Source organism: Pseudomonas amygdali (assembly GCF_002699855.1).
GTDB lineage: Bacteria > Pseudomonadota > Gammaproteobacteria > Pseudomonadales > Pseudomonadaceae > Aquipseudomonas > Aquipseudomonas amygdali.
Genome location: NZ_LKBW01000277.1, coordinates 1 through 54,202, shown reverse-complemented (window position 1 = coordinate 54,202; position 54,202 = coordinate 1). Strand labels below are relative to the sequence as shown.

At 58.3% G+C, this 54,202-nt stretch carries 60 protein-coding genes, 1 other RNA gene and 1 pseudogene; 28 read left to right on the top strand and 34 right to left on the bottom strand.

The window, feature by feature from the left end:
• Positions 1 to 39: 39 nt before the first annotated feature.
• Both AO277_RS19605 and AO277_RS19600 read left to right on the top strand, forming a co-directional pair.
• Positions 40 to 570, top strand: coding sequence for a hypothetical protein (locus tag AO277_RS19605; protein ID WP_044317589.1), 531 nt, complete (start codon positions 40 to 42; stop codon positions 568 to 570).
• Positions 571 to 636: 66 nt separating this feature from the next.
• Positions 637 to 1,005 (top strand): c-type cytochrome, encoded by a 369-nt coding sequence (locus tag AO277_RS19600; protein WP_002552870.1) that lies wholly within the window; start codon positions 637 to 639, stop codon positions 1,003 to 1,005.
• 52 nt (positions 1,006 to 1,057) lie between these two features.
• Here AO277_RS19600 and AO277_RS19595 read toward each other — a convergent pair whose 3' ends face one another.
• Complete coding sequence (locus tag AO277_RS19595; RefSeq protein WP_002552869.1) at positions 1,058 to 1,228, bottom strand: DUF6021 family protein; 171 nt, start codon at positions 1,226 to 1,228, stop codon at positions 1,058 to 1,060.
• Positions 1,229 to 1,379: 151 nt separating this feature from the next.
• Between AO277_RS19595 and AO277_RS19590 the strand changes: the two genes are divergently transcribed.
• On the top strand, positions 1,380 to 1,799 hold the full coding sequence (locus AO277_RS19590) for a DUF4124 domain-containing protein (protein WP_044317590.1): 420 nt from the start codon (positions 1,380 to 1,382) through the stop codon (positions 1,797 to 1,799).
• Position 1,800: 1 nt separating this feature from the next.
• Here the strand turns inward: AO277_RS19590 and AO277_RS19585 are convergent, their stop codons facing one another.
• On the bottom strand, positions 1,801 to 2,130 hold the full coding sequence (locus AO277_RS19585) for an EthD family reductase (protein ID WP_005782993.1): 330 nt from the start codon (positions 2,128 to 2,130) through the stop codon (positions 1,801 to 1,803).
• A 162-nt stretch (positions 2,131 to 2,292) separates the two neighbouring features.
• On the opposite strand from AO277_RS19585, the gene AO277_RS19580 reads away from it, so the two are divergent.
• The 3 genes from AO277_RS19580 (at position 2,293) to AO277_RS19570 (ending at position 4,497) form a co-directional block, all read left to right on the top strand.
• Positions 2,293 to 2,586 (top strand): DUF6388 family protein, encoded by a 294-nt coding sequence (locus AO277_RS19580; protein ID WP_002552865.1) that lies wholly within the window; start codon positions 2,293 to 2,295, stop codon positions 2,584 to 2,586.
• Positions 2,587 to 2,711: 125 nt separating this feature from the next.
• Positions 2,712 to 3,401, top strand: a complete 690-nt coding sequence (locus tag AO277_RS19575) for a crotonase/enoyl-CoA hydratase family protein (protein WP_002552864.1) — start codon at positions 2,712 to 2,714, stop codon at positions 3,399 to 3,401.
• A 124-nt stretch (positions 3,402 to 3,525) separates the two neighbouring features.
• On the top strand, positions 3,526 to 4,497 hold the full coding sequence (locus tag AO277_RS19570) for a magnesium and cobalt transport protein CorA (protein WP_044317591.1): 972 nt from the start codon (positions 3,526 to 3,528) through the stop codon (positions 4,495 to 4,497).
• A 40-nt stretch (positions 4,498 to 4,537) separates the two neighbouring features.
• Here the strand turns inward: AO277_RS19570 and AO277_RS19565 are convergent, their stop codons facing one another.
• On the bottom strand, positions 4,538 to 5,266 hold the full coding sequence (locus tag AO277_RS19565; protein ID WP_044317592.1) for an amidotransferase: 729 nt from the start codon (positions 5,264 to 5,266) through the stop codon (positions 4,538 to 4,540).
• 608 nt (positions 5,267 to 5,874) lie between these two features.
• Between AO277_RS19565 and AO277_RS19555 the strand changes: the two genes are divergently transcribed.
• Positions 5,875 to 6,246 (top strand): rhodanese-like domain-containing protein, encoded by a 372-nt coding sequence (locus AO277_RS19555; RefSeq protein ID WP_002552861.1) that lies wholly within the window; start codon positions 5,875 to 5,877, stop codon positions 6,244 to 6,246.
• Between the two features lie 59 nt (positions 6,247 to 6,305).
• Here AO277_RS19555 and AO277_RS19550 read toward each other — a convergent pair whose 3' ends face one another.
• The 8 genes from AO277_RS19550 to AO277_RS19510 form a co-directional block, all read right to left on the bottom strand.
• Entirely contained in the window at positions 6,306 to 7,136 is an 831-nt protein-coding gene (locus AO277_RS19550) for a transglutaminase family protein (RefSeq protein WP_044317594.1), read from the bottom strand.
• The gene (locus tag AO277_RS19545) at positions 7,133 to 8,092 is read right to left on the bottom strand and encodes an alpha-E domain-containing protein (protein ID WP_003378609.1); all 960 of its coding nucleotides are present in this window, start codon (positions 8,090 to 8,092) and stop codon (positions 7,133 to 7,135) included. Before AO277_RS19545 ends, AO277_RS19550 begins: the two co-directional genes overlap by 4 nt.
• 12 nt (positions 8,093 to 8,104) lie before the next feature.
• Positions 8,105 to 9,514 carry a circularly permuted type 2 ATP-grasp protein gene (locus tag AO277_RS19540; protein ID WP_002552858.1) on the bottom strand — a complete coding sequence of 470 codons (1,410 nt, stop codon included), beginning with the start codon at positions 9,512 to 9,514 and terminating at the stop codon, positions 8,105 to 8,107.
• A gap of 462 nt (positions 9,515 to 9,976) precedes the next feature.
• On the bottom strand, positions 9,977 to 10,318 hold the full coding sequence (locus AO277_RS19530) for a ribonuclease E inhibitor RraB (protein ID WP_044317595.1): 342 nt from the start codon (positions 10,316 to 10,318) through the stop codon (positions 9,977 to 9,979).
• A gap of 253 nt (positions 10,319 to 10,571) precedes the next feature.
• Entirely contained in the window at positions 10,572 to 10,808 is a 237-nt protein-coding gene (locus tag AO277_RS19525) for a hypothetical protein (RefSeq protein ID WP_002552856.1), read from the bottom strand.
• Positions 10,809 to 11,000: 192 nt separating this feature from the next.
• Positions 11,001 to 13,088: an LTA synthase family protein gene (locus tag AO277_RS19520; protein WP_002552855.1), complete on the bottom strand. Its 2,088-nt coding sequence runs from the start codon at positions 13,086 to 13,088 to the stop codon at positions 11,001 to 11,003.
• A gap of 262 nt (positions 13,089 to 13,350) precedes the next feature.
• Positions 13,351 to 14,211: a polyamine aminopropyltransferase gene (speE, locus tag AO277_RS19515; protein ID WP_044317596.1), complete on the bottom strand. Its 861-nt coding sequence runs from the start codon at positions 14,209 to 14,211 to the stop codon at positions 13,351 to 13,353.
• A 189-nt stretch (positions 14,212 to 14,400) separates the two neighbouring features.
• The gene (locus AO277_RS19510; RefSeq protein WP_002552853.1) at positions 14,401 to 14,592 is read right to left on the bottom strand and encodes a PLDc N-terminal domain-containing protein; all 192 of its coding nucleotides are present in this window, start codon (positions 14,590 to 14,592) and stop codon (positions 14,401 to 14,403) included.
• Between the two features lie 151 nt (positions 14,593 to 14,743).
• Here AO277_RS19510 and AO277_RS19505 point away from each other — a divergent pair, with 151 nt between their 5' ends.
• Entirely contained in the window at positions 14,744 to 15,670 is a 927-nt protein-coding gene (locus AO277_RS19505; protein ID WP_004665830.1) for a ZIP family metal transporter, read from the top strand.
• Here the strand turns inward: AO277_RS19505 and AO277_RS19500 are convergent.
• Complete coding sequence (locus AO277_RS19500) at positions 15,667 to 16,185, bottom strand: hypothetical protein (RefSeq protein ID WP_044317597.1); 519 nt, start codon at positions 16,183 to 16,185, stop codon at positions 15,667 to 15,669. The genes AO277_RS19505 and AO277_RS19500 overlap by 4 nt on opposite strands.
• Positions 16,186 to 16,280: 95 nt before the next feature.
• On the bottom strand, positions 16,281 to 16,826 hold the full coding sequence (locus tag AO277_RS19495) for an ankyrin repeat domain-containing protein (RefSeq protein WP_099259099.1): 546 nt from the start codon (positions 16,824 to 16,826) through the stop codon (positions 16,281 to 16,283).
• Between the two features lie 347 nt (positions 16,827 to 17,173).
• On the opposite strand from AO277_RS19495, the gene AO277_RS19485 reads away from it, so the two are divergent.
• Positions 17,174 to 17,452 (top strand): DUF3509 domain-containing protein, encoded by a 279-nt coding sequence (locus tag AO277_RS19485; RefSeq protein ID WP_002552849.1) that lies wholly within the window; start codon positions 17,174 to 17,176, stop codon positions 17,450 to 17,452.
• Positions 17,453 to 17,561: 109 nt separating this feature from the next.
• Here AO277_RS19485 and AO277_RS19480 read toward each other — a convergent pair whose 3' ends face one another.
• The 6 genes from AO277_RS19480 to aroC form a co-directional block, all read right to left on the bottom strand.
• Positions 17,562 to 18,284, bottom strand: coding sequence for a helix-turn-helix transcriptional regulator (locus AO277_RS19480; RefSeq protein WP_005731492.1), 723 nt, complete (start codon positions 18,282 to 18,284; stop codon positions 17,562 to 17,564).
• 256 nt (positions 18,285 to 18,540) lie between these two features.
• Positions 18,541 to 19,224, bottom strand: coding sequence for an acireductone synthase (gene mtnC / locus AO277_RS19475; RefSeq protein WP_044317599.1), 684 nt, complete (start codon positions 19,222 to 19,224; stop codon positions 18,541 to 18,543).
• Between the two features lie 16 nt (positions 19,225 to 19,240).
• On the bottom strand, positions 19,241 to 19,786 hold the full coding sequence (locus tag AO277_RS19470) for a 1,2-dihydroxy-3-keto-5-methylthiopentene dioxygenase (RefSeq protein WP_002552846.1): 546 nt from the start codon (positions 19,784 to 19,786) through the stop codon (positions 19,241 to 19,243).
• Positions 19,787 to 19,868: 82 nt separating this feature from the next.
• On the bottom strand, positions 19,869 to 20,483 hold the full coding sequence (locus tag AO277_RS19465; RefSeq protein WP_002552845.1) for a methylthioribulose 1-phosphate dehydratase: 615 nt from the start codon (positions 20,481 to 20,483) through the stop codon (positions 19,869 to 19,871).
• Positions 20,480 to 21,643: an MFS transporter gene (locus AO277_RS19460; protein WP_044317600.1), complete on the bottom strand. Its 1,164-nt coding sequence runs from the start codon at positions 21,641 to 21,643 to the stop codon at positions 20,480 to 20,482. The genes AO277_RS19465 and AO277_RS19460 overlap by 4 nt, the downstream gene beginning before the upstream one ends.
• A gap of 30 nt (positions 21,644 to 21,673) precedes the next feature.
• Complete coding sequence (aroC, locus tag AO277_RS19455) at positions 21,674 to 22,765, bottom strand: chorismate synthase (protein ID WP_002552843.1); 1,092 nt, start codon at positions 22,763 to 22,765, stop codon at positions 21,674 to 21,676.
• Positions 22,766 to 22,906: 141 nt separating this feature from the next.
• Here aroC and AO277_RS19450 point away from each other — a divergent pair, with 141 nt between their 5' ends.
• A complete protein-coding gene (locus AO277_RS19450) occupies positions 22,907 to 23,935 on the top strand; it encodes an alpha/beta hydrolase (RefSeq protein WP_002552842.1) in 1,029 nt (342 codons plus the stop codon).
• A 101-nt stretch (positions 23,936 to 24,036) separates the two neighbouring features.
• Positions 24,037 to 24,840, top strand: coding sequence for a hypothetical protein (locus AO277_RS19445; protein ID WP_080899147.1), 804 nt, complete (start codon positions 24,037 to 24,039; stop codon positions 24,838 to 24,840).
• Between the two features lie 43 nt (positions 24,841 to 24,883).
• On the opposite strand, the gene prmB is transcribed toward AO277_RS19445, so the two are convergent.
• The gene (prmB, locus tag AO277_RS19440; protein WP_044317601.1) at positions 24,884 to 25,792 is read right to left on the bottom strand and encodes a 50S ribosomal protein L3 N(5)-glutamine methyltransferase; all 909 of its coding nucleotides are present in this window, start codon (positions 25,790 to 25,792) and stop codon (positions 24,884 to 24,886) included.
• Between the two features lie 261 nt (positions 25,793 to 26,053).
• Between prmB and AO277_RS19435 the strand changes: the two genes are divergently transcribed.
• The 5 genes from AO277_RS19435 to AO277_RS19410 all read left to right on the top strand — a co-directional run bounded on the left by AO277_RS19435 (position 26,054) and on the right by AO277_RS19410 (position 29,161).
• The gene (locus AO277_RS19435; protein ID WP_002552839.1) at positions 26,054 to 26,644 is read left to right on the top strand and encodes a cysteine hydrolase family protein; all 591 of its coding nucleotides are present in this window, start codon (positions 26,054 to 26,056) and stop codon (positions 26,642 to 26,644) included.
• 149 nt (positions 26,645 to 26,793) lie between these two features.
• Entirely contained in the window at positions 26,794 to 27,111 is a 318-nt protein-coding gene (locus AO277_RS19430) for a hypothetical protein (RefSeq protein WP_005731486.1), read from the top strand.
• A 45-nt stretch (positions 27,112 to 27,156) separates the two neighbouring features.
• Complete coding sequence (locus tag AO277_RS19425) at positions 27,157 to 27,714, top strand: Smr/MutS family protein (RefSeq protein ID WP_002552837.1); 558 nt, start codon at positions 27,157 to 27,159, stop codon at positions 27,712 to 27,714.
• A gap of 448 nt (positions 27,715 to 28,162) precedes the next feature.
• Complete coding sequence (gene folE / locus AO277_RS19415) at positions 28,163 to 28,708, top strand: GTP cyclohydrolase I FolE (protein WP_002552836.1); 546 nt, start codon at positions 28,163 to 28,165, stop codon at positions 28,706 to 28,708.
• Positions 28,709 to 28,783: 75 nt separating this feature from the next.
• Positions 28,784 to 29,161: a glutaredoxin domain-containing protein gene (locus AO277_RS19410; RefSeq protein WP_080899148.1), complete on the top strand. Its 378-nt coding sequence runs from the start codon at positions 28,784 to 28,786 to the stop codon at positions 29,159 to 29,161.
• A gap of 21 nt (positions 29,162 to 29,182) precedes the next feature.
• Here the strand turns inward: AO277_RS19410 and AO277_RS19405 are convergent, their stop codons facing one another.
• Genes AO277_RS19405 through AO277_RS19395 form a run of 3 tightly spaced genes read right to left on the bottom strand, consistent with a single transcriptional unit; the run spans position 29,183 to position 31,407 of the window.
• Positions 29,183 to 29,569 (bottom strand): lysozyme inhibitor LprI family protein, encoded by a 387-nt coding sequence (locus AO277_RS19405; RefSeq protein ID WP_005782962.1) that lies wholly within the window; start codon positions 29,567 to 29,569, stop codon positions 29,183 to 29,185.
• A 30-nt stretch (positions 29,570 to 29,599) separates the two neighbouring features.
• Positions 29,600 to 30,202: a glutathione S-transferase family protein gene (locus AO277_RS19400; RefSeq protein ID WP_002552833.1), complete on the bottom strand. Its 603-nt coding sequence runs from the start codon at positions 30,200 to 30,202 to the stop codon at positions 29,600 to 29,602.
• 38 nt (positions 30,203 to 30,240) lie between these two features.
• A complete protein-coding gene (locus tag AO277_RS19395) occupies positions 30,241 to 31,407 on the bottom strand; it encodes an aminotransferase-like domain-containing protein (RefSeq protein ID WP_044317602.1) in 1,167 nt (388 codons plus the stop codon).
• 82 nt (positions 31,408 to 31,489) lie between these two features.
• On the opposite strand from AO277_RS19395, the gene AO277_RS19390 reads away from it, so the two are divergent.
• Positions 31,490 to 31,960 (top strand): MarR family transcriptional regulator, encoded by a 471-nt coding sequence (locus AO277_RS19390; RefSeq protein ID WP_044317603.1) that lies wholly within the window; start codon positions 31,490 to 31,492, stop codon positions 31,958 to 31,960.
• 116 nt (positions 31,961 to 32,076) lie between these two features.
• A complete protein-coding gene (locus AO277_RS19385) occupies positions 32,077 to 33,270 on the top strand; it encodes a benzoate/H(+) symporter BenE family transporter (RefSeq protein ID WP_044317604.1) in 1,194 nt (397 codons plus the stop codon).
• A gap of 30 nt (positions 33,271 to 33,300) precedes the next feature.
• On the opposite strand, the gene AO277_RS19380 is transcribed toward AO277_RS19385, so the two are convergent.
• Positions 33,301 to 34,236 (bottom strand): S66 peptidase family protein, encoded by a 936-nt coding sequence (locus AO277_RS19380; protein WP_044317605.1) that lies wholly within the window; start codon positions 34,234 to 34,236, stop codon positions 33,301 to 33,303.
• Positions 34,237 to 34,467: 231 nt separating this feature from the next.
• On the opposite strand from AO277_RS19380, the gene AO277_RS19375 reads away from it, so the two are divergent.
• Positions 34,468 to 35,475 (top strand): NADP-dependent oxidoreductase, encoded by a 1,008-nt coding sequence (locus AO277_RS19375; RefSeq protein WP_044317606.1) that lies wholly within the window; start codon positions 34,468 to 34,470, stop codon positions 35,473 to 35,475.
• Between the two features lie 67 nt (positions 35,476 to 35,542).
• On the opposite strand, the gene pyrF is transcribed toward AO277_RS19375, so the two are convergent.
• Positions 35,543 to 36,241 (bottom strand): orotidine-5'-phosphate decarboxylase, encoded by a 699-nt coding sequence (pyrF, locus tag AO277_RS19370; RefSeq protein ID WP_044317616.1) that lies wholly within the window; start codon positions 36,239 to 36,241, stop codon positions 35,543 to 35,545.
• A gap of 291 nt (positions 36,242 to 36,532) precedes the next feature.
• Between pyrF and eat the strand changes: the two genes are divergently transcribed.
• Complete coding sequence (gene eat / locus AO277_RS19365; protein ID WP_002552827.1) at positions 36,533 to 37,897, top strand: ethanolamine permease; 1,365 nt, start codon at positions 36,533 to 36,535, stop codon at positions 37,895 to 37,897.
• A gap of 119 nt (positions 37,898 to 38,016) precedes the next feature.
• Positions 38,017 to 38,184: a DUF2897 family protein gene (locus AO277_RS19360; protein WP_002552826.1), complete on the top strand. Its 168-nt coding sequence runs from the start codon at positions 38,017 to 38,019 to the stop codon at positions 38,182 to 38,184.
• Between the two features lie 36 nt (positions 38,185 to 38,220).
• Here the strand turns inward: AO277_RS19360 and AO277_RS19355 are convergent, their stop codons facing one another.
• On the bottom strand, positions 38,221 to 39,057 hold the full coding sequence (locus AO277_RS19355) for a substrate-binding periplasmic protein (RefSeq protein ID WP_019741857.1): 837 nt from the start codon (positions 39,055 to 39,057) through the stop codon (positions 38,221 to 38,223).
• A gap of 249 nt (positions 39,058 to 39,306) precedes the next feature.
• On the opposite strand from AO277_RS19355, the gene AO277_RS19350 reads away from it, so the two are divergent.
• Entirely contained in the window at positions 39,307 to 39,849 is a 543-nt protein-coding gene (locus AO277_RS19350; RefSeq protein ID WP_002552824.1) for a 3'-5' exonuclease, read from the top strand.
• 112 nt (positions 39,850 to 39,961) lie between these two features.
• Positions 39,962 to 40,243, top strand: a complete 282-nt coding sequence (gene ppnP, locus AO277_RS19345) for a pyrimidine/purine nucleoside phosphorylase (protein ID WP_004658419.1) — start codon at positions 39,962 to 39,964, stop codon at positions 40,241 to 40,243.
• A 63-nt stretch (positions 40,244 to 40,306) separates the two neighbouring features.
• On the opposite strand, the gene AO277_RS19340 is transcribed toward ppnP, so the two are convergent.
• On the bottom strand, positions 40,307 to 42,076 hold the full coding sequence (locus AO277_RS19340; protein WP_044317607.1) for an ABC transporter transmembrane domain-containing protein: 1,770 nt from the start codon (positions 42,074 to 42,076) through the stop codon (positions 40,307 to 40,309).
• Between the two features lie 280 nt (positions 42,077 to 42,356).
• Between AO277_RS19340 and AO277_RS28600 the strand changes: the two genes are divergently transcribed.
• Entirely contained in the window at positions 42,357 to 42,527 is a 171-nt protein-coding gene (locus AO277_RS28600) for a PA1571 family protein (protein ID WP_044317608.1), read from the top strand.
• A 72-nt stretch (positions 42,528 to 42,599) separates the two neighbouring features.
• Here AO277_RS28600 and pdxB read toward each other — a convergent pair whose 3' ends face one another.
• From pdxB to dnaX, 4 genes are all read right to left on the bottom strand, one after another.
• Positions 42,600 to 43,742, bottom strand: coding sequence for a 4-phosphoerythronate dehydrogenase PdxB (gene pdxB / locus AO277_RS19335; protein WP_044317609.1), 1,143 nt, complete (start codon positions 43,740 to 43,742; stop codon positions 42,600 to 42,602).
• Positions 43,743 to 43,831: 89 nt separating this feature from the next.
• The gene (tusA, locus tag AO277_RS19330; RefSeq protein ID WP_002552819.1) at positions 43,832 to 44,086 is read right to left on the bottom strand and encodes a sulfurtransferase TusA; all 255 of its coding nucleotides are present in this window, start codon (positions 44,084 to 44,086) and stop codon (positions 43,832 to 43,834) included.
• 156 nt (positions 44,087 to 44,242) lie between these two features.
• A complete protein-coding gene (locus tag AO277_RS19325; RefSeq protein WP_002552818.1) occupies positions 44,243 to 44,569 on the bottom strand; it encodes a YbaB/EbfC family nucleoid-associated protein in 327 nt (108 codons plus the stop codon).
• A 61-nt stretch (positions 44,570 to 44,630) separates the two neighbouring features.
• Positions 44,631 to 46,799 carry a DNA polymerase III subunit gamma/tau gene (dnaX, locus tag AO277_RS19320; RefSeq protein WP_044317610.1) on the bottom strand — a complete coding sequence of 723 codons (2,169 nt, stop codon included), beginning with the start codon at positions 46,797 to 46,799 and terminating at the stop codon, positions 44,631 to 44,633.
• Positions 46,800 to 46,908: 109 nt separating this feature from the next.
• Between dnaX and AO277_RS19315 the strand changes: the two genes are divergently transcribed.
• Positions 46,909 to 47,688, top strand: coding sequence for a substrate-binding periplasmic protein (locus AO277_RS19315; RefSeq protein WP_161795771.1), 780 nt, complete (start codon positions 46,909 to 46,911; stop codon positions 47,686 to 47,688).
• Positions 47,689 to 47,781: 93 nt separating this feature from the next.
• On the top strand, positions 47,782 to 49,467 hold the full coding sequence (locus AO277_RS19310) for an acid phosphatase (RefSeq protein ID WP_044317611.1): 1,686 nt from the start codon (positions 47,782 to 47,784) through the stop codon (positions 49,465 to 49,467).
• A 17-nt stretch (positions 49,468 to 49,484) separates the two neighbouring features.
• Here the strand turns inward: AO277_RS19310 and AO277_RS19305 are convergent, their stop codons facing one another.
• The gene (locus AO277_RS19305; protein ID WP_044317612.1) at positions 49,485 to 50,609 is read right to left on the bottom strand and encodes a mechanosensitive ion channel family protein; all 1,125 of its coding nucleotides are present in this window, start codon (positions 50,607 to 50,609) and stop codon (positions 49,485 to 49,487) included.
• Between the two features lie 335 nt (positions 50,610 to 50,944).
• Between AO277_RS19305 and AO277_RS19300 the strand changes: the two are divergent.
• A pseudogene (locus tag AO277_RS19300) lies at positions 50,945 to 51,598 on the top strand (DUF1826 domain-containing protein).
• Positions 51,599 to 51,785: 187 nt separating this feature from the next.
• On the opposite strand, the gene ffs reads toward AO277_RS19300, so the two are convergent.
• Positions 51,786 to 51,882, bottom strand: an RNA gene (gene ffs, locus AO277_RS19295) — signal recognition particle sRNA small type.
• 225 nt (positions 51,883 to 52,107) lie between these two features.
• Here ffs and AO277_RS19290 point away from each other — a divergent pair.
• Positions 52,108 to 52,596 carry a GNAT family N-acetyltransferase gene (locus AO277_RS19290; RefSeq protein WP_002552813.1) on the top strand — a complete coding sequence of 163 codons (489 nt, stop codon included), beginning with the start codon at positions 52,108 to 52,110 and terminating at the stop codon, positions 52,594 to 52,596.
• Positions 52,597 to 52,648: 52 nt separating this feature from the next.
• Here the strand turns inward: AO277_RS19290 and AO277_RS19285 are convergent, their stop codons facing one another.
• On the bottom strand, positions 52,649 to 53,812 hold the full coding sequence (locus AO277_RS19285; protein WP_005731470.1) for a zinc-binding metallopeptidase family protein: 1,164 nt from the start codon (positions 53,810 to 53,812) through the stop codon (positions 52,649 to 52,651).
• Positions 53,813 to 54,202 lie beyond the last annotated feature (390 nt).

The following is a 54,202-nucleotide window of genomic DNA, read 5'->3' as shown; positions in this document are numbered from 1 at the left end:
GATTTCCAAGCCCTACCTCCCGGATGAAACCCTGCAATCATGAAAAATACCCTGAAAAAACTGCTTATCGCCGTTGCGTGTCTGGCGGCTGCTCCCGCGTTCGCTGCGTGTCAGATGACGCCGGTGGCGTATGACATGCCTTCGCAACGTTTGGACGAGGCCTTGCAGCAATTGGCGCATCGATCCGGCTGCCCGGTGAAGGTCGATCTGGGCGCTGACAGCAGCAGAAAGGTCAAGAAATTCAAGGGTACGTTCACGCCGGATCAGGCACTTTGGCTGGTGTTGAAGAAAACCGGGCTGGAGGGCTATGTCGAAAACGACGGGCTCACCGTTGATCGTCGAGGCCAGGATTTCGTAAACCAGCGAGCAACCGAGCTACGCACGGCTATCGATGAGGCTGGCGCACGGATGGAGGCGAGAAAGAAGAAGCGCTTCCTTCATCAACTGGACACCATCGAGTCCGGCGCGAAGAAAGTGGTCCTTGAACAGAGCTTCGTCAGTGCCGCAGAGATGGCGAGTTACAAGCGTGACTTCGACGAACTGTCGAGCCAGATCCCGGCCAGCAAGTGAACCTCCGATAATTGCGCTAACATTCGTCGCTTTTGACCAGACGGCCGCACGCGCTGTGGGATATCGATGAGAAAAACTGCCTTATTCATAGTGGCGCTGGCACTGCAACCGCTGGCTTACGGCGCAGGTGATGCAGAAGCCGGAAAAGCAGTCTTTACCCGCCTCTGCTCCGGCTGTCACAAGATCGGCCCTTCTGCACGCAATGCATTTGGTCCGCCCCTCAACGGCATCATTGGTCGTCAGGCAGGGCAACAGGAAGGCTACATCTATACCGACGCAATGAAAAACTCGGGGCTGGTCTGGACGCGTGAAGAGTTGCGCACGTATCTCAAGGACCCAGGCGAAGTCGTGCCTGGCACGCGGATGAAACTGTGGTGGATGGGCAACGATGAGCGAATGGAAGACCTGCTCGAATACCTGGACGCAAACAAATAATACGGACAGGTAGATAAACCGCCCTCGGTGTTTACCGAGGGCGGTCGCTCAGTTACTTGTCCGGGGTGTACGGCGGGTAATCATCCTTGCTGCCCTTGTCACTGGCTGGAGTCTTGGCGGGCTCGGTCGGATCGATTTGCGGGTCCTGGGTTTTCGGTGACTCTTCGTCAAAACCCGGATCATTCTTGTCTTCGTTGCTGCTGCCTGGCTTGGTGCCGGTCATATGCGCCTCCACTGGTTAAATTCAGAACCTGATAGTCAGAAAGCGGATCAACATAGCCGTGCGATATGTCTGACGAACGGGGTCTTGCAGCAAGAGGATATGGCGGCGTTCAGAGGCAAATGATAGCCTTGCGCCATGCAAGGAGAGAACCATGAAAAGGCTTTCAATCACGCTGGCAGTGTTAGCGCTACTGGGTGCAGGCACGGCGTACGGCGAGATCTTCAAATGCACATCACCGCAGGGACAGGTGAGCTATGCGTCGATCCCCTGTGACAACGCTGCACAGCGCGCGCTGCAGCGCCAGGGCCCGCCGAACATGCGGCGCGAGGGTGAGCCTATCGATTATGTTCACCAGACCAATCTCAAGGCCACTGAATACCTGAAGATCAGTGGCCGCACCCACGTGACGGTCTACGAGACGGAACGCTACAAGGCGTATCAACGAAACCGCCCGCCACCGCCGAACATCCCTTCGCAGTGCCAGAGCCCACGTTACGACAGCCAGTGCTTTGATCCGTCGGGTGGCATGTCTTCAAAAAAACAAGCGGCTCGCCAGGACGCCGCTCGATAAGCTATCGCGCGGTTTTCACATCGGCACGCACTTCGCTGATCTGTATCTCCGGGATCAGGTCGGTGTAGTTGGTGATGTCGGCATTGATCTGCTTTGAATGCGGCCCCATGCCGGCTTCAAAGTCTTCTATGGAATCGCAATAGATGTGGCACATGCCGATATACCGAGGCTCCGAGCCCGGCGTTGCTCCGCCTATGCCTCTGTCGACGCTGTAGCCCTTGCAGTAACTGCCCATCAGCTCTTGCACCAGCGGCAAGTGTTTGTCGCGATAGTAATCGTGGTCGAAACGGGCACCCTCTTCATACGCATACAGCACACTGACTTTAATCATCTCGATAGGCTCCTGAGTGAAGGATCAATACATTCGTCTGAGCACTCTAGCGATTATTGCGGCCGGGTGCTGACATCAATGACGTGCTCCCTCACAATCACGCCGTCTTGCCCCCTGCCCTGAAAAGCAGCCGGGCTATCGAACCATTTTGAGGAACCCCGCATGAATACGCTTGAGTGGAACGAGGCCGCGCTGGCGAAATACCTCGCGACCCATCCGACCCTGAAGGACGAAATCAGCGCGTTGAGCCCGAAAGAGCAAAAGCAGCAATTACAGTGGGCTTTTGAAGACGAGGCCGAGAGCCAGGGCATCGAGTCCTGGGAACTGGCGCTGGAACTGATTGCCGAGTCGCCCGAACAGTTGCAGAGCATGCGCCTTGAAGCACACCGCCAGGTAGCCGAAGCGCTGGGAATGGACTGGGAAGAATATTGCGGCTTCAACGATATCCAGCCATGACCCGAGCCGCCGTTGAGGGTAAATCGGCCATTGATTGGCGATCTACCGAGTGACTCATCAGTCAGCGCTTTACCTGTTCCTTATGGGTGAGTAACGTCTGCTCACTTCAATAAAGGAATCACGTCATGAGTGATCTGGTCTCGTACCATCTGGACGACGGTGTCGCCACGCTGACCCTGAACAACGGCAAGGTCAATGCCATTTCTCCGGACGTAATCATCGCGTTCAATGCTGCGCTGGATCAGGCCGAACAGGACCGGGCAATCGTGATCGTCACTGGACAGCCCGGGATTCTCTCGGGCGGCTACGACCTCAAGGTGATGACCTCGAGCGCCGAAGCGGCGATCAATCTGGTTGCTCAGGGTTCCACCCTGGCGCGCAGAATGCTGTCGCACCCCTTCCCGATCATCGTCGCCTGCCCCGGCCACGCCGTTGCCAAGGGTGCCTTTTTGCTGCTGTCCGCCGATTATCGTATCGGTGTCGCAGGGCCGTTCAGTATCGGATTGAACGAAGTACAGATCGGCATGCCCATGCACCACGCCGGCATCGAACTGGCGCGTGACAGGTTGCGTAAATCAGCCTTCAATCGCTCGGTTATCAATGCCGAAATGTTCGACCCTGAAGGAGCGATGGCCGCCGGCTTCCTGGACAAGGTGGTCAGCGTCGATGAACTGCAAAACACCGCATTGTCGGTCGCTGCACAGTTGAAGAAGATCAACATGAGCGCGCACAAGAAGACCAAACTCAAGGTTAGAAAAGCCTTGCTCGATACACTGGATGCAGCTATCGAGCAGGATCGGCAACACATGCTGTGATACCCAATCGAAGCCCGCCGGCGCGGGCTTTTGTTTACCGGCGAACTCATACGCATTTGATCAATCTGATCAGCTACCGCGCATGTTTTTTGCGCCACTGACATATTGAAGAAGCGATAGCGCCATGGGTCGAGTTGTTGCAGCAGCGGTATACAGCAAAGGCAAAAAAGTCCGCGATATAACCCTTGATGATGGCGCCGCCTGGGCCGCCAAACCCGATCATTTCGTCTGGATCGGCCTGGAGCAGCCCAGTAATGAGGAACTGACCAGCCTCAAAGAACAGTTCAACCTGCATGAACTGGCCCTTGAAGATGCCATGGAGGTTCACAGCCGTCCAAAGCTGGAAACCTTTGGCGATGCGCTGTTTATCGTGACCTACGCGCCGGTACGCGAAAACGGCAAGCTGCTGTTCATCGAAACCAATATCTTCGCGGGCAAGGGCTATGTCATCACCTCGCGCAACGGCCATTCCAAGTCCTACGGGCTGGTGCGTCAGCGCTGCGAGGCCAGGCCACTGCTGCTGGAGCACGGCGAAGACTTCGTGCTCTACGCCCTCCTGGACTTCGTCACCGAGAACTATCAACCGGTGACCGAAGCCATCCATGCCGAACTTGAACTGTTGGAGCAAAGTGTCATCGGCGGCTCGTTGCGCGAATCCGACATCCAGCACATTCATGCACTGCGCCGTGATCTTTTGCGCATGCGCCGTTATGTAGCGCCGATGGTGGAAGTGGGTGAAGAACTGCAGAGACTCAGTTTCCCGTTCATCGACAAGAACATGCGCCCCTACTTTCGCGACGTGGAAATTCACGTCAAGCGGCAGATGGAAGACCTGGGCAACCTGTGTGACATCGCCAGCCAGACAATCGAAATCGGCCTGTTGCTGGAGTCCTCGAGGCAAAGCATCGTGCAGCGCAAGTTTGCTGGCTGGGCAGCGATTCTGGCCTTTCCAACCGCAATTGCCGGCATCTACGGCATGAACTTCGAGAACATGCCGGAGCTCAAGTGGGAATACGGCTACTTCATCGTGCTGGGCGTCATTCTGGGCGGGTGTACGGCGCTGTTTGCCAGCTTCAAGCGCTCTGGCTGGCTATAGCACCGCCACTGCATTCCCGTTCCAACAGCCATGCGCCGGATCAGACAGACTGTTTTTCCGGCTTGTGCGCCACAAAGCGCATCATCCATTCTGCCACCGTCGCCCCATGATGGTCGTGATCCAGGCTGGCAACACCCTGTTGGTAAACCTGTTCGCCCAGCGCTTCCTGACGAAGATCAAGCAAGGTCCGGGAAAACTCGTGAATGAACTCGGGATGGCCCTGGAAACACAGCACCTGATCATTGATATGGTAGGCCGCAAATGGACAGAACTCGCTGGATGCAAGCACCGTTGCGTTCTCGGGCAGCGCGGTCACCTGATCCTGATGGCTGATCAGCAACGTGAGCGTGTCCATTGCTGGCGTCATCCACGGTCTGGCGGGAGCCAATTGATAGTGATGAATACCCACACCCCAACCCTGCACGGCACGCTCGGTCCTGCCGCCCAGGAGCAAGGCCAGCAACTGGTGACCAAAGCAGATACCCAGCAGTTTTTCGCCGCGCTGATACAGCTCCAGCAGATAAACCTTCAAGGTCTGAATCCAGGGATCGGTGCCAAACGAGTCTGCCTTGCTGCCGGTCACCAGATAAGCATCGAACTGCTCGTCTGCAGGTGGATAGTCCCCTTGCACCACATTGTAAACCGTCAGCTCTGCAGCGATTGGCTGGCGAGCGAAGAGCAATTCGAACATCCGCCCGTACCCCTGATATTGCTCGACCAGTTCTGGTCGCAGGTTGTCGGTTTCCAGAATACAGATGCGTAAAGACATAAAAGAGGCCCTGAAACAATGATGAGGCAATAGCGCACGGGCAGAGCCTGCCTTGAAGGCATCGGCAAATCAAGCAGCACCCCGCGCCTTGTCGGAGGTTTAATGCACGTAGGAAAAGTCTGACCCGGACGAACGGTGCAAAGCTGAACGATGTGAATGAAGTGTCTAGCAAAGGCCTGAGCCTCTGGCGAACAGTTGATTGATAACGTTAAGTTGGATAAGTAGACGTTTAAATTCCCAACCGTTCTAAGGCGTGGGGCACCTCGGCTCTATTGTTAAATCTGTAACAGGAGGCGCGCAAAATCCTTTCAGCGCTCGGGCCAGCGGTCAAATGACCGGGTCCACCTGTTCAATGCGCACCCATGCCAGCGGTCGACTCTCCGCGTCGCGGAATAGACCTGCTTCTGTCGCTCAGGAATAACAACAAAAGGCGGTCAGCCATGTTCAAGTTCAAACACTCCAAAGTACGTCAGGCGGGATTAATCCTCTTTACCACTGCGCTGTTATTGATCGTGCCTAACCTGAACAGGTTGTTCGGCTGATCTGACACGCTTTCGGTCAGTGTGTAACTGTGCCACTCTTTCCACTCGACTGAAGGAGACGCGCCTATGCGCCAATGGATTGCTGTTTTTGCACTTGTCAGCAGCTTCGCAGCCCACGCGGGCATGGTAGATCAGGCTGCAGCGGTGGCTGCGCTCAAGGAAGGCAAACTGGCGATGGATGTACGCAGCCAGACCGACTATGACGCGGGCACGGTATTGAATGCGGTACGGGTCGATGACCGGCGGCTGGTCAATCAGATGAAACAGGTGCTCAACGACCGCAATGCGGTGTTCGTCATTTTCAGCAGCACTGACAGCAAAGCCGACAAGGCTCAGGAAAAACTCAGGGCAGCGGGCTATTTCAGCGTCATCAATGGCGGTAATTACGAAGAGCTGCACAACGCGCTCTACAGCACCACCGACGACCCTGCCGAATAAGCAATGGCCGGAGTTTGAATTCCGGCCATTTCAGTGATGCGCAGGTCAGTGCTTACGCGCTACTGATGCTGCGCCTGGACCTGCACACGGGTTTTCACTTTTGGCGTACCGGTCATGGGTGAAACCACGACCTTGGCGTGCATCTGTTCAGACCCGCCACCCCGGCGCATGCCGCGCACCGGACAAGCATCCAGATAGTCCAGCCCTACCGCCAGCTTCAAATGACGTTCGGGAATGGCCAGCTGGTTAGTGACATCGAAGCTGTACCAGGCGTCGTCTATCCAGGCTTCGGCCCAGGCGTGACTGGACAAATGTTCGCTGTCTTCGCTGCACAGATAACCGGACACATAACGTGCCGGCACCCCAAGACTGCGGGCGCAGGCCAGGAAGGCGTGGGTATGGTCCTGACAGACCCCCGAGCGTCCGGCGAAGGCTTGGGCGGCACTGGTGTCGACTTCGGTCGCACCCTGCGTGTAAGTCATGTGCTGGTTGAGCGCCTGCATCAGGTCGATCAATGCGCTACGGTCAGCGCGCTTGCGACATTCCCTGGCTGCGAAACTGCGAATCGCTTCGTCAGGCTCGGTCAGTCGCGTCACGCGCAAAAACGGTAATGCCGACTGGCTTTCGTGCTCGGCCTCGCGGGTTTCGTCGATTTGCACCTGCCCGCGCGCGCCGATGATGATCGCCTCGTGCGGCTCTTCCAGGCTCAGGACATGCAGGATATTGCCGAAAGGATCAATCTGCGCGCGCACCGGGCGCGGCAACGTCAATTGCCAGCTAAGCACTTGCTGGCGCTCACTGTCGTGAGGCGTCAGGCGCAGATACTGGATACTCGAGCGCACCTGGTCATCGTAGTGATAGGTGGTCTCATGGCTTATCGAAAGTCTCATGCAGCCTCCAGGTACGAAGTGTGAATGGCATCACCCAGTTGGGCCAGCATTGGAATGAATTCGTTCAACCACTCATGCAGTCCCTCATCCAGAATCTCGTCGATACTGGTGTAGCGCAATCTTGCATCCATCTCGGCGGCCATGCGCTGCGCAGGTCGGCCATTGACGCCGGGCAGACTGGCCAGAATGACGTCCATTTCTTCCAGACAGGCGCGCAACGAGCGCGGAATGTCGGCACGCAGCAGCAACAGTTCGGCAACCTGACGCGCGCCTGGCGCATCCCGATAGACTTCAGTGTAAGCCTCGAACGAGGACAGTGCGCGCAACAAGGCGCTCCACTGGTAGTACCCGGCAGCCGAGTTGTCCGCCGCGGCGTTGGCCTGTGGCCCACGCAGTTCGAGCATCTCATAGCGGGCGTCGAGCATGCGCATGGTGTTGTCAGCGCGCTCGATGAACGTTCCCAGACGAATGAAACGGAACGCATCGTTACGCATGATTGTGCCGTAGGTCGCACCACGGAACAGGTGCGAACGCTCCTTGACCCACTCGCAAAAGCGACTCATGCCGTAACGGGTCAGACCCTGTTGAGCAATGCCGCGAATTTCCAGCCAGGTGGAGTTGATGTTCTCCCACATGTCGGCAGTGATACGCCCGCGCACGGCATGCGCACTGGCCCTTGCGGCGCCCAGACAGCTGTAAATGCTGGCCGGGTTGGTCGCGTCCAGCGCGAAAAAATGCAGCATGCGCTCGGCATGCAGTTCACCATGACGCTCGATATAGGTTTCCAGCGTTCCGGTAATCAGCAACGGCATGGCTATTTCATCCAGCCCGTCACCCCGCCCGTCCTGCGGCATCAGCGACAGCGAATAGCTCACGTCCAGCATTCGGGCGAGGTTCTCCGCTCGCTCCAGGTAACGCGACATCCAGAAAAGATCAGAGGCAGTTCTACTTAACATTGGCAGGCATCCTTAATCCTCGACCACCCAGGTGTCTTTGGTTCCGCCACCCTGTGACGAATTGACCACCAGTGAGCCTTCACGCAAGGCCACTCGGGTAAGCCCGCCAGGTACGACGCGGGTTTCGCGACCGGACAGAACAAAGGGGCGCAGATCGATATGTCGCGGGGCTATGCCATTTTCGACGAAGGTCGGACAGGTCGACAGGCACAAGGTGGGTTGGGCGATGTACGCATGCGGCTTGGCCTTGAGGCGTGCCCGGAAGGCTTCGATCTCGGCGGCGGTCGCTGCAGGGCCGACCAGCATGCCGTAGCCCCCGGAGCCCTGGGTTTCCTTGACGACCAGGTCGCCGAGGTTGGCCAGCACATGTGACAGCTCTTCCGGCTTGCGGCACTGCCAGGTCGGCACGTTCTTGAGAATTGGCTCTTCGTCCAGATAGAAACGAATCATGTCGGTGACGTAGGGGTAAACCGACTTGTCATCGGCAACGCCGGTACCAATGGCATTGGCCAGAACCACATTGCCGGAGCGATACGCGGCCAGAAGTCCGGGAACGCCCAGCATGGAATCAGGGTTGAACGCCAGCGGATCAAGGAATGCATCGTCAAGCCGACGGTAGATAACATCGACAGCCTTGGGACCGTCGGTGGTACGCATGAACACGCGGTCGTCGCGGACAAACAGATCGGCACCTTCAACCAGCTCGACCCCCATCTCGCGAGCCAGAAACGCATGCTCGAAAAAGGCGCTGTTGAAACGCCCGGGCGTCAATACCACGACACTCGGGTTGTCCAGATGGCTGGAACTCTTGAGCGTGTCGAGCAACAGATTCGGATAGTGATCGATCGGTGCAATGCGCTGGGCCGAGAACAGCTCGGGGAACAAACGCATCATCATCTTGCGGTCTTCGAGCATGTAGCTCACGCCGCTCGGGGTTCGCAGGTTGTCCTCCAGCACGTAATACGTGCCATCACCGTCGCGCACCAGATCGACGCCGGAAATGTGCGAATACAAATCGCGGTGCAGGTTCAGGCCCTGCATCGCCAACTGATATTGCTCGTTGGCCAGCACCTGTTCGGCAGGAATGATTCCGGCCTTGATAATCCGCTGGTCGTGATAAAGATCCGCCAGAAACATGTTCAGCGCCTTGACGCGCTGGATACAGCCACGCTCGACTACACGCCATTCGCTGGCGGGAATGCTGCGCGGGATGGTATCGAAGGGGATAAGCCGCTCGGTGCCCTGCTCATCACCATAGAGTGTGAACGTGATCCCGGCACGGTGAAACAGCAGATCGGCTTCGCGCCTGCGTTGAGCCAAAAGCTCGGGAGGCGTATCACCCAGCCAGCGGGCGAACTCCCGATAGTGCGGACGGACTACGCCGCCCGCATCGTACATCTCGTCATAAAAGGTGCGGATCATGCCGTACTCCTTGTCACCATGGACACCAAGACCATCGCAAAGCCCGTGCCACCGGCATAAACGCTTTGATTTCAAAAGGTTAGGTAAACACTCGACGTTCTACGCACCATTCCTGTGCACTAAACGCCCAAGCCGATTATTTCGCGCTTCATTCGGAAGCGTCATTCAACCGTGAAATCTATGATCAGCATAGTCAGAGTTGATTTCCGCCAACAACATTAGTTCGCCACACTCCACAGCAACCGAGCAAACAGGGCACCAAACGCCGTTTTTGCGCTAACCGTTATTTTGTCCAGCAGGCGAAGAACGCGTGCGGATTTTAAACAGACTTCCCTTTGCGCCACTCATTTGAGTGGCTTTTTTTTTGACCACTGTTTATGAGCGCGAAGCAAAAACAGAACCGGCCGATCCAGAACGTATCCCGAATCAGCCGGTAATGTGTTGCCTGACAATCAAAAGCCATCAAGCGTGCAGTCTTCTGACCTCCTGAGTGACACCCCAACCTTCAACCTCACCGTCCATGGGCGAAATCACCATCTGAAAGTCCTGCTCGAAATCACCGATACCGTCATAAGTGGCGTACATCACTTTGCTCAACTGCAAGTGCCAGTTACCGTCATCACGTACGTTTACCTGGGTATTGAGGGATTCACCGCGAAATTGCTCTGCAGCCTGCCGTGCCCGCTCCTCATCCGGGAAGATGGCGTAAAACTCGATGGGATAGATTCGCGCGAAATCAAAACCGCCTTCTTTCATGCGGCGCAGTACGTTACTGCTGATGTCCTCTTGATAGGCTGTGCTCATGAAACGTCCTCCTATGCAACGATAGATAGAGTTTCAACTCTCCCAGAGCGACCGCCGAATCATCGGGGGCCGCCGCACGACAGATAATCTAATCCGGCGTGGGGAATCAAGCATGTAGCTGACCAGACCAGGCTTGGCACAGGTCGGGTATCGAGATGTCAGAGGCCGTTTGAACAGCCTCATCTGCAGAGTAGACCCATCGTGGGCAGGATGCCAAGTGGTTGCCACGAAAAGCTTTTTGAATCACCGCAGGTCAGGCAACTTCTGTAATGGAAATGATCCGCACACTGTTATGGTCTTTAAGCGTTTTAACCGTAGGCTCGTCGGTGCGCCCGTCAAGATCATTGAGATCCAGCTCATCGGTGACTGGATACAGGTCCTTGCGCAGGAAACGCGCGGCCTCCTCCTCACTGGGACGCTCGTCAAAACCAGCCTCACGGAGTTGCTGCACACCATCCTTGTCCAGATACGAAATGGCCCACTGTTTCATCAATGCCTCCAGAACGAAGCCAGGCACTCTGGCTTATGTGATAAGGACCTTTTGGCCCACGCATTCGTTCCAACGAATTACGCCGGACAGCCCGCGATGACGGGCAAAACAAAAGGCCCTCGCAATGGATGCCGAGGGCCTTTTGTGTACTGCTGATCCGACTTGCCGGTTACCCGGACAAGTCAGTCATGGTCAGTTACGGTTCTTGCTGGCCTCGACACCGGCCGTGTTGTCCAGAAGGCTCTTGGTGGCGGTCTGCAGGAAGCTTTCCAGCTTGCGCTTGAGTTCCTGCGTGTCAGGTGCATCAGGCACTTCTTCGGCAGAAGGCTTGGCACCCAGCGTGTAGGTCAACAGCTTGGCCGGCATTTCTGTCGGTTCGATCAGAATGCGGTTGCCGCTGATGATCGCGACCACCTGCTCACTGCCCGACGGCTTGATCACGCCAAAACCCTTGTCGCCTTCCGGCAGGTTCAGCAGATCGCGGCCCCAGCACTGGTTGCGGTTCAGACCACCCAGACGGCCCATGATGGTTGGCACGACGTCAACCTGCGTGCCGACAATGCTGCTGCGCTGGCCGAATTTCTCTTGTACACCAGGCCCGATCAGTAGCAATGGCACGTTGAAACGCCCCAGGTCCATTTCAGTCAACTGCTTGTCATTGCCGAAACCGTGGTCGCCCAGCACCACGAACAGGGTGTTCTTGTAGTAAGGCTCTTTTTTGGCCTTCTCGAAGAACTGGCCCAGCGCCCAGTCGGCATAACGCATGGCGGTCAAATGCTCATCCAGCGAGCCGTGTCCGGTCACACGCTCGACCGGCAGCGGGTCCGGCAACGCATACGGCGTGTGGTTGGACAGGGTCTGCAGCAGCGCATAGAACGGCTTGCCGTCCTGACGGGCTTTGAGTTCCTGGGCGCCACGGTCGAACATGTCCTGGTCGGAAACGCCCCAGGTCGGATCGGAGAACACCGGATTGACGAAGTCCTCGCGACCGACAAAGTTGGTCATGCCCTGGTTGCTGAAGAAACCCGACTGGTTGTCCCAGGCGAAGTTGCCGTTATAGACATAGACGTCATCGTAGTTGCGACCCGCGCTCAGCAATTGCGGAAGGCCCGACAGCTTATGGCTGCCCTCTGGCGTCTGCATCAGGTACTCAAAACCCGGCAGGTTCGGGAAGCACGCCATGGTGGCGAACATGCCCTGATGGGTGTGGGTGCCGTTGGAGAAGAAGTGGTCGAACAACAGCCCCTCTTTCGACAGCTTGTCGAAATACGGCGTGATGTTGGCATCGTTGCCCAGCGCCCCTACCGAGTGACCGGCGAAGCTTTCCATCAGGATCACGACCACGTTGCGGATCGGCAACGTGTTCTCTACTGGCGGTGTGAAGTCGCGACGCACAGCGGCAATATCAGGTTCTACCAGCTTGTCATGCGAGGTCAGCAGCATGTCGCGCACCGTCTGCTGCGCCTCGGCCTGTGGCAGCGTGGCTTTCCAGATGTTGTCGCGATCTTCGGACATACGGCTCTTGGCCGCCGTAATCAGGGTCAGTGTGCCGTTCAGGCCCAGCTGGTTGGCGAAGTTGGAGTCGGTAGTGTAAGCGTCACCCCAACGCAGCGGTGGGCCTTGGCGCAGGGTGCCACGGATGCACACCACCATAACCAGCAATACCAGCACGAAAACGCCAACACGCATGTACCACGGCGCAACTGTACTGACCGTCTGGGTGCCCTTCGTCGTTACGAGGCGTGGCCGTGTCAGGCGGTCGATGCCCTTGAATACCAGGCTCAACAGCCAAGTCACGATTGCCCAGGCGAGCAGGTAGCGAACCACCGGAAAGCCATACCAGAGCATGCTCAGGACAGTCTTGGGGTCTTCCTTGACATATTGAAACACCAGACCGTTCAGGCGCTGGTGAAACTCACGGTAGAAGTCCATTTCCATCAAGCCGAAGAACAGCGTGATGCTGCCGACCAGGGTCAGCCAGAACCGGAAAAACCCGCGTGCAGCCATGGCCCGGGCGCTGAACAGCGACAGCACCAGCGGAATGAGCAGATACATGGTCAGGCGCAGGTCGAAGCGCGTGCCGTTAAACAGTGCTTCAAGGAATGTCGAGGCTGGCGTGTCGCCAATCATCTCGCGGTTGTAGACCAGCAGACCGATACGCAACAGCGTGTACATCACCATCAAAGCGAAACCGCTGAGCAGGATGTAAGCCAGATGCGATTTGACAGTCGGGTTCAGCAGGCGGGCTTGCCGATGAATCTGGGCGTCCGTTTTAGCCATGGTTGTCAGGATCCGGTGGATTCAGGGGTAGGTTCAGGGTGCAGCACCGCCCTTCACCAAGGGCGGGCGGCGTACGACAGGGCGCAGATATTACTTGATTGCGGGTCACCAGGGGCCGGGGCGGCCCATGAATACGCGTGCCTGTTCAGCTTCGCGCGCAATTCTGGGACAGAAAGTGTGAAATTTCTGTCGCCAGTTGCGCGCTTCAACGCCTCTCAGGCGGCGTTAAGGCTGACCCGGCCGCTAACGTCAGATCTATTGATCAGTCGTTGCTGGCCTTGCTCACAGCCTGCAGTACGTACTGCGGCAAGGCGAATGCGCCAATGTGAACTTCCGGGTTGTAATAGCGCGTAACAATACCGCTGCCCATGAAGCGCTGACGCAGGGTTTCCAGTGGCAGTTTGCGGTAGCCCTTGTCAGTGGCGCCCCAGGCAAAAGTCATGGCACCGCCGATGTAGGTCGGGATGGCGGCCTGATAGAAATGCCAATCGGCAAACAGGCCATTCATGCGTCCTGCAGTGGTCTGCACACCGCTCAGTTGCATGAAGGGCGTACCGTTCTGGGTAACCAGAATGCCGCCTTCGTTCAGACAGCGATGACAGGCCTGATAAAAGTTCTCCGAAAACAGCACTTCGCCCGGACCGATAGGATCAGTGGAGTCGGAGATGATCACGTCGAACTTCTCTTCGGTCGTCGCGACAAAGCGCATGCCGTCGTCGATGACCAGGTTCAGGCGCGAATCGTCAAAAGCGCCACTGGAGTGATTGGGCAGGAACTCCTTGCACATCTCGACCACCGTGGCGTCGATCTCGACCATGGTGATGTGCTCGACGGTCAGGTGCTTGGCGACTTCGCGCAGCATGCCGCCATCGCCGCCGCCAATGATCAGTACACGTTTGGCAGCGCCGTGGGCCAGAATCGGCACGTGAGTGAGCATTTCGTGATAGATGAACTCATCCGCCTCGGTGGTCTGGATCACGCCGTCCAGCGCCATGACGCGGCCCATGCGCGGGTTCTGGAAGATCACCAGATGCTGGTGTTTGGTACGCACTTCGTGCAGCATTTTTTCCATACGAAAGCGCTGGCCGTAGCCTTCGTACAACGTTTCCTGATAATCGCTCATGGGTAAGCTCCCGCTGGGTACTGATGACAGGACGGCCGACCGCCCACAACAAAGGCGCGCATTCTACGTCGAGGAACATGACAGGTCGAACCTCTGTGCAGCGTCTTGCTTGCAAATGCCTTGGCCCATGAACGAAAAACGCCTGATTACTCAGGGTAATCAAGCGTTCGTTGATAACCTGGCGGCGTATCAGATTCGCACGTTGCCACGCGGTCCGAGGATTGCCCAGATGATCAGGCCCACAACAGGCAACAGCACGATCAACAATACCCAGAGAATTTTCTTGCCGGTCTCGGCGCCGCTTTTCAAGACATTGATGATGGCCCAGATATCGAGCGCCAGAATGATCAAGCCGACCAGGCCGTTGAAACTAGAACCCATGGTGTTGCCCCTAATGAATGCTTACCTTCCTAGGATAGTTGCGCCGTTCGGGGGGTCCGTTGAACCAACCTTATATTCTCAGGCTCCCAACGGGGGTCGACTTCGCATTTCATTCATTATCGCTTTCACCCTCACACAGGTAGCCGTCTTCATGCCAACGCCCGCACAACCCCGAACGCCTTGGGCGACATGGTTCAACCATCTTCAGGGCAGCCCGCTGGTGAGCCTGGGTTTCGCCCTTGCTCTGCTGATCGTCGTCGGCCTCGGCGGCATCAGTCTTTACAACGCCTTCTATGGCACTAGCCAGGTCAACTTCAATCATGCACTGCTGGGCGGCACGGCCGGCTTCCTGGCGACGGCGCTGGGTGCAGTCATGGCGGTCGCCCTGCGCAACGTTTCGCAACGCGCTCAAGACATCATGCTCGGTTTTGCTGCCGGCATGATGCTGGCTGCCAGCTCGTTCTCGCTGATACTGCCCGGGCTGGAGGCCGCTCGGGGCATAACCGACAGTGGCCCTTGGGCGGCTGCGACGGTAGTGACCGGTCTGGGCCTGGGTGTGCTGTTGATGCTTGGGCTGGACAAGTTCACACCGCACGAGCATGAAAGCGTGGGCCGTCAGGGTCCTCATTCAGAGCGAATCAGCCGGGTCTGGCTGTTCGTACTGGCGATCACCCTGCATAACTTGCCTGAGGGCATGGCGATAGGTGTGAGCTTCGCCAGCGGCGACATGAATGTCGGCCTGCCATTGACTACTGCCATTGCTATTCAGGACATCCCTGAGGGCCTGGCCATTGCGCTGGCCCTGCGTGCTACCGGGCTGTCGGCATTCAAGGCGATGCTGGTGGCCATCGGTTCAGGACTCATGGAGCCGCTGGGCGCGCTGGTGGGCCTGGGTATTTCCAGCGGGTTTGCCATCGCCTACCCGCTCAGCATGGGGCTGGCGGCAGGTGCGATGATCTTCGTGGTGTCCCATGAAGTCATCCCGGAAACCCACCGCAACGGCCATCAGACCTCGGCGACGCTCGGCCTGATGGGCGGCTTCGCGGTAATGATGTTTCTCGATACGGCGCTGGGTTAACCGCGCAATGCCTGCAGAGCGGGTGCGGCATGGATGCCGGCCAACGCTGCCAGTTCAAGCACCCGCGCCTCGTCACGGCCATACACCAGCACCGCTTGCAGTTCGTCATCCAGCGGCTGGCTGAAGTTCATCAGCACATAGCCGCCCATGTCCTTGTTCATGCTGCTCAATTGAATCTGAATCCGGTTGAGCGCTACCAGTGGTTCGACCTTGGCCAATTGTTTTGGCTTGATGTTGAACGTCACGTCCTTGCCGAATGACTGCACGATCTGCTCGAACAGGTCCATATAGCTGTCGGCCTGAAACAGCACGGTTTCCGGCAGACTGCCTACCACCACCCATTCGCCCAGTGGAATCGGAAAGGTGTCGTCGTAGTTGATATCAGGGTTGGCGGTCAGAAAAGCCTGCGGGTCGGCATACGCCTGCGCGGCTTCATCGGCAATACGCACGATTTCGTCGTCGCCCATGCAGCCGGAGCTCACTTTGCTGATTAATTCGACCAGTGAGTCTTTCATGGGAGCGATCCTGATAACGGGCAAAAAAAGAGGCGCGAAGGATAACGGTAAATCCATCGCGCCTCTATGTGTTCATGCCCTGAAGGCACTCGGCCTCAGGACCGGGCCGGCTGCACACCCAGTTTGATCAGTTGATCAATGGTGACAGTCGCACCCATTGCCTGAGCGGCACCCAGTGCCGTGATGCCCTTGGCATCAGTGGCATGCGGGTCCGCGCCCTGACTGATCAGGTAATAGACTATCTCGTTGCGATTGAACATGGCCGCCATCATCAACGCAGTACGACCATCGGCAGAGGCGCCGTCGACGTCGGCACCGGCCTCGACCAGCAGCCTGACCACTGCCAGATCACCCTTGAACGCTGCGCCAGCGATGGGACTCTGGCCATTATCGTTACGAATTTCAGGGTCAGCCTTGTGGTTCAGCAGCACACGGACCGCATCCGCATGGCAGTGGTAGCTGGCCAGCATCAGCAGCGTATCGCCCTTGTGGTTGCGCAGGTCTGCGGGCAGGCCTTTTTCAAGCAGACGCTCCAGCATGACTGCATTTCCCGGGCGAGCCACATCGAATACCTGCTCGGCGAACTCGGCGGCTTCGTCTTCAGTCATGGTTTGCGAAGCGCTGATATCTGTATCGGTCATTAACTACTCCTTGGCGCACGGTACTCCGGGCATGCGTTGACCCGGCGTCGATACACACACTGACCTCAAGTCTCGCCAGCTGTTCGATCAGCATCGATGCGGATGCGCAATGCCTGCTCCTGATCACCGCAATCGATGCAATCCTCCTTCTGCCCGATATCCATCGTGCAGGAAACGGCAAAATGCAGGGCGCACGAAGGGTGTTCATGCAAAATGCACGAAGCCTTAAAATAGAGAATATTTCAAGTCATTGATTTTAAAGGATTTAATTCAAGTGCAAAGACTGGCACAGACACTGCAATAGTACTTCCAAGCTTATTATCCCATGAGCAATGGAGCCGCCAGACATGACTTTTATTCAAGAAAAATTCGCTTCCGTATTCTCCGACTACACCGTTACCACCCAGCCACGTCCTGATGGTGGTGTTCTGTTGTCACTGCGTACTCACGATGGCAAGCAGATCCGTCGCTCCGTGTCTTATGCTCAGTTGCACACTCCGGTTCAACTAGAATGGGTAATCAGCGCTATCCGCCGCGACCTGGCTGCACAAGCCAGCGAGTTGCCAGCTATTTCGATGCTGCAAAGTCAGCACCGCTTCGACCTGCCGACTTACCACACCCGTTGATTTTCCCGCCGCCTTGACAGGCGGCACCCGCTGTACGCTCTCATCCCTTGTTTGCCGCGATTACACCTTGTTCTCGCGGCTTTTTTTTGCCCGCGTTTTCAGGTGTCGATTACCTGATCAAACCCCGGCAAAGCGCTTCGCCTACCGCCTGCGCCCTATTGGCGACACCCAGCTTGGAATAGATGGTCTTGAGGTGATACTTCACCGTCGACTCCGACACGTCGCGGATCATTGAGATCTCCCAGGCAGTTTTTCCATCCCTGGCCCACTGCAGTACCTCCAGTTCCCGATGGGTCAAACCGCGAGAGCAGAACTTCAAACCCCGCGCAACGCTGTGCAGCACCGGCATGAGACTGCTCATGAGGTATTTTTGTTCAGCGGAGATCGCTCGCCCCACTTCACCCAGCGTACAAACCGACGTCACGCTGTCGGCACCACGGCAATGGTTCATGTAGCCGTAGGAAATGGCCGGAAGCAGTTCGCACGTATCGACGATTTCTTCGTAACACGCTGACACCGGATACTGTCTGAATGCATCCTGCCAGTTCACAAATCCCAACTGATTGCGATAACAGCGGATGACCGGATCCTGGGTGATGAACTCGCGCTGGCGGTAAGCCTTGCCCCAGGCATCATCGACATTGCAGGTAATGAACGTCAGCAGCACCGGCCCTTTGAACTGATAGAACATCGCCCGCTCACTGTTGCATTCGCGCCTTAGCCATTCGAGGGCATTCTCGACGGCGGTCTGGCCGTCGAGTTCGCTGATCGTGCTCACCATCTGCTGTATCAATAAGTCCCTGCTTGCGCTTTCTTTAATGGCACTGCACATCCGCTGCCGCTCCTTATGCGCCCGTGAATCGGTACAGGTGTTGTCCGTGACTCAGGGGGCGATGGGCGCAGAACTTACACGAATAATCGCGTTGAAGAATGACGAGCAGAACAAACAGATTCAACGCACTTTCAGGTAGGCAACGTCCCACTCAAAAGCAGGACGCTCCTTACAGAAAATAGCGTGCAAGCCTGCGGCAGGCAGATTTGCATGCTGCGGCATCAGGGCAATGCCGTGCACGACAGGCTGATGTCGTTTAGAACGAAGCAGGGTCGATGAGCGCGAAACTGCTCACATATCTGTGACCCGCAAGCACCCCGCCGTCACGCGCCAGACCGCAGGTGATCATGCCAGCGGCCTGCGCTGCGTCGAGCTCTTCGACGATATCCGAGAGGAACAGAATGTTCTCGGCAGGACACTCGATTGCCTGCGCAATCGTCCGGTAGGACTGCGCTTCGCGCTTGGGGCCGGACGTCGTATCGAAGTAACCACTGAACAGACCGGACAGATCGCCCGCTTCGGAACAGCCGAAAATCAATTGCTGAGCCTGAATTGAGCCCGAGGAATAAACGTAAAGCCTGTAGCCCTGTTGATGCCAGTGTTTCAAGGCATCGACAGCATCCGGATAAACATGGCCCTTGAGCTGTCCGGCGTTATAGCCCTGCTCCCAGACCATGCCCTGCAACGCTTTCAGCGGCGTGGCCTTGCGGTCTTCGGCAATCCATTCCAGCAGTATTGCAATAACCCGCTCGACATCGGCGTCAGGCTCGCCGGCCTCGGTGCGTACCGCTTGCAGCTGCGACGCCACTGCCGGTTGTCCGGCGTTTTGCCGAACAAACCCGGGCAGGTGCTTTTTGGCAAACGGAAACAGCATGTCGAAAACAAAACTCACTGCGCTGGTGGTGCCTTCAATATCCGTGAGGATAGCTTTGATGGGCATCAGAATCGGGCTCCTGTCAGTCTTCCAGCCGTGGAAAACGGCCAGCAATGTCTTCACCGGTAAAATTCGCCACCCAGCCTTCCGGATTGTTGAACAGGCGGATGGCAACGAAATGCGGGTTTTCGCCCATATCGAACCAGTGCCGGGTGCCGGCCGGTACGGAAATCAGGTCGTTCTTTTCGCACAGCACGGCGTATACGTAGTCGTCGATGTGCAATGTGAACAAGCCCCGCCCGGCTACGAAAAAGCGCACTTCGTCCTCGCCATGCCGATGCTCTTCAAGAAATTTGGCGCGCAATTCGGCTTTTTGCGGATGATCGCTGTTGAGACTGATAACGTCCACGGTGACATAACCGCGCTCGGTCATCAGCTTGTCGATCTGGGTGCGATAGGCGCTGATCACCTCTTCCTGACTGGCACCGGGGGTGATCGGCGTCGCGGCCTCCCAACGGTCGAACGCCACACCGTGCTCGGCCAGCGTCGAAGCAATATCTTCCAGATGGGTCAGCACCTTGTTGGGCGTGTCAGGGCTTGAAACGTGATAAACGGACAGGCTGCTCATGGCATGAATCCTCGGTTTAGGGCACCACCTTCCGGCTTTTACAGGCCGGTCAGGCTTACAGGCTGGTTTTAATACGACGTTTTCAACGGTTCAATACCGCGCGCATTTTAAGTTCGCATTCAAAAAGAAACTCGAACGCTTCGATCTGGCGCAAGGCGTCGCTCATTTTCGCCCCCCAGGTGTAGAGACCGTGACCGCGGATCAGGTAACCAGCGCACTCGGGATGGGCGTCCAGCCAAGGCTGCACCTTTGCGGCGAGACGGGCAATATCCTGATCGTTGTCGAAAATCGGTACCACGACCTGCGACTGATGAGTGACCACGCCATGAAAGGCCTTTTGCAGCTCGTAATCCTCGAACACCAGATGATCGGCGGCAGTCAGCCTCGACAGCACCGTCGCATTCACCGAGTGGGTGTGCAGCACCGCGCCGACCTGTGGCCTGCTGCTGTACAACTGGGTGTGCAGCAAGGTTTCAGCAGACGGCTTTTTCCCGGGCTCCAGGCTGTTGCCTGCCATATTGGTAGCCAGCACATCGTCAGGACCCAACTGGCCCTTGTGCCTGCCGGATACGGTCAGCAGCGCCTCGGTGGCTGAAAGACGCGCGGAGTAATTGCTGCTGGTGGCAGGCGACCAGCCGCGGCCATACAGGAAGCGCCCGGCCTCGATTATTTCCACGCTAAGTTGTTCGCGGCTCATACACCTTCCTCTTTCTTGGGTGTGATAATCATGATGGCTGCGGCAAAGGCTACAAGGCTGGCAATGGCAAACGTCCAGGCTGGCCCCAGCGCGTTCCAGCTGTAACCGGAATACAGAGCGCCCAGCGCGCCACCCACGCCGGACAACGCGGCATACAGTGCCTGCCCCTGTCCTTGCTGACGCGGGCCAAAGCTACTTTGCACGAAATGAATGGCGGCGGCGTGAAAGCTGCCGAACGTGGCGGCGTGCATCACCTGAGCAATCAGCAGCGCGGTCAGGTGATCGGCAAACAGCCCCAACAGCAGCCAGCGCAATGCGGCCAGCAGAAAACTGGCGAACAGTACCTGGCGCACGGAGAAACGCTGCAGAATCCGGCTCATGACCATGAACATCAGCACTTCAGCCACCACACCGACCGCCCATAGCAGGCCGATCAGGCCACGGCTGTAAACGAGCGCTTCGAGGTGCAGGGTCAAAAAGGTGTAATACGGCCCATGGCTGAGCACCATCAGCGCGACACTGAGGTAGAACGCCAAGACACCAGGACGCGCCAGTTGCCTGAGAAAGCCGCCCGACACGGTTTCACGGCTCGACGGTGAGGAATGCGCATTCGGCACCCACCAGCTGCTGACAACGATACCGGCCATGATCGCCAGCGCGATGTAAGGAAACAGATCCAGACTGAACCATTCGAACACCCGTCCCAGCACCACGACCGCCAGAATGAAACCGATCGAGCCCCACAGTCGGATCTGACTGTAACGCGAGGTCTGGCCTTGCAGGTGCGCGAGGGTGATGACTTCGAACTGCGGCAGGATGGCATGCCAGAAGAACGCATAGAGCGCCATGACCATCGCCAGCCAGGCATAGCTTTTTTCGACCAGAATCAGCGAAAACGCCAACAACGTGCAGATGGCACCAGACCGCACAATGTTCAGACGCCAACCGGTGTGATCACCCAGCCACCCCCAGAGATTGGGCGCAACGCAGCGCATCAGCATAGGGATGGCGATCAGTTCGCCTATGCGTGAGCTGGAAAAACCCAAGTGATGAAGATAAAGGGCCATGAACGGCGCAGACAGGCCGAGCAAGGCGAAATAGCACACGTAGAACCCGGACAGCCGCCAGTAAGGAAGCTGTCCGCCGGATGTTTGCGTCACGCTAGCAGTCCGCGACCGTGACAGCGCGCATTACAACTGTCCCAGCACAGGTGTGTTGACGCTGACATCGGCGTTCTGACCGCGATGACGCAGCAGATGATCGAGCAACACGATGGCCATCATCGCCTCGGCAATCGGTGTGGCGCGAATGCCGACACACGGGTCGTGCCGGCCTTTGGTAATGACGTCGGCCGCATTGCCATCGGTATCGATCGAGCGCCCCGGCGTGGTGATGCTGGAGGTTGGCTTGAGCGCCAGATGCGCAATGATCGGCTGGCCGGAGGAAATGCCGCCGAGAATGCCGCCCGCCTGATTGGACAGGAAACCCAGTGGGGTCATCTCGTCGCGGTGCTCGGTGCCGCGTTGTGCAACGCAGTCGAAACCGGCACCGATCTCCACGCCCTTGACCGCATTGATGCTCATCAGCGCGTGTGCCAGCTCGGCGTCCAGACGATCAAAGATCGGCTCGCCGAGGCCGGGCATCACGCCTTCTGCGACCACGGTGATTTTCGCACCGACCGAGTCCTGATCACGTCGCAGCTGGTCCATGTAGGCTTCCAGCTCCGGCACCTTGTCAGGGTCGGGGCAGAAAAACGCGTTGTCTTCTACCGAATCCCAGGTCTTGAACGGGATCTGGATCGGGCCCAGCTGGCTCATGTAGCCGCGAATGACGATGCCCTGGGTTGCCAGGTATTTCTTGGCAATCGCCCCCGCTGCCACGCGCATGGCGGTTTCCCGTGCCGAACTGCGGCCGCCGCCGCGGTAATCGCGAATACCGTACTTGTGGTGGTAGGTGTAATCGGCATGAGCCGGACGGAACAGGTCCTTGATAGCCGAATAGTCCTTGGACTTCTGGTCTGTGTTGCGGATCAGCAGGCCTATGGAGGCACCTGTGGTTTTACCCTCGAAGACGCCGGAGAGGATCTCGACCTCATCGGCCTCCTGACGTTGCGTGGTATGACGGCTGGTGCCTGGCTTGCGCCGGTCCAGATCACGCTGCAGGTCTTGCAGGTCCAGCTCCAGCCCCGGCGGGCAGCCGTCGACGATAGCGACCAGCGCCGGGCCGTGGCTTTCGCCGGCGGTGGTGACAGTGAACAGCTTGCCGAAAGTGTTGCCGGACATGCGGGCGCTCCGAAAAATCAGCCAAAAAACCAGATCGTTAAACCAAGCGCGCCAGTATACGCAGGCTCGCGGTTCAGTTCATCCTCGAACCTTCTGTCACGCCGCGCGTCCAAGCGAGACTCTCCCCATGATGGCCTTGCGATGTTATCCGGTAATTCCCTGCTTCGAGTACCAAACGCGCTGCGTCTGCTGGCCCTGCCGATAACATTGACCCTGAGCCTAATCGCCGGAACAGCCAGTGCTGCGGCGCCCAGCGTGGTGCAGCGGCCGATCACGGTGGATACCGAAAACGGCAAACTGTACGGCACTCTGCTGATGCCCCGTTCGGACAAACCGGTCCCGGTGGTGCTGATCATCGCCGGTTCCGGCCCCACCGACCGCGACGGCAACAACCCTGAGGGTGGACGCAACGACAGCATGAAACGCCTGGCGGTGGTTCTGGCTAAAAACAATATCGCCAGCGTGCGCTACGACAAACGCGGCGTCGCAGCCAGCAAGGCAGTCACGCCGGATGAACGCAATCTGAGCGTCGAGCGCTACGTGGCCGATGTTCAACTCTGGGCCAGAGCGCTCAAAGCCAACCCGCGCCTTGGCCAGCTGATTCTTCTGGGCCACAGCGAGGGTGCGCTGGTGGCGACGCTGGCGGCTGAAAAAGTGGGTGCAGCAGCGCTGATTTCCGTGGCAGGCACCGGACGGCCTGTCGATCAGGTGCTGCGCGAACAATTTCAGGAGCGCTTGCCACCAGATCTTCTGCAACGCAGCAATCAGTTGCTCGATGAACTGAAGGCGGGCAAGACCGACGACAACGTGCCCGCCGAGCTGGAAGTGGTATTTCGCCCCAGTGTCCAGCCGTATCTGATCTCGCTGTTTCGCCAGGACCCCGCCGCAGCCTTCGCTGCAGTGCACATTCCGGCGCTCATCGTTCAGGGGCGTAACGACATTCAGGTGGGCGTGGGCGATGCCCTGCTGCTGCAAAAAGCCAGACCGGATGCCGAACTGGCCCTGATCGACGGAATGAATCATGTGCTGCGTATCGTGCCAGACGACTTACAGCAGCAGTTGTTGTCCTACCGCAACCCGACCCAGCCGCTGGCCAGTGAAGTGACCAAGCGGATCCTGGCCTTCATCAAGGCCCTGCCCCAACCAGGAAAAAAATCTGACGTCAGATAATTGCAAGCCCTTCAGTCTTCGGACATCTGGCCGATAGCGGTTTGCTGGCTTTTTGTTCCGTTGCAAGTATCCCGGTGCAAGGCCCAGGAAAGGACACCATTATGGCTGACGCGAATATCATGACTGAAACCACTGCAGCACCCGAAAGCGTAGAAGCCGAGGTTCAGGCATCGCCGCAGCCGTGGGAAGACGTTCTGCCCGAGAACTTTCAGATGTTGCGTCTGGCACCACAGCCTACCGACCGCGCCACCGGCGGACGGCCCTTGCGTTTTGTGCAGTTTGGTCGTGCCAAGCGGCACAGCAAGGAATTGAGCCTGCTGCGCATCAATGTGCAGCTGCCAGGCCAACGGGTCCGCAAGGAGCAGAACAATCTGGATGTCTGGGCCGATCACGAAAAGCGCACTGTGCGCTTCGGTCCCGAATCAGGCTTGCAGATCGAGCCGTGGAACCGCGGCATCGGTCGTTTCATGATCGCCCATGCCGTGCATTGGGCGCAGAAAAGATGGTCATCCTACAAGATTGAAGGCGTAGCGCTGGCGAGCAAGGACGGCCTGAACGAAGACACACGCCTGCGTCGTGACCACTTTCTGCGCACCTTGGGTTTTGAAGTAGCGTACGCCGATGCCCAGCACATGAAAGGCACCATCAAGGACGTACACGTCGGCAACCTGCACAGCACCTGGAACAACGACAAGGTGCAGATCATCGAAATTCTCGAAGCCTCGCAAATGCTGGAAAAGGCCGAGAAGAACCTGATCGAACAGGAAGTGACCATTCGCCAGCACGAAGACCGTGTCGGCAAGTACAAGCGCGAGGACGCCGGTCTGCGCTTCACGATTGCCTGCCTGGTGACCTTCGCAGTGTTTCAGGCGGGACTGTTGATCTGGATCGCGACCCACCGATAAAAAAGGAGCTGATCTCAGCTCCCCCTTCTCTCAGTCTTCCCTATCAAACCTTCGACTGGAACAACGCCTGATGGTTGCGGCACTGTTCTGCTGTGAGCATGAACACCCCGTGACCACCGCGCTGGAAATCCAGCCAGGCGAAATCGACTTCCGGGTACAGCGCCTGCACGTGTACCTGGCTGTTGCCTACTTCGACGATCAGCAAGCCTTTCTCGTTCAGGTGATCGGCTGCCTGCGCAAGCATACGGCGTACCAGGTTCAGACCATCGCTGCCACAGGCCAACGCCAGCTCAGGCTCATGCTGATACTCGTCGGGCATGTCGGCAAAGTCTTCGGCGTCCACATAGGGCGGGTTGGACACGATCAGGTCGAAGCGCTGACCCGGCAAACCGTCGAACCCGTCGCCCTGCACGGTGTAGACGCGATCCTCCATACCGTGACGCTCGATGTTCTGGTTAGCCACCTCCAGTGCGTCGTAGGACAAGTCGGCCAAGGCCACCTCAGCTTCGGGAAACACCTCGGCACAGGCGATACCGATGCAACCAGAGCCAGTGCACAGGTCGAGAATCCGTGCTGGTTCGTTGGCCAGCCAGGGCGCGAAACGCTCTTCGATCAGCTCGGCAATAGGTGAACGCGGGATCAATACACGGTCATCGACAATGAACGACATACCGCAAAACCAGGCTTCGCCCAGCAGATACGGCGTTGGCACACAGTCATCGATTCGGCGTTTGATCAGGCGTTGCAGTTCGGATATTTCATCGACTTCCAGGCGACAATCCAGGTAGCTGTCGGCGATTTCCCAAGGCAGATGCAATGCGCCCAGCACCAACTGCCGAGCTTCATCCCAGGCATTGTCGGTGCCATGACCGAAAAATACGTCTTCCTCGTGAAAGCGGCTGACGGCCCACCGTATATGGTCGCGCACGGTACGCAAACGGGAAGTGATCATGGACAAACTCCTTGGAAAGGCGACGAGCTGCTGTAAGACGAGCCACGGTAAAAGTCTGGTTCCGAACAATGCACATTCTTCGTACCCGATAGGCATGGAAGTTTCCATGATTCGCGTACTGCCATCAAGGCAAACCGCCAGCCACCCCCACCGCCAACTGCCCTGCAGGCCATAAAAACCGTGGCCTGCGATGGTTGCCATTCCCAGAACGCCTCAGCCAGAGGACAATGTCACAAAAGCCCCACACCAAGGAGCCCGTGAATGTCCGATTTAAAGACCATGTTCCAACTCAGCGGCCGGGTGCATGCGCCCGCCAATTTGAGCAATGCGACGCTGATCATCATCGATGCCCAGAAAGAATACCTCAGTGGCCCGCTGGCCCTGACCGGCGTCGACGAAGCCCTGGCCAACATCTGCCAATTGGTCGAGAAGGCCCGTGCAGTCAAGTGCCCGATTGTTCATATTCGCCATCTGGGCACTGTGGGCGGCCTGTTTGACCCACAGGGCGAGCGCGGTCAACTGGTGCCGGAGCTGTTACCAAAGGACGACGAACATCTGGTCGAAAAACGCCTGCCCAACGCTTTCAACGGCACCGGGCTGCATGATCTTCTGCAAAAGCTGGGTCATCTGGACCTGATCGTCTGCGGCTTCATGAGCCACTCGAGCATCAGCACCACGGTTCGCGCTACCAAGGACTATGGTTATCGCTGCACACTGGTCGACGATGCCTGCGCAACCCGCGACTTGCCGAGCCCGCACGGCGTCGTCAGCGCGCAGGTGGTGCATAGAACCGAGATGGCGATCATGGCCGACAACTTCGCCACACTGGCGCTGACCAAAGACCTGATCTGATCTGCGCCGGAACGAGTGGTTGTGTGGGCTTATTCACATAACCGCCTATCCCTTGCCGGCTCGTATCATCCCTGAGGCGGGAACCACCCCTTATTCTCCGGGTCACAGCGCCGATACTCCATTGAGCCGATACCTATTGAGGAAAAGGCATGAAAACGTCAGATGGTTTCGATGCACGTCGCCTGCGCCCCAGGGGTCAGGGCAACTGGGGCAAACGCATCGGTACGCTGATCGCGCTGCTTCTTTTGGCGTCAGGCGTGTTGCTGACCGTTGCCGGAGTTTCCAGCCTGACCGTTCACCCGCAGATGCTCGGCGAGCTGAATGCCAGCCCTGGAGGCGCCGCATTTGTCGCCATCGGCGGGTTGCTGGTGCTTTATCTGGGTGTCTGGCTATGGCGCCGCTGCCGCCGTCAACGCAGTGCCAGCGGCTTGAGTATCTCGGCGCACCTGATGAAAAAACACAACTGACTCTGGCGCTTGAACGGTTAGAATGGCTTCCTTCGCGGAGGCCCCATGCAAGACGACGATTTTTCCCTGTTCAGAAGCGAAACGCGCGGCGTAAAGCCGCTCAAGCATGAACATGCCGATGTCGGCAAACCCAAGACCGATCGAAAAATGCTGGCCCGCCTGCGTCAGTCGGCGACTGTGCGCACCGATTCGGTGACCGTCGACGGCTTGTCGGATCAATTCGTGATCGATGTCGGTCCGGAAGATGTCCTGAGCTGGTCGCGTGACGGCGTGCAGGAAGGCCAGATGCGCAAGCTCAAGCTCGGGCAGATCAGCTTCGAAGGCAGCCTGGACTTACACGGCATGAGCGTGGAAGTGGCGCGTGAGACGCTGTGGGAGTTTCTGGCTGAAGCGACCCGACTGGAAATACGCTGCGTACGTGTCACCCACGGCAAGGCGGTACGCCTGGACGGCAAGCGCCCCATGATCAAGAGCCACGTCAACACCTGGCTGCGTCAGCATTCGCAGGTACTGGGCTTTTGTTCATGCCTGGCCAAGCATGGCGGTGCGGGTGCGGTGTACGTGATACTCAGACGCACCATGATGGAAGGACGCGACGAGTAACCCTCCTCGCGCCCCTCTTGCCGGGCAGCAATCTGCTGCCCGGCGTATTACTCAGCGCGGGCCAGGACCGCCCGGGCCACCAGGTCCACCCCCTTCATGATGGCCACCGCCGCCGCCATGTCCGCCCGGACCAGGCCAAAACGGCCAGCAGCCGGAAACCGACGACAGTACGATTGCGAACAACGCTATTTTTGCTACTCGACTCAACATCCGGATTCACTCTCTCGACAGGCAATTGATTAATAACCTGCACAGTCAGACAGCGCCGCACCGGGGAAGTGGGTAGCGATCTGGTCGCCAACGTGTAAGCGCTACGATACAAAACGCATAACGCCCGGTTGATTTGCAGCGCTGCCGTGCACCCGCACTCTTGCGTAAGTTACTATGTGCGCCGTCGGCGACGGGCCAGCCCTCGCACCCATCGAAACCCACACGGAAACACACCCCTGTGACACTGGAACAGAATTACACCGCCATACTCGGGCAACTGGGCGAGGACGTCTCGCGCGAAGGTCTGCTGGACACCCCCAAACGCGCCGCCAAGGCCATGCAGTACCTGTGTCGCGGTTACGCGCAAACGCTGGAAGAAGTCACCAACGGCGCGCTGTTCAGCTCCGATGCCAGTGAAATGGTCATGGTCAAGGACATCGAGCTGTACTCGCTGTGCGAGCATCATCTGCTGCCGTTCATTGGCAAGGCACATGTCGCCTACATTCCCAACGGCAAGGTGCTGGGCCTGTCGAAAGTGGCGCGGATCGTTGATATGTACGCCCGCCGCCTGCAGATCCAGGAAAACCTCAGCCGTCAGATCGCCGAGGCCATCCAGCAGGTTACCGGTGCACTGGGTGTGGCGGTGGTGATCGAAGCCAAGCACATGTGCATGATGATGCGCGGTGTCGAGAAGCAGAACTCGGCCATGATCACGTCAGTGATGCTCGGCGAATTCCGTGAAAACGCTGCCACTCGCAGTGAGTTTCTCAGCCTGATCAAGTGACCCGTTCAGCCAGCGTTCACGTGCCACGGCGCACACTGAACGTCCGGCCGATTCCCGCCACTGTCCGCAAGAGGTATGACCGTGTTCATGAAAGCGTTAAGAGTCGGCCTTGGCCAGCTCGTCATCGGTATCGACTTCCTGACCCGCCCGAGCAGGAAAAAGCGCGATCCGCAGGCCCAGGCGGCTGTCGCGGAGGCGGCTCAGGACCTGACGCTGTACCAGTTCCACGCCTGCCCGTTCTGCGTGAAAACCCGTCGCACCCTGCACCGTCTCAATGTTCCTGTCGCTTTGCGCGATGCGAAGAACAACGAGCTTGACCGTCAGACGCTGCTTAACGAGGGCGGCAAAATCAAGGTGCCTTGCCTGCGAATCGAAGAAGGCGACAAAACCGTGTGGATGTACGAATCCAAGGTCTTTATCGACTACCTGAATCAGCGGTTCGGCGCGATCTGAACACCTCGTGCCCGACGTGCCTCAACGCGGGCAACCTTCCTCGCGGCAGGCGACATAGGCTTGCAACTGCTTGAGGCGCACGCGGGTCTGGTCAGCCAGGCATTGCGATTGCAGCAACGGCCATATGGAGCCTGAATCCTCGGGCTTGCCAGCCTGATACAGGCAATCGGCGTCACGCAGGGCTATCCACTTCAGTTGTGCATCCTTGAACGCCTGCTTTTTGGCCGGCGTCTTCAGCCACGTCATCTGCGCCTTGTACTGCTTGTTGAGATCAGCATCGAGCGCCGACAGCTCATTGGCAGCACACTGATTCATGCTGGCCTGATTGGCATCGCAATCCTGAGCCTGTGCCGAGCAGCCGATACCCAGCGCGATGAAAGCGGCCAGAAGTGCTATTGAAACACGCATAAATTTCCTTTTATTCAGCCAATGGGTGCATCAATCCAGCATACCGACATAACCCGGTTGCGCCTTGACCCGATCCAGCCAGCGCCGAATTCCGGTGTAAGGTGCCAGATCGAAACCGCCCTGATGAGCGACATGGGTATAGGCGTACAGGGCGATATCGGCGATGGAGAAATTCTCACCGACCAGAAACGGTGTGCGATCAAGCTGCTGCTCCATGACCGCCAGCGCTCGATAACCGGATTTCTGCATGGCCCGATACTCGGTCATGCGTTCAGCCGGCAAGCCCAGATAGAACTGGATGAAGCGGGCAACCGCCACCGACGGCTCATGGCTGTACTGCTCGAAAAACTGCCATTGCAGAACCTGGGTGCGCAGCCGCGGTTCGCTCGGAAGATACCTGGAACCATCAGCCAGAAAATTGAGAATCGCATTGGACTCCCATAGACAAGTGCCGTCTTCCAGTTCCAACACCGGGATCTTGCCGTTTGGGTTCTTCTCCAGAAAAGCCGGGGTCTGGGTTTCGCCATTAAGAATATCGACCGGCACCCACTCGTACTCACTGCCCAACAGGTTAAGCATCAACTTGACCTTGTAGCAGTTGCCCGAGTTGTAATCGCCATAAACCTTGTACATCGCCTGCTCCCTCGATATGCCTGTATTGCCGGCTCTGATCAGGCGGCTTTCAGATTCTGTGCCGCACGGACCACGGACGCCAGTCGTTTTATGCCTTCATTCAGACGCGCCGGGTCGATATGACTGAAATTGAGGCGCAGATGGCCGTGATTGGCGTCCGGGTCAGCAAAAAAAGGTTCGCCCGGCATGAACGCGACGTCCTGCGCCAACGCGGCATCCAGCAAGGTACGGGTGTCCAGCGGCTGTTTCAGAGTCAGCCAGAAGAACAATCCGCCTTGCGGGCTGTTCCACTCGGCCAGGTCTGAAAAATGCGTCTGCAAGGCATCCTCGAATGCATCCCGGCGACCACGGTAGAACTCGCATAGCGTCAGCAGATGTTCACGATAGTGCTCAGTGCCAATCCACTGCAAGGCCTGCCATTGGCCAAGGCGATTGGTATGTAGATCGGCGGACTGCTTCAGGCGCAACAGGTGCGGAAACAGATCGGGACTGGCGATCAGATAACCCACACGCAGGCCGGGCAATAGCGTTTTGGAGACCGTGCCGGTGTAGATCCAGCTTGCTGTCTTCAGGCCGCTGACAATCGGCCTGGCACTGCCGCCGTCAAAACTCAACTCGCGGTACGGCTCATCCTCGATCAACGTAACGCAGAACTCGTCAAGCAAAGCCGCAACCGCATCGCGGCTGGCCTGGCTGTAGCGCACTGCCGAGGGGTTCTGGAACGTCGGGATCAGGTAGGCGAATGCGGGCCTGTGCTGCTCCAGGCGCTGGCGCATGGCAACCAGGTCCGGGCCTTCGGCCTGCAGGGGCACGGTGATGCAGTCGGCACCAAATAGCTGAAATATCTGCAGCGCCGCCAGGTAGGTGGGTGCCTCAAGCAGAATCTCGGTGCCTTTGTCGATGTAGAGCTTGGCCGCAAGGTCCAGCGTCTGTTGAGAACCACTGACCACCATGACCTGACTGGCATTGCAAGCAATACCCAGGGCGCGGGCGTCGGCAGCCAGCGCTTCGCGCAGCGCAGGTTCGCCCTCGCTCATGCCGTACTGGCCCAGAGAAACAGGCATGTCAGCCCACTCGACTTTGGGCAGCATCGACTCGGCAGGCAGGCCACCGGCGAACGACATCACTTGCGGGCGCTGAGCGGCGGCGAGGATCTCGCGAATCAGAGAACTTTTCAGACGGGAAACGCGTTCGGAAAAAGCCATGGCACTTACCTGTAGCCGAGACGAAGAAAAATAAGTCAAACTTGTTGACTCAAATTACGACGCCCAGCCCGGATACGTCAACATGCTTGACTTAAAAAAACCTGCCAATCAACAAATGGCCATGGAAGCCTTCTTCTTCGGCTATCAGGCCTTCACCGCCAAGGCTGATGAAATGCTGGCCAAGCGCGGCTTCAGTCGCGTGCATCAGCGCATTGTATTTTTCATCGCTCGCTATCCCAAACTGAGCGTCAAGGAACTGCTCACGGTATTGGGCGTGAGCAAGCAGGCGCTCAATGCCCCGCTGCGCCAATTGATCGGCATGGACCTGGTGCACAGCACCGCTCCGGAAACCGACAAGCGTAAACGACTGCTCGGGCTCACCGATGAAGGCGCTCGTTTCGAGCAGGCGTTACGGCGTGAACAGGTCAAGCTGCTGCAACGCGTGTTCGCCGAAGCGGGTCAGGAAGCGGTGGATGGCTGGATGACAGTCAACCTGGCGCTGGGCCAGACACTGCAATCCGGTGCGTGTCCAATCGGGACTGACGCCGAATAAATACCACTGTCGCAACTGTGCTGGCATTTACTCATATCGCTGTATCGTAAAGCCGAGTGGTCATGCGTTTAGGCTTGGCGTCCTTTGCTACCTGCCCGCTTCAAGGAACGCCCTGCATGAACGAAACCCTCAAGGCACCATTGCGCCCGCTGACCGACTCATCGCCGTCTGCGGTGGTTGCCGGCTTCATTGCCATGATGACTGGCTGCACCAGCTCACTGGTGCTGATGTTTCAGGCCGGACAGGCGGCCGGTCTGAGCAGCGTGCAGATTTCGTCCTGGCTGTGGGCGTTGTTCATGGGCATGGCGGTGTGCAGCATCGGCCTTTCGTTGCGCTACCGCATGCCGATTACTGTCGCGTGGTCCACACCCGGTGCCGCACTGCTGATCACCAGTCTGGGTGGTGTGGCATACCCGCAGGCGATTGGCGCGTTCATGACCAGCGCGCTGCTGGTTATTCTGTGCGGCATAACGGGCAGCTTCGAACGTATCGTGCGGCGTTTGCCAGCCTCGCTGGCTGCGGCCTTGCTGGCGGGAATCCTTTTCAGGATCGGCAGTGAAATATTCATCGCCGCCCAGCACCGCACCAGCCTGGTATTGGGCATGTTTTTTACGTATCTGGTGGTGAAGCGTCTTTCCCCACGCTACTCGGTGCTGCTCGCACTGCTGGTCGGCATCGGGATATCGGGCGCGCTGGGCTTGCTGAACTTCAGCGGTCTGTCGCTGCAAGTCGCCGCGCCGGTCTGGACCACTCCCGAGTTTTCCTGGGCCGCGACGGTCAGCATCGGCATTCCGCTGTTCGTGGTGGCCATGACCTCACAGAACATGCCGGGTGTGGCGGTGTTGCGAGCCGACGGTTACTACCCGCCTACCTCACCGCTGATATCGGTAACAGGCTTTGCTTCTTTGCTTACCGCACCGTTCGGCTGCCACGGGATCAACCTGGCCGCCATCAGCGCCGCCATCTGTACCAGCCCTCATGCGCACGAAGACAAGTCCAAACGCTACACAGCGGCGATCTGGGCCGGGATTTTCTACGCAATCGCCGGGATTTTCGGCGCCACGCTGGCAGGTCTGTTCAGTGCGTTCCCCACGGAGCTGATGATTTCGATTGCCGCACTGGCGCTGCTCGGTTCGATCACCAATGGCCTGACCGTGGCCATGGCCGAGCCCCGCGAGCGCGAACCCGCTCTTATCACCTTTATGGTGACGGCCTCAGGGCTGACGCTGTTTTCCATAGGTTCGGCATTCTGGGGCATTGTTGCGGGCCTGCTGACCATGCTGATTCTCCATGTACGCAAGCCCGGATAAGCCTGCCTCAAGCCCACAGCAAAAGAGCGATCAACTACGGGCAGTGGCCGATACCAACAGGGTTCCAGCATCTGCATCAAGTATTGCCTGCGTTCCCAGTGGCACGGCCTGATTGAGATCCCCATGCCCTACCGGCAAGCCGCCCAGCACCGGAATGCCCAGACTGCCCAGCCGTTCCAGCAGCACATCGGCGGGGCTGATGGTGCCGCCGGTGTTCGCGGCAGGGGTGAACTCGCCCACCGCGACACCCGCCAGACGCGCAAGGATGCCGCAGTTACCCAGATGGGTCAGCATGCGGTCAACCCGATAGGCCGGTTCGTTGACCTCTTCGATGAGCAAAATCGCACCGGTCATGTCGGGCATGAACGGCGTACCCACCGAAGTATCGAGGATGCACAGATTGCCGCCCAGCAACAGGCCCTGCGCGCTGCCGCCGGTTCTGACCTTCGCCGTTGGTGAGGCATGATCGGCCTTGAGCAATACCGGCTCGGTACTCATCAGCACATGGTGCATGCCGCTGACGAACAGGCCACCGCGTTCCAGCTGCGAGGCGACCGGGCCATGAATAGTGGCCAGACGCGCATGGTTCCATAGCGCACCATGTAGTGCGGTGATATCGGAAAAGCCGGTCACCAGCTTGGGGGCACGACGCACAGCGTCCATATCCACCTGCTGGACAATTCGCTGCACGCCATAGCCGCCGCGGTTGCAGATGACCGCACGGATCTCCGGATCAGCCAGCGCGGCATTTAGGTCAGCAAGCCGCTCCTCGTCGGTCCCCGAATAGAATGAGTATTTGCCCAGTGCATGCGGATAGACACGCGGACGCAGCCCCCACCCCTTGAGTACTTCGACCGCAGCGTCGATTTTGCCAGGGTCAACCGGCCCGGCAGGCGACACCAACGCCACGGCGTCGCCAGCGCGCAGAACCTTAGGGTAAAGCGTCGGTTTAGATATAGCTGGCATTACGGTCACCCAGGTGTTTGTCGAGCGACGAATCTAGAGCACAGCCGCAACTGACTCAAGCCCTATCGGCCTTCAGCATGCGTCATCTGCAGATCCGTCTGAACGCCAAAGCCGCAACGGACTCCTATCAATCACATGGATCAAACAGCATTCGCTTGATGATCGCTTCTTGCCTGAGCAACGCGGCGAGCGTTTGAATCCATCTTTGAACCATTTTCTGGAGACCCTGCCATGACTGATCTTTCCAACCGCCAGTTCCTGCTCGCCAAGCGTCCGTCGGGCGATGTGCGCCGTGAAGACTTCACCTATCAAGAGGCTCCGGTCACCGCACTTGCCGAAGGCCAGATACTGGTCAAGAACAAATACCTGTCGCTGGACCCGGCGATGCGTGGCTGGATGAATGACGGAAAATCCTACATTCCGGCCGTAAAGCTGGGCGAAGTGATGCGCGCCCTGGGCGTGGGCGAAGTGCTTGAATCGAAAAACCCGAAATTTGCTGTAGGCGACCATCTGCAAGGCGCACTTGGCGTTCAGGATTACTTCGTGGGCGAGCCAAAAGGCTTTTACAAGGTCGATACCAGCCTTGCCCCGCTACCGCTTTATCTGTCTGCTCTGGGCATGACCGGCATGACTGCCTACCTGGCGCTGCTGGATGTCGGCCAGCCAAAAAGCGGTGATACCGTAGTGATTTCCGGTGCAGCGGGTGCTGTCGGCAGCGTCGCCGGACAAATTGCCAAGCTCAAGGGCTGCCGGGTTGTCGGCATCGCAGGAGGCGCAGAAAAATGTCGTTTACTGACCGAAGAACTGGGCTTCGATGCAGCCATCGACTATAAGTCCGAAGACGTTATGGATGGTTTGAAGCGCCACTGTCCGGATGGCGTGAACGTGTACTTCGACAACGTTGGCGGCGACATTCTGGACGCGGCGCTCAGCCAGCTGGCGGTCGGCGCGCGCGTGGTGATCTGCGGTGCCATCAGTCAGTACAACAACACCACGGCGATCAAAGGCCCGGCCAACTACATGTCACTGCTGGTCAACCGTGCACGCATTGAAGGCTTCATCGTACTCGACCACCCCGAGCGCTTCGCTGAAGCCGGTCAGGTAATGGCGGGCTGGATCAAGGAAGGCAAGCTCAAGAGCAAGGAGCATATCGTCGACGGTCTCGATACTTTCCCGGAAACCTTCCAGATGCTGTTCAGCGGTGAGAACCAGGGCAAGCTGATCTTGAAAGTGGAATAAAGCTCGCGGGCCGGACACCTCATGCTTCGGCATGGGGTGCCTTGCCTGACGCTGTGCGTCCTCGCGCTCAAGCCAGCTCGGCAACCACCGCAGCCAGGGCCTTTGCCGGGTCAGCTGCCTGGCTGATCGGGCGGCCGATGACGAGATAATCGGAGCCGGCGTCCAGAGCCTGGCGCGGAGTCAGGATGCGGCGCTGGTCGTCCTGCGCACTGCCCGCAGGACGAATGCCGGGCGTCACCAGTTGCAACGACGGGTGAGCCGCTTTCAGGGCCTGCGCTTCCAGCGCCGAACAGACCAGACCGTCCATACCGGCCTTCTCGGCCAGCGCGGCAAGGCGCAGCACCTGCACCTGCGGATCAATGTCCAGGCCGATACCGGCAAGGTCTTCCCGCTCCATACTGGTCAGAACGGTAACGCCAATCAGCAGTGGTTGAGGACCGTTGCGCTGCTCCAGCACTTCGCGGCACGCCGTCATCATGCGCAGTCCGCCTGAGCAGTGCACGTTGACCATCCACACACCCATCTCGGCAGCGGCCTTGACCGCCATCGCCGTGGTATTGGGGATATCGTGGAATTTGAGATCAAGAAACACCTCGAAGCCCTTGTTGCGAAGGGTCTCGACGATATCGGCCGCGCAACTGGTGAACAGCTCCTTGCCGACCTTGACCCTGCACAGCTTGGGATCGAGCTGATCAGCCAACCGCAAGGCGGCTTCACGGGTCGGAAAATCCAGGGCGACGATGACAGGAGTCTGGCAGGCGGACATGAGCGTGGTCTCAGGTAAGTCGAAATCGGCGCGCATTGTAGCCGAACCGGCGAGCAGACGGGACCCGTAGATCGGCATTTAGCCAGCCGCCATCGTAAAAACTCATGATTCCCTGCACTCGCAGCGACCATTGCTTCGGCGGCCTGCACCAAACCTGCACAACCCGATGAATCGGTTCACTGCTGCGTTCTGTAAACGACCCGTTTTGAAGCAACACGACAATGATCAGTGCACTGGCACGGCCTCTGCTACAGGATGTTTCAACGATTACCGAATCTCAGGGAGATGACCATGAGCACGCAACTCAAGCCAACGCTGGGCACGATTCATCTATGGGGGATCGCTGTCGGGCTGGTGATTTCCGGCGAGTACTTTGGCTGGAGTTACGGCTGGGGCGTGGCGGGTACACTGGGCTTTTTGGTAACAGCCTTGATGGTTGCGACCATGTACACCTGCTTCATCTTCAGCTTTACCGAGCTCACTACGGCCATCCCGCACGCGGGCGGCCCATTTGCCTATAGCCGCCGCGCCTTTGGCGAAAAAGGCGGGCTGATCGCCGGTATGGCCACGCTGATCGAATTCGTATTCGCGCCACCGGCCATTGCCATGGCAATCGGTGCGTACCTTAACGTGCAATACCCGGGGCTGGACCCCAAACATGCGGCTGTCGGCGCTTACATCGTGTTCATGGCGCTCAACATCGTGGGCGTAAAGCTGGCAGCAACCTTTGAGCTGGTCGTGTGCATTCTCGCCGTGGCCGAGCTGCTGGTGTTCATGGGGGTGGTCGCACCTGCATTCAGCTTCAGCAACTTCGCCCTCAACGGCTGGGCCGGTTCCCAGACCTTCGGGCCGGAAGCGATTGCCGGCATGTTCGCCGCCATCCCCTTTGCTATCTGGTTCTTCCTGGCCATTGAAGGCGCTGCAATGGCCGCCGAAGAAGCCAAGGACCCGAAACGCACCATCCCGAAGGCCTACATCAGCGGCATTCTGACCTTGGTGATACTGGCGATCGGCGTCATGCTGTTTGCCGGTGGCGTGGGCGACTGGCGCACCCTGGCCAACATCAACGACCCACTGCCGCAAGCAATGAAAGCCGTGGTCGGTGACAGCTCCGGATGGCTGCACATGCTGGTGTGGATCGGCCTGTTCGGTCTGGTCGCCAGCTTCCACGGCATCATCATGGGTTACTCGCGCCAGTTCTTCGCCCTCGCCCGTGCCGGTTACCTGCCTGCCTCGCTGGCCAAGCTGTCACGCTTTCAGACACCGCACCGGGCGATCATCGCAGGTGGCCTGATCGGCATCGCCGCCATCTACAGCGATGGCCTGGTCAACCTGAGCGGCATGACACTCACCGCCGCGATGATCACCATGGCTGTTTTCGGCGCTATCGTCATGTACATCATGAGCATGCTCAGCCTGTTCAAGCTGCGCAAGACCGAGCCTGACCTTGAGCGCAGCTTCCGCGCGCCAGGCTACCCGGTGGTGCCCGGCATTGCGCTGGCTCTGGCAATCGTGTGCCTGGTGGCAATGGCCTGGTTCAACATGCTGATCGGCCTGATTTTCCTCGGGCTGATGGCCATAGGTTTTATCTACTTCAGCCTGACCGCCAAATCGCGCGCCGATGCACCGACCGACGCGATGCTGACCGGGCAATAATTCAGAGACTTTCCGGGGTTGCGTGCAAAGGGTTTTGCACGCAACCCGATCAGGGCACATACACTTGAACCATTGAGCAGCCTCGCTGCTCAAACCGGTATCACAACAAGGAGAGCGCTATGCCCTGGTATGCCTGGTTAATTCTGCTCGTAGCCATCGGCTCGATCGTCGGCGGTCTTATGATGCTGCGCGATACAGCCAAGAAACTGCCCCTCACCGAAGAACAACTCAAGCGCGTCCATGAGCGCAACGCCGAAATGGACGCCAAGGAAGCCAAGGACCGTTAAATAAGTCCGGGTGGCAGGCTGAAAACCTGCCCCTGCCTATTTCCCGATCTCTGCGCTGACCGAAAGCACCTTGATATGAAGCGGCTGAAAGATCGTCTCCAACTCGCCGTCCGCGCGCAACTTCTCCAGCAGCGCTTTGAAGTGTGGAACATCAATGTTGCCATTGGGGCGCAACAATGCGTATTGACGGTAGATCTGATCAACGCGTTCGGAGACCATTAACTGCGCCGCTTCATCTTTGTTATGTGCCATAAAATCAATCAGATAGGAACGGGTAACAGGCGCGATATCCGCGCGATTGCGCACCACCATCAATAGATTACTGTCGTGAGAATAGGTGGAGGTCACATTGAAGTGCTCACTCAAGTACTTCTGATCGGTATTGAAGTTGGCAAATCCATAATGGTAACCACTGAACAACGCCAGACGTTTGTCAGACAGATCATCGAAGTAATTCTGATCACGCCCTTCGACCCGCCTTGCTACATAGACCTCGGCATCTTCAAGGCCCAGATCGACGGTTTCGTGCGCAATATCCTTCCAGCCCCAGTCAGGGTTCTCGAAGATCGCAACATCGAAACGCCCTTCCGCGAAGTCACGAAAACGCCGGGGCACGGAGGTGGGGATCATCACAAACTCGTAATCGTCCTGCTCGGCATTCAGGGCATCGATCAGCTTGGGCAACAGACCGGCGTCTTCGCCTTTTTCAGGGCGGACCATATACGGAGGGAAATGCACGGCGGCCACCCGCACGACCTGCGCGGCATAGACTTGGGACGTTGCCATGAACGGCACAAAGAGCAGAAGGCCTGTGGCGAACGTGCGCGCGACGCCATCAATTAATACTGCAAATTTTTTCATAAAACACGACATCAATCAAAGCCCTCCACGCTATGCGGTTTCCATGATTTAAACAACTGTCAAATCAACGGCGTCAGCATTGCTCACAGTGGTTACTATTGTGCACCGCTGCGATGAACTCGCGTGAGGCACCAATGCCATTGGCAGCGGTCACTGTAAGGGCAGTTGTAAAAACGATATTGTCGGCGCAGCCTCAAGCGTGGGAGCAACAGGCTAATCTGGCTACGCTGAAGCCATTGACTATCGTAAGGGAGCTTGATGATGCCGCATTGGCTGGTGATTGATCTGGAGGCTACCACTGAAGAAGGTGGCTGGCCGGTCGCAGAAATGGAAGTCATCGAAATAGGCGCGACGCTGGTCAATCAGGACGGGCGCGAGCTGGACCATTTCGAGCGCTTCGTACGCCCCGCACGCAGGCCTGTGCTGACTCATTTTTGCCGAGAGCTGACCCATATCAATCAAAGCAGTATCGACAGCGCTGCGCCCTTGACGGCCGTGTGGCCTCAGTTCGAGCGCTGGCTGAGCCATCACCGTGCCCGCGTGCTGGGTTGGGCCAGCTGGGGGGATTACGACCGCCAGCAACTGGAAGAGGAATGGCGCTACCACCGCCTCGACAGCGCATTGTCGAGCATGCCGCACGTCAATCTCAAACAGCGATTCGCCCAGGCCCGTCAGCTACAAAAGCCGATGGGCCTGAACAGCGCCCTGCAATTGGCAGGCATGCAATTCACAGGTCAGCAACACCGGGCACTGGTTGATGCACGCAATACCGCCCGGCTCTTGCCGTTGATACTGCCTAATTGAATCTCGCTGCACGTCGTCGTTTGTTCAGCATCGACTTGCAAGGGGCGTGACGAGTTTTACCGTGTTGGGCATACTGGCGGGCCATTTCCAGCCCTTTCAAAAGGAATCGCCCATGTTCAAGGTCAACGAGTACTTCGACGGCACCGTCAAATCCATCGCCTTCAGTCAGGTCGACGGTCAGGCAACCATCGGTGTCATGGCGGCGGGCGAATATGAGTTCGGTACAGCGCAACGGGAAATCATGCACGTGATCTCCGGCGAGCTGAACGTGAAGCTCCCGGACAGTACCGACTGGGAAACTTTCTCCACCGGCAGCCAGTTCAATGTCCCGGCCAACAGCAAGTTCCAGCTCAAGGTCAGCGTTGATACCGCTTACCTATGCGAATACCGCTGAGACTGAACACGTGGGGGGCCTGACCTCCCACCTTGCCCGCACACCTGCCTATACTGCCCCTTTCTATTCGACGCCAGCATTGAACTGCAACGCCGCCAGACGTGCGTAGAGCGGGTTGCTGGCAATCAGTTGCTGATGGGTACCGACCGCCACCAGCCGGCCCTGATCCATAACGGCAATCCGGTCGGCATTCTGCACAGTGGCCAGTCGATGGGCGATGACCAGCGTAGTACGGCCCTGCATCAGGCTTGGCAAGGCTTGCTGAATCAAGTGCTCACTTTGCGCATCCAGCGCACTGGTCGCCTCGTCCAGCAACAGGATCGGCGCATCGACCAGTAACGCACGGGCAATCGCCAGACGCTGCCGCTGTCCGCCGGACAATCCCACCCCGCCCTCACCCAGATGCGTACCGTAGCCGTCGGCCATGTCGAGAATGAACTCGTGCGCATGGGCGATACGCGCTGCTGCCTGTACCTGCTCAAGGCTCGCAGTGGCGTTTCCGTAACGAATGTTGTCCTCGACACTGCCGAAAAACAGTGCGGGCGATTGTGAAACCAGCGCGAAGCAGCGGCGCAGATCGTGCGGATCGAGCCGTGCGATCGGCACGCCCTCGATCAGGATGCGCCCTTGAATCGGGTCGTAGAAACGCAGCAGCAGGTCGAGGATAGTCGACTTACCTGCTCCGGAAGGCCCGACCAGCGCCAGGGTTTCACCGGGCTCGATGTTCAGGGTCAGGTTATCCAGCGCATTGCGCTCGGGACGCGACGGGTAGGCGAAAGTGACATTCTCCAGCGCCAGACGCCCGCTGATGCGTTGCGGCAGGCTCTGCAGCTCTGTGGCTGGCGCTTTGATCTCGCTGCGAGCCTGAAGCAGCTCGCCAATCCTCTCTGCGGCACCGGCGGCGCGCTGCAAATCGCCGATCACCTCGCTCAATGTGCCAAACGCCATGCCGACCATTAGCGCGTAAAACACAAACGCTGCCAGCTCCCCGCTGGAAATACGTCCGCTGATCACGTCCATGCCGCCCACCCACAGCATTACCGCCACTGCGCCCAGCACCAGAACGATCACCAGCGTAATCAGCCAGGAGCGCTGCAAAATCCGTTTGCGAGCGGTATCGAACGCCTGCTCCACCGTATGTGAAAAACGCTGTGTGTCCTGCTCTTGATGGTTGTACGCCTGCACCGTCTTGATCTGCCCCAGCGCTTCGGCCACGTAGCTGCCCACATTGGCGACCCGGTCCTGGCTCTCGCGCGACAGGTTTCGTACCCGCCGTCCGAACATGAGAATGGGCGCGATGATCAGCGGCAACGCCACCACCACGATGCTGGTGAGCTTGGGGTTGGTGATGAACAACAGCACGATGCCGCCAACGACCATCAGTACGTTGCGCAGGAACATCGACAGTGACGAGCCGATCACCGACTGCAACAACGTGGTATCGGCAGTCAGCCGCGACTGGATTTCCGAGCTGCGATTGTTCTCGTAGAAGCCCGGATGCAGCTCTATCAGGTGATCGAATACTTTCTTGCGCAGGTCGGCGACCACGCGCTCGCCGATCCATGACACCAGATAGAAGCGGGCGAACGTTCCGATGGCCAGGCCAACCGTCAGCAGCATGAAAAAGCCGATCGAGCGTTCGAGCAACTGCGGCGAGCGGGTCATGAAGCCCTGATCGACCATCAGCTTGATGCCTTGGCCGATCGACAGGGTGATACCCGCAGTAATGACCAGTGCCAACAACGCTCCGAACGCTTGCCAGCGATACGGCGCAATGAAACTCGCGGCCAGGCGAAGTGCCTGGCGGTGACGTCGGGTAATCCGTGAAATCATGAAGCCTGCCTGTTTGCCCGATCTGTCTGAATAGCGAAGCCTACACCTGTCATGCATGGCGCGCTGTGCATCATTTCGAATGAACTTGCGCCCGGCTTCAAAGGTCAGGTTATGACTGCTTTACAGAGGCGCTATAAGACATCGATCTAAGCGCCTGCTGGCAGATTTGCATCATTTCTGTTGCACTGGGAACGCGTTTGAGCGGCTGACAGAACCTGTCACGGACCGGTGATCAAGCGCGGTTAATTTAACGCCGTTACCTGATGAAAGGAGAAACACCATGAGCCTGCAAGAGCGCAGCAACGAAGTTCCAGTCGTTCGAGCCACGCCCAATCTGCCGGTTGGCGGTGCAATTCTCGACGAGCATGGGCAAGAAGTCCTGATCACTGAAGCAATGGTTCAGGCTGCCTGCCAGGAATGCGACAAGAACTGGATAACCCCGGAAAAATAAAACCGAACCTGACCAAATGCCTTGAAACCCGACCCTGAGTCGGGTTTTTTATGTCCCGCGTTTACCGGACGATCAGACCAGTACGGCCCCCAGCGCCCGCACGAGTTGCGCCAGCCCCCCGGACTCACCTTCCAAACGGACCTTCAGACCTTCGATTTCCCGACGTGGCGGGTAATGCTTGCGCAGGGCATCGAAGGCCAGGCGCTGACTGGCAGTGTCGCCGGTGAGGCTGCGCCGAAAGTCTGCATCGTCACGCCGCGGGTCGTACACGCCACGGCACAGCATGTTCAGTGCCCAGACCGGATCGCTTGCAGCATCAAGGCTGACCTGCGCCAGCCACGGCTTGGGCAGCAGATCGTCCAGTTTTATCACCGCAGGCTGCCCCAGGAAGGCACACAGCGCCTGATAGATCTGCGCAGTGCCCCGTTGCCTGCCATCGAGGCTGTAACCGGCGATGTGCGGCGTACCCAGAACGCACAGGTCGGCCAGCGCCACGTTGACCTGCGGCTCACCTTCCCACACATCCAGCACGGCTTGCAGGTCTTCGCGCTCAAGCAGCACGTCGTGCAGCGCAGTGTTGTCCACCACGGCACCACGGCTGGCATTGATCAGCCAGGCGCCCTGCCTGAGTTGGCGCAAACGGGTTTCGTCGAGCAGGTGCCAGGTTGCCAACGCCCCGGTCTTGCTCAACGGCGTGTGCAGGCTGATGACGTCACAGCGCTGCAATATCTCGTCAAGGCTGACGAAGTCACCACCTTCGACAGACTCGCGTGGCGGATCGCAGACCAGTACGTTCCAGCCAAGCACCTTCAAGACATCGACCAGACGACCACCCACCTGCCCTGCACCGACCACACCGTAAGTACGTTGCGCGAGGTCGACGCCTTCGATTTCAGCCAGGGTCAGCAGGCTGCCGAGCACGTAATCCACCACGCCGCGCGCATTGCAGCCCGGTGCGCTGGCCCACTGGATACCGGCTTGCTGAAACCCGTCCAGATCCAGATGATCGGTGCCGATGGTGCAGGTGCCGACAAACCGCACCGGGCTGCCTTCGAGCAGCTCACGGGTTAAGGGTGTCACGGAGCGCACCAGCAGGATGTCGGCGTTCGCCACCGCAGCGCGATCTATGGCGCGTCCCGGCAAGCGATGAATCTCACCGAAATGAGCGAAAAAAGCGTCGAGCAGGGGAATATTTTCGTCAGCAACAATGCGCATGGAAGACTCTCTGGGTCTGGCGAACAGGGACCGGTCCCCAGTGGGAACAGGTGCGTCGTGAACCGGCGCGGGTTGCAGCGATGTAACAATCAATCAGGCTTTTTGCGTATCCAGTACAGGAACGTGCCTTCTTCAGCCTGCTCCGCAACCAGCTCATGCCCAAGAAATACACAGAACTTCGGAATATCGCGGCGCGTGGACGGATCGGTCGCGATCACCTTGAGCAGGCCGCCCGCAGGCAAGTCACGCACCTTTTGATGCAGCATCATCACCGGTTCCGGACAGAACAGGCCGACAGCGTCCAGCACGGCGTCGACGGTCAGGTTTTCAATGGGCTCAGACATGGGGCACTCCAGAGGCGGGTGACGATTGTCGCTCAATTCAGTCGGTCAGGCCAAATACTGATGGTTGTACTGATGCCGAACGGCGGCGCGCAGCAAGACAGCAGACAGAAAAATGCCAGGCACATGGCCTGGCATTGATCGTGACCCAGACGACCGTCAGAACGGCAGTTTCATGCCCGGTGGCAACTGCATGCCCGCGGTCATGGAAGCGGTCTTGTCCTGGCTGGCCTGCTCGATCTTGCGCACGGCGTCGTTGACGGCGGCGGCGATCAGGTCTTCCAGCACTTCCTTGTCTTCCTGCATCAGGCTGTCATCCAGATTGATGCGCTTGACGTCGTGACGACCGGTCATCACGACGCTCACCAGGCCTGCGCCCGATTGACCGGTGACTTCCGCGTTGGCCAGTTCTTCCTGCATCTTGGCCATTTTTTCCTGCATTTGCTGCGCCTGCTTCATCAGGCCAGCCATGCCACCTTTCATCATGGGATATCTCCTCGAAAATGGATGGTTTGTTTGCGCGGCGCCAATGGCGCCCTGTGTTCAGTTATTGAGGCTGCACCGCAGGCGCGTCTACGGGCTGGATAGTATCTTCCCGGATAACAGCGCCAAACTGCTGCAACATCTGCTGGATATACGGGTCGGCCTGGATCGAGGCTTCGGCCTGACGCTGACGCTCGGCACGCAGTCGCGAAGCAGCCTGGGCAGGAGTTTCCTGCTCGGGCTTGATCAGCTCGATACTCAGATTGATCGTGCGACCATGATACTGGTTCAACGCATCGTTCAGGCGGCGCTGCTGGGTTGAGTTGAACAGGGCGCTGTGCGCCGGGTCCAGGTGCAGCAGCCACTTATCGCCATCGACCGCCATCAAGGTGCAGTTGGCGGCAATGCTGCCGGTCATGCCGGAGATCGGCAGTTTGGGGAATACCTCCAGCCAGTCGGCAGCAAGGCCGGTGGCTGGTTTGGCGGCCGGAGCGGGCTCGGGCTCGTCCGCTTCAAGCTCGACGACGCTCTCGTGGGCCAGTTCATCCAGATAGCTATAGGACGCCGGGTCGATGTCGATATCCGGCTCGACGTAATCGTCATCCGCTGGCGGCTCGTCATCGCGCCCCATTGGGCCGGAATTCGAAGACATCGAATCCGGATTCATGGACAGATAGGCGGAATCAGGGATGGCTTCAAGCATCGCAGGTTCCGCCTCCGGCGCGTCTGGCACTGGGCTGGCGGGCGCAGGCGTCGGCATTGGCGTGAGGTCTGGCTGTTCGGAGACAGTCTCCAGAACCGGCTCGGCTACCGGTTCTGCAACAGTGCCAGTGTCAGGTGCGGATTCAGCGTTTTTTTCGGCAACCGGTGCCTTTGGCAGATCGACTTCTTCGACCGGCTCGGGCTGTGCTTGCGGCTGTGATTCTGGCTGTGCTGCGGGCTCAGCTCGTACAGCAGCGGTCGGCATCGGGGCGGTGGCTGGCGGCAGCGCTTCGAAGGCCGGATCGGGCGCAGCCATCACCGGTGCTGTTGAAACTGCGGGAGCTACCGATGCAACAGGTGTCGCATCGGCCACTGCTTTTCGGGAATCAACCGTGGCCTGGCTGATCCCCACCGGCTTTAGCGGTTGCCTCGGCGCATCGTCGTTATCGGCCGGGCGGAACGCCAGCATGCGCAGCAGGACCATCTCGAAACCGCCACGCGGATCCGGGGCCAGCGGCAAGTCACGACGACCAATCAGACCCATCTGGTAATAAAACTGCACGTCTTCGGCAGGCAATGCCTGGGCCAGCGCCAACACCCGGTCGCGGTCGCCGTGCCCGTTGTCGACGCCTTCGGGCAACGCTTGGGCAATCGCCACGCGGTGCAGAACATTGAGAATTTCCGAGAGCACACCATTCCAGTCAGGCCCCTGCTCGGCCAGGTGGCGTACCGCCTCCAGCACACCGCGAGCGTCGCCTTCCAGCAACGCAGTCAGCATATCGAACACCTGACCATGATCCAGTGTGCCGAGCATGGCGCGCACATCGGCAGCCATGACCTTGCCTTCACCAAAGGCAATGGCCTGATCGGTCAGGCTCATCGCGTCACGCATCGAACCGTCGGCAGCGCGCCCGAGCAGCCACAGCGCGTCGTCTTCGAACGGCACATTCTCGACGCCCAGCACGTGGGTCAGGTGCTCGACCACACGTTCTGGCGTCATGTTTTTCAGCGAGAACTGCAGGCAGCGCGACAGAATGGTCGCAGGCAGCTTCTGCGGATCGGTGGTAGCGAGGATGAACTTGACGTAGGGCGGCGGCTCTTCAAGCGTCTTGAGCAAGGCGTTGAACGAGTGACTGGAGAGCATGTGCACTTCGTCGATCAGGTAGACCTTGAAGCGACCGCGACTTGGCGCGTACTGCACGTTATCCAGCAGTTCGCGCGTGTCTTCGACCTTGGTGCGGCTGGCGGCGTCGATCTCGATCAGGTCGACGAAACGACCTTCATCGATCTCTTTGCACACCGAGCAAGTGCCACAGGGCGTGGAGGTGATGCCGGTCTCGCAGTTCAGGCACTTGGCGATGATCCGCGCGATAGTGGTCTTGCCGACGCCTCGCGTGCCGGTGAACAAATAGGCATGGTGCAGGCGCTGGCTGTCCAGCGCGTTGATCAGGGCCTTCAACACATGAGCCTGGCCGACCATTTCGCGGAACGAGCGCGGACGCCATTTACGTGCAAGAACCTGATAACTCATTTAAAACCGTCGCAACTGGTAAGCGGAAGACCGCCAATGCTAGCCGAGCAGGGGCAAAATTGCATCTGGTGTCCGCCTCTATTGTGGCTAAGCTGAGCAAATGAATCCAATGACGCGCTTTAAACGGACGTTTGCAGAGCCACGGCTGCCTCGTGCAGCCGTGGCGTGCATGCTGTTGCTGTCGATGCAGACGGTGAGCGCGGCCAAAGGCACTCTGGAGTTCGCGGTCAACGAAGGGTGGACCATGCCGATGATGCATATCACCGACTTTCGGCCCGAATCCGGCATTCTGTTCGACATCATGCAAAGCGTTGCGCACCATGTCGGCCTTGAAGCCAGGTACCACGTGATGCCGCGCCTGCGCATCCAGTCGGCGCTTGAGCGTGGCGAAGTAGACATGCATTGCTACAGCTCACAGGCGTGGTATCCCGATCTGTCCGGGGATTACCTCTGGAGCCTGCCGATTCTCTATCAACGCGACTGGCTGGTCGCTTCAGCCGAAACAGCTGCGGGTCCTTACCCGGAGCAGTTCGACAATGAAACCGTCGGCACGGTACTTGGCTACAACTACCCTGCCCTGCAGCATCTTTTCGATAATCATCAACTGATACGTGAAGACGCGCGCACACAGAACCAGACGCTCGGCAAGCTGATGGCTGGACGCTACAACTACGCCGTGACCAACCAGTTGATCCTTGAATGGACCAATCGAAACCTGCCTGTCGGCAGAAGGCTGAAGCCCATATCGCTGGTCGCAGAGCAGCCTGCGGCCTGCCTGATACGCAACACCCCCGAGCTGCCGACAGGTAAAATCCTGCGCACACTGGTGCAAATGCGCCTGTCGGGCGAGATTCAGCAAATCATCGATCACTACACCGCGCCCCCGTAACCCTTCATCTGCGGTGTAGCAATAGCGTCATATTCCGTCGTTACGCTCGCCTGAAATCTTTGGTAATACATTAACCAGCGCGAGTATTTGGCGATGAGCGACAGACCAGACGACGAAGACACCAACAACAACCCCAGCCGCCGTCGTTTTCTGGGCGGGATGGCTGCCTTGGGCGCAGGCGTCACGCTGAGCAGCTACGTTTCGGCCCACGAGAAACCGCCCGCCGACAACGACAAGCATCATCATCTTGCCGGGCCGGCGCTGGACCGGGCCTTGCGCGAAAACGTGAAGACCATTGTGGTGATCTACGCCGAGAACCGCAGCTTCAATAACCTGTTCGGCGATTTTCCCGGGGTCCAGAAGCCACTCTCCTCGCTCAGACCTTCCGACTATGAACAGCGCGACCGCGACGGCACGCTATTGTCCAAACTGCCGCCCGCCTGGGGTGGTGTGTTGCAGGTCGGGCCGCAAACCGTTGACGGCGTGACCTACCCGGCAGGCGAGCAGTTTCAGAAAGACCTGCCCAACGCTCCCTTCCCGCTCAAGGGGCCAAACGGCGAAGATCTGCCGCTGAGTCTGGTCACTCGCGACCTGTGGCACGTTTTCTATCAGAATCAGATGCAGATCAACGACGGTCGCAATGATCGATTCGTCGCCTGGGCCGACGCTGGCGGGCTGACCATGGGCAACTACGCACAGACTCAGTACTCGCTGCGCCTGTGGGACGTTGCCTCGGAATTCGTGCTTTGCGACAACTTCTTTCAGGGTGCATTCGGCGGCTCGTTCCTCAACCACCAGTACCTGATTTCAGCCACCGCGCCGATTTACCCCAACGCTGCCGAGTCTCCGGCCAAATCCCAGATCGCAACCCTGCAGAGCTTCAACCCGCAAGACCCGCGCCTCAAGCCACTGGACAAGTCGCCTGCCAGCGCAATGGAGGGGCCACCGCAGTTTGGCCCCAGCGCCATTACCCCGGACAACTACGCCGTCAACACCATGGCCCCGCCCTACTGGCCAACCTGGCTGCGCGACCCGCAGAACCCTGATTACTCGAAACCGGATCTGCCCAACGTGCTGGTTCCGCAAAGCCACGAACACATCGGCGACAAACTGTCGAAAAGAAATGTCGACTGGGCCTGGTACGCTGGGGCCTGGCAAGTGACGCTGGACGAGTTCAAGGACTCCACGGGAATCCCGAAAATCCCTAACTTTCAATACCATCACCAGCCGTTCAACTACTTCAAGCAACAGGGTCCGCAAAACCATGAAGAACGCAAAAAACGTTTGCGTGACGGCGGCCTGGGTGACGAGTCGAGCACCAACCGCTTCCTCGCCGATGCCGAAGCCGGCAAGTTGCCCGCGGTAACCTTCTACAAGCCCCAGGGCAACCTGAACATGCACGCCGGTTATGCCGACGTGGCTGCGGGTGACCGGCACATAGACCGGGTGATCAAGGTGCTGCGCAAGAGCCCGCAATGGGACAACATGGTGATCGTCGTGACTGTGGACGAAAACGGCGGCTGGTGGGACCACGTCGCACCGCCCAAAGGCGACCGCTTCGGCCCCGGCACGCGTATTCCGACGCTGGTCATTTCACCCTTCGCCCGCAAAGGCAAGGTGGACCACACGGTCTACGACACGGCCTCGATTTTGCGCCTGATTACCCGTGTTCACGGCCTGGAAAAGCTCGACGGGCTGAAGCGCCGCGACGACGCCATGATCGCGCGCGGCCAGGCTCCCATGGGCGACCTGACCAACGCATTGCACTTTCCTGCCTGATTCCGTCGCTGTATCGCTCAGGTACTCGCGTCGGCTGCCTCCAGTGCAGTCGGACGCGACGTCTTGACCGGTGGCAGGGACGCCACATACACCGTGCGGGACGGAAATGCGAAACGCACATCCAGTTCGGCGAAGGCTTCCATGATGTCCAGATTGATCGCCTGCTGCTCATCCATATAAACGTTGTAGCTGGGGTCGAGAACGATAAAGACGGTCTCGAACTCCAGTGACGTTTCGCCAAAACCACGGAAATGCGAGCGGTCGAAACGGGCGAGTTTCTGCGCGTTGATGATCGTTTCTACTTTCTTTGGCACTTCCCGTATCTGATCGACAGAGCAGTCATACGTGAGCCTGAATTCGAAGACAATGCGCCGTTCCTGCAAGCGTTTGTAGTTCTGAATGGTGTTGTTGATCATGTCGGCGTTGGCCATCACGATCTGCTCGCCGCCCAGGCTACGGATGCGTGTGGTCTTCAGACCCACATGTTCGACCGTACCGGACAGCGCGCCAACCACAATGAAATCGCCCACTTCAAAAGGCTTGTCCACTGCGATGGAAAGTGAGGCAAACACATCACCCAGAATGTTCTGCACCGCCAGCGCGACCGCAATACCGCCCACCCCGAGGCTGGCGACAAACGCGGTGATGTTGACCCCGACGTTCGACAACATCGCCATGACCACCGTGGCCCACAGCAACACCTTCGCGCCCCACAGGCTCAAAGTTGCCAGCGCACTGCCCTGATAGGTGCTGCCAGCGTTGTGACGTACAAAGTAGCGCTGCAGCGCGAGCGCAATTGCCCGGTTCGCCCACAACCCGACCTGCAATGCAGCAACCACGAACCACAGACTGCTGACCCGCCCAAGCCAGCGCTCCGGCAGATCGAGCATGCCCACCCCGATCAGAATCGAAGCCAGCAGTAACAGTGTATTGCTGGTGCCCGACAGCACCTGCACCACGATGTAGCGCATATGCGTGCTGGGCGAATCAGGCCGCGAGCGCATCTTTCGGAGCACAAAACCGATAACCCCCCTGACCAGAATAAAACTCATGGTCGAGGCGAACACAGCGAGTATCCAATTGGCGAGCGAAATGCCCAGAAATTGCGAGTCTGTGAAAAATCTGATGATGTCCTGTTCCATCCGGCCCCCGGCTCCACTGCTACGAGACGCCTGACCGAAAAGCCCGTGACACCCGCAGCGACCTGAATTGCCCCTTGCCGTAAAACGGTTTCAAGCGACGCGTAAGGGGTTAGGGGGTGTGTAGGAGTGAGGGTTCAGTTGAATTGGCTATTGATCGATCACCTGAACGCACACCGAGTTTTCACTGTTCGTCGAAACTGATCGGACAGCATGGAACCTCTCCTCAATGAGTTGCCAATCACGGCCCGAGCGACGGGCTACCAAGCACCAAGCGTTCAAGCGGCCCAAAAGGCCAATTCGTGGTTAACACCACATTCAACCAGAGGAAAATATCCGTGACCTACGGCATTCGCGGCGGAGTTGGCACATCGGCTTACTACACCCAGCCCCAGCCTTTTGATGAGTTGAAGCTGAAGCCGGAACAGATTCAGGAAAAGACGGCAAAACTCATGGAGAAAGGTTATTTCACCGTTCCCATAGCAGAACCTACAAGACGTTTTTTGCATGAGCAAAGCAGTCTCAGTAACCCCGCCTGGAGACAGGAGCCCGTTGGATAGGTTATTGATTTGAAAGCAACCGACTACGAACGATCAACAACAGCCGTAGCGAAGGAAATTGCAACCACTCTCACCGGGAAGCAACAACAATTGGGGCCTCATGAGTTCCAACTGCGAAGGGCCAAAAATCAGGGCGCAGACAAATGGCATCAGGATAAGGAGCCGAAAAAGGTCATCTGCATCGCCACTATCGAGGGGCGCGGCACCGAATACGTGAAGCGCGCAGAATCAGAAGGAATATTTGAAGCGGGGCATTTTGGGAAAATGACGCCTCTGGATGCCAGGGCTGTCGAGCAGAGAACCAGAGAAGCCAAGCAAGACCGCTTCTATTTCTTTGCGGGCAAAGGTATTTGCGAAGACAGCATTCCCAAACTGATACACCGCTCGCCCCATCAGAGTGGTCGCTCCATCTTCCTGGCACGATGGCAATAAGGCAGGCCACGCAGGATTAACCGCCGGATTGGAGACATCCGGCGGTTATCTCCGTGCCGGGCAAACTGTTTTTACAGACGCACGAAGTTCTCGCCAGCGCATGGCGCAGTCGAAACAGGAATAGGCTTTGCATTTTTACGGGTAAGCCCCTTTCAGAAAAGGACCTTGAGCTTGAGATAGGTGGTGCCCCCACCAGCCACACCCCGGCACACAATGTTCCCGCTGTGGCTGCTTCCTTCCGGATCTGACCAGGTTCACGGGTAATCGTTGCGGGGGGACCGATGGGGTCACCATAACGACACTCACCAGTTGGCGAGCCGCGCCATTGTACCGGTCTGGCGTGAGTTTACAACCGTTGGTTCGGATAAAAATTTCGAGGGGGCTCAAGCACTTGTGTGCAGGGGCTGAAAGGCAAATACGTGCCGGTCATCAGCGTTACAAATCCTCGAAACGGCCCCGTTCGATCTGTCCCCTGCCCGCCTCAACCATAATCAACCAGCAGGTCGCTCATGCAGACTCGATTGGTCGACTACCACGACCTCAGCGCCTCTCAACGCCAACAGCTCGGATACCTCGAGGTGACGCAGGAGCAGACACAGTTCTCCGGTGATATTTACACCGCGCTCAATACTCTGCTGGTCAACCCCAGCCCGAATGTTTGCGGCGTTGTGCTGCTGGGCGACGACAAGCCGGTGGGTTTTTTCCTGCTTAAGCGTGGCGACTGTCTGCCGCACTGGGCTCAGGAGGAGCTGGCTGCGACGCTGCATGCGTTGCAAATAGATCATCGCGAACAGGGCAAGGGGCTAGGCAAAGCGTGCTTGCAGGCGTTGCCTGCGGCGCTAAGCCTGAAGTGGCCAGACATCAAGCATTTGATGCTCTCGGTAGATGCAGATAATAGCGCTGCTATCGGGCTTTATTCAGGTCAGGGCTGGGTGGACACCGGAGAGGCTTACCGCGGAAGGATCGGTTTTGAGCGCAGGCTGGTGCTGAAGCTTTGATACGGCGTTTGAACACGCGCCTGACATCCAGCGATGTCAGGCGCTGTCTGGGTTACTGAGCCTGCAACACCTCGTCGGCCTTGCCGCCCGCATCCTGAATCACCAAGTGGATGAAATGCAGCTTGGCGATTACCGCAGGAGGCAGCACGAACGGATAGAAGTCCGGCTGACCCATACTGCGTGACAGCTCGTTGAGCATGCTGGCCAGTTCGATCCAGGCGTTGACGAACGACAGGAACGCCGGGCCGCCTGGGTGCTGTGGATCGTAGAGCACTTCCAGCGGGAATGGCTGGTAGTCCAGCTCCATGTCGCGCGCGCTCATGCCAAAACCCAAGGCAGTGTCGACCGCGTCCATCATGTGCAGGTAGTGAGCCCAGGTTTCGGCCCAGTCTTCCCACGGGTGCATGGTGGCGTAAGCACTGACAAAGCTTTCCTGCCAGTTGTCGGGCGCGCCGTTTTTATAATGGTGATCAAGCGCATCGGCGTAGCTGGCGCGCTCGTCGCCGAACAGATTGCGGCAACCGTCCTGCCAGTGGGTATTGGCGATCAGTCGATCCCAGTAATAATGGCCAACTTCATGGCGGAAATGGCCGAGCAAGGTGCGGTAGGGTTCGTGCATCTGCACGCGCATCGCTTCGCGGTGAGCGTCGTCGGCTTCCTCGATGTTAAGGGTAATCAGGCCATTGGCGTGGCCAGTGGTCGGCAGCTTGCCTTCCAGATCGACACCGACAAAGTCAAAGGCCAGGCCGGCTTCTTCATCGACGCTCTTGGGGATGACCTGCAGCCCCAGGGAAATCAGCTGCGCAACCAGACGACGCTTGGCGGTCTCGACCTTGCGCCAGCGCTCACCGTTTTCGGCGATGGACAGGTCGGGAATGGTGCGATTGAGGCTGCACGCAACGCAAAACTCACCGGCATTGTGCTCCGGAAACAGCCAGTTACAGGCTGCCGGGGTATCGAGGTTGGCGCAACGCCGATACAGACCAGCACCCGGCTCGTCGCTCAGGCGCCAGGTAGGCTCAGGGCCTGCTTCAAGCGTAGCCACGCGCCCCTGCTCTGGCAGGTAACCCAGCGCAGCCGAACAGGCCAGGCATTGGGAATTGGGGAAAAACACCGACTGGCCGCATGTGCACTGCCAGACCTTGCTGTTACGTTTGGATTCGCCGACAAATGGGGCGGTAATGCGTGAACTCAATTGCTCGAAAAAGCGATACATGGCGATCTCCCGTTGGCCTTGCATGGACTAGATCATGCCTAAGCTTCAGGGGTTCAAAATATTATCGAACGGTGGGGACGGATAGCGTCGACGGCGTTTGCGTGGGCGAAAACGGTGCGTCGCACGGTAGCTAAGATTATCGTTCCGCACGCTCCAGCGAGGGAATGCCGTGCGTGACGCTCTGCGTCACAGATCTACGCCGCACCGTCACATTCAAGATCGGACGCAGAGCGTCCAGAACGGCATGCGACGCGGAGCGTCGCACGATGATCAAGACATGCCTAAGCGGAGCATCGCACGGTAGTTGGGATTATCGTTCCGCACGCTCTGGTATGCCCCCCGAAGGTTGGACAATTATCCACTTACGCTGCCTTGGCGGCCTGCATCCTG

Bases quoted from the DNA above. Each gene is read 5' to 3' on its own strand.
- AO277_RS19605 (WP_044317589.1), top strand. From the start codon at position 40: ATGAAAAATACCCTGAAAAAACTGCTTATCGCCGTTGCGTGTCTGGCG.
- AO277_RS19600 (WP_002552870.1), top strand. From the start codon at position 637: ATGAGAAAAACTGCCTTATTCATAGTGGCGCTGGCACTGCAACCGCTG.
- AO277_RS19595 (WP_002552869.1), bottom strand. From the start codon at position 1,228: ATGACCGGCACCAAGCCAGGCAGCAGCAACGAAGACAAGAATGATCCG.
- AO277_RS19590 (WP_044317590.1), top strand. From the start codon at position 1,380: ATGAAAAGGCTTTCAATCACGCTGGCAGTGTTAGCGCTACTGGGTGCA.
- AO277_RS19585 (WP_005782993.1), bottom strand. From the start codon at position 2,130: ATGATTAAAGTCAGTGTGCTGTATGCGTATGAAGAGGGTGCCCGTTTC.
- AO277_RS19580 (WP_002552865.1), top strand. From the start codon at position 2,293: ATGAATACGCTTGAGTGGAACGAGGCCGCGCTGGCGAAATACCTCGCG.
- AO277_RS19575 (WP_002552864.1), top strand. From the start codon at position 2,712: ATGAGTGATCTGGTCTCGTACCATCTGGACGACGGTGTCGCCACGCTG.
- AO277_RS19570 (WP_044317591.1), top strand. From the start codon at position 3,526: ATGGGTCGAGTTGTTGCAGCAGCGGTATACAGCAAAGGCAAAAAAGTC.
- AO277_RS19565 (WP_044317592.1), bottom strand. From the start codon at position 5,266: ATGTCTTTACGCATCTGTATTCTGGAAACCGACAACCTGCGACCAGAA.
- AO277_RS19555 (WP_002552861.1), top strand. From the start codon at position 5,875: ATGCGCCAATGGATTGCTGTTTTTGCACTTGTCAGCAGCTTCGCAGCC.
- AO277_RS19550 (WP_044317594.1), bottom strand. From the start codon at position 7,136: ATGAGACTTTCGATAAGCCATGAGACCACCTATCACTACGATGACCAG.
- AO277_RS19545 (WP_003378609.1), bottom strand. From the start codon at position 8,092: ATGTTAAGTAGAACTGCCTCTGATCTTTTCTGGATGTCGCGTTACCTG.
- AO277_RS19540 (WP_002552858.1), bottom strand. From the start codon at position 9,514: ATGATCCGCACCTTTTATGACGAGATGTACGATGCGGGCGGCGTAGTC.
- AO277_RS19530 (WP_044317595.1), bottom strand. From the start codon at position 10,318: ATGAGCACAGCCTATCAAGAGGACATCAGCAGTAACGTACTGCGCCGC.
- AO277_RS19525 (WP_002552856.1), bottom strand. From the start codon at position 10,808: ATGAAACAGTGGGCCATTTCGTATCTGGACAAGGATGGTGTGCAGCAA.
- AO277_RS19520 (WP_002552855.1), bottom strand. From the start codon at position 13,088: ATGGCTAAAACGGACGCCCAGATTCATCGGCAAGCCCGCCTGCTGAAC.
- speE (WP_044317596.1), bottom strand. From the start codon at position 14,211: ATGAGCGATTATCAGGAAACGTTGTACGAAGGCTACGGCCAGCGCTTT.
- AO277_RS19510 (WP_002552853.1), bottom strand. From the start codon at position 14,592: ATGGGTTCTAGTTTCAACGGCCTGGTCGGCTTGATCATTCTGGCGCTC.
- AO277_RS19505 (WP_004665830.1), top strand. From the start codon at position 14,744: ATGCCAACGCCCGCACAACCCCGAACGCCTTGGGCGACATGGTTCAAC.
- AO277_RS19500 (WP_044317597.1), bottom strand. From the start codon at position 16,185: ATGAAAGACTCACTGGTCGAATTAATCAGCAAAGTGAGCTCCGGCTGC.
- AO277_RS19495 (WP_099259099.1), bottom strand. From the start codon at position 16,826: ATGACCGATACAGATATCAGCGCTTCGCAAACCATGACTGAAGACGAA.
- AO277_RS19485 (WP_002552849.1), top strand. From the start codon at position 17,174: ATGACTTTTATTCAAGAAAAATTCGCTTCCGTATTCTCCGACTACACC.
- AO277_RS19480 (WP_005731492.1), bottom strand. From the start codon at position 18,284: ATGTGCAGTGCCATTAAAGAAAGCGCAAGCAGGGACTTATTGATACAG.
- mtnC (WP_044317599.1), bottom strand. From the start codon at position 19,224: ATGCCCATCAAAGCTATCCTCACGGATATTGAAGGCACCACCAGCGCA.
- AO277_RS19470 (WP_002552846.1), bottom strand. From the start codon at position 19,786: ATGAGCAGCCTGTCCGTTTATCACGTTTCAAGCCCTGACACGCCCAAC.
- AO277_RS19465 (WP_002552845.1), bottom strand. From the start codon at position 20,483: ATGAGCCGCGAACAACTTAGCGTGGAAATAATCGAGGCCGGGCGCTTC.
- aroC (WP_002552843.1), bottom strand. From the start codon at position 22,765: ATGTCCGGCAACACTTTCGGCAAGCTGTTCACTGTCACCACCGCCGGC.
- AO277_RS19450 (WP_002552842.1), top strand. From the start codon at position 22,907: ATGTTATCCGGTAATTCCCTGCTTCGAGTACCAAACGCGCTGCGTCTG.
- AO277_RS19445 (WP_080899147.1), top strand. From the start codon at position 24,037: ATGGCTGACGCGAATATCATGACTGAAACCACTGCAGCACCCGAAAGC.
- prmB (WP_044317601.1), bottom strand. From the start codon at position 25,792: ATGATCACTTCCCGTTTGCGTACCGTGCGCGACCATATACGGTGGGCC.
- AO277_RS19435 (WP_002552839.1), top strand. From the start codon at position 26,054: ATGTCCGATTTAAAGACCATGTTCCAACTCAGCGGCCGGGTGCATGCG.
- AO277_RS19430 (WP_005731486.1), top strand. From the start codon at position 26,794: ATGAAAACGTCAGATGGTTTCGATGCACGTCGCCTGCGCCCCAGGGGT.
- AO277_RS19425 (WP_002552837.1), top strand. From the start codon at position 27,157: ATGCAAGACGACGATTTTTCCCTGTTCAGAAGCGAAACGCGCGGCGTA.
- AO277_RS19410 (WP_080899148.1), top strand. From the start codon at position 28,784: ATGACCGTGTTCATGAAAGCGTTAAGAGTCGGCCTTGGCCAGCTCGTC.
- AO277_RS19405 (WP_005782962.1), bottom strand. From the start codon at position 29,569: ATGCGTGTTTCAATAGCACTTCTGGCCGCTTTCATCGCGCTGGGTATC.
- AO277_RS19400 (WP_002552833.1), bottom strand. From the start codon at position 30,202: ATGTACAAGGTTTATGGCGATTACAACTCGGGCAACTGCTACAAGGTC.
- AO277_RS19395 (WP_044317602.1), bottom strand. From the start codon at position 31,407: ATGGCTTTTTCCGAACGCGTTTCCCGTCTGAAAAGTTCTCTGATTCGC.
- AO277_RS19390 (WP_044317603.1), top strand. From the start codon at position 31,490: ATGCTTGACTTAAAAAAACCTGCCAATCAACAAATGGCCATGGAAGCC.
- AO277_RS19385 (WP_044317604.1), top strand. From the start codon at position 32,077: ATGAACGAAACCCTCAAGGCACCATTGCGCCCGCTGACCGACTCATCG.
- AO277_RS19380 (WP_044317605.1), bottom strand. From the start codon at position 34,236: ATGCCAGCTATATCTAAACCGACGCTTTACCCTAAGGTTCTGCGCGCT.
- AO277_RS19375 (WP_044317606.1), top strand. From the start codon at position 34,468: ATGACTGATCTTTCCAACCGCCAGTTCCTGCTCGCCAAGCGTCCGTCG.
- pyrF (WP_044317616.1), bottom strand. From the start codon at position 36,241: ATGTCCGCCTGCCAGACTCCTGTCATCGTCGCCCTGGATTTTCCGACC.
- eat (WP_002552827.1), top strand. From the start codon at position 36,533: ATGAGCACGCAACTCAAGCCAACGCTGGGCACGATTCATCTATGGGGG.
- AO277_RS19360 (WP_002552826.1), top strand. From the start codon at position 38,017: ATGCCCTGGTATGCCTGGTTAATTCTGCTCGTAGCCATCGGCTCGATC.
- AO277_RS19355 (WP_019741857.1), bottom strand. From the start codon at position 39,057: ATGTCGTGTTTTATGAAAAAATTTGCAGTATTAATTGATGGCGTCGCG.
- AO277_RS19350 (WP_002552824.1), top strand. From the start codon at position 39,307: ATGCCGCATTGGCTGGTGATTGATCTGGAGGCTACCACTGAAGAAGGT.
- ppnP (WP_004658419.1), top strand. From the start codon at position 39,962: ATGTTCAAGGTCAACGAGTACTTCGACGGCACCGTCAAATCCATCGCC.
- AO277_RS19340 (WP_044317607.1), bottom strand. From the start codon at position 42,076: ATGATTTCACGGATTACCCGACGTCACCGCCAGGCACTTCGCCTGGCC.
- AO277_RS28600 (WP_044317608.1), top strand. From the start codon at position 42,357: ATGAGCCTGCAAGAGCGCAGCAACGAAGTTCCAGTCGTTCGAGCCACG.
- pdxB (WP_044317609.1), bottom strand. From the start codon at position 43,742: ATGCGCATTGTTGCTGACGAAAATATTCCCCTGCTCGACGCTTTTTTC.
- tusA (WP_002552819.1), bottom strand. From the start codon at position 44,086: ATGTCTGAGCCCATTGAAAACCTGACCGTCGACGCCGTGCTGGACGCT.
- AO277_RS19325 (WP_002552818.1), bottom strand. From the start codon at position 44,569: ATGATGAAAGGTGGCATGGCTGGCCTGATGAAGCAGGCGCAGCAAATG.
- dnaX (WP_044317610.1), bottom strand. From the start codon at position 46,799: ATGAGTTATCAGGTTCTTGCACGTAAATGGCGTCCGCGCTCGTTCCGC.
- AO277_RS19315 (WP_161795771.1), top strand. From the start codon at position 46,909: ATGACGCGCTTTAAACGGACGTTTGCAGAGCCACGGCTGCCTCGTGCA.
- AO277_RS19310 (WP_044317611.1), top strand. From the start codon at position 47,782: ATGAGCGACAGACCAGACGACGAAGACACCAACAACAACCCCAGCCGC.
- AO277_RS19305 (WP_044317612.1), bottom strand. From the start codon at position 50,609: ATGGAACAGGACATCATCAGATTTTTCACAGACTCGCAATTTCTGGGC.
- AO277_RS19290 (WP_002552813.1), top strand. From the start codon at position 52,108: ATGCAGACTCGATTGGTCGACTACCACGACCTCAGCGCCTCTCAACGC.
- AO277_RS19285 (WP_005731470.1), bottom strand. From the start codon at position 53,812: ATGTATCGCTTTTTCGAGCAATTGAGTTCACGCATTACCGCCCCATTT.